The sequence below is a fragment of the Leucobacter sp. 7(1) genome, from assembly GCF_900163635.1.
Taxonomy (GTDB): domain Bacteria; phylum Actinomycetota; class Actinomycetes; order Actinomycetales; family Microbacteriaceae; genus Leucobacter.
Genome location: NZ_FUID01000068.1, coordinates 1 through 46,873, shown reverse-complemented (window position 1 = coordinate 46,873; position 46,873 = coordinate 1). Strand labels below are relative to the sequence as shown.

The window sequence follows — 46,873 nt, the reverse complement described above, 5'->3', positions numbered from 1 at the left end:
CCACACCCAACATCCCGGGCGCGCCCCCACCCCCGGGCACCGGGCACCCTGCCCCCGGGCACCGAAACCGAGGACAATTCGCTGGCACGAGTCCAATTCCCGCACAAACGGCTCGCGCTAGGTAAAACGACTCATCTACGAGTCACCAGGCGCGCCAGGCCAAAGCTCGGCGCACCCGTCGAGCTGATCCGCCAATGGCTCTGCACCCCACACCCGGGAACCCATCCCACCGCATCACCCGGCTCGGACCCATCGGCCCATCGGCCCATCGGCCCATCGGCCTACCGGGCGCACCGGCCCCCGGACTCACGAATCCCCGAGTTCCCGAGCTCCCGAGCTCCCGAGCTCCCGAGCATTGGCCCACCTACTTACAGTGAGCCCACCCTCGCGCGCACGCTCACCAGCTCCAGCTCCAGCTCCAGCTCCAGCTCCAGCTCCAGCTCCAGCTCCAGCTCGACTCACCGAACACGAGTGAGTTTCGCCAGCACGAGCCCAATTCGCCGGAAAATGGCTCGGCTCGGAGAAAGTCCCTCGTGTTGGGGGACGGCCCGACAGCCCGACAGCCCGACGGCCCCGCGGCCCTGCCCCGGGCCAACCCGGGACCCTCCATATACAAAGCGCCCCTCACCCGAACTCCGAAGAGTAAGGATGAGGGGCGCGGTGTTGCCGCAGGTGCTGCGCGTTTTCCCTATGCGAGCTCGCGCAGTGGCGCGACCAGCTCCTCGCGGAAAACGCTGACGCGTTTTCCCTATGCGAGTCGCTGCTGCAGGTTCTCGTCGATTGCGGCGAGGAAGTCCTCGGTCGTGAGGAACGCCTGCTCGGGTCCAACCAGCAGTGCGAGGTCCTTGGTCATCTTGCCCGATTCAACGGTCTTGATGACGACGTCCTCGAGCGTCTGGGAGAACTCGATGAGCGCCGCGTTGTTGTCGAGCTTGCCGCGGTGCGCGAGGCCACGCGTCCAGGCGAAGATCGAGGCGATCGGGTTCGTGGAGGTGGGCTTGCCCTGCTGGTGCTGACGGTAGTGACGGGTCACGGTGCCGTGAGCAGCCTCTGCCTCAACGGTCTGCCCGTCCGGCGTCATCAGCACGGAGGTCATGAGACCGAGCGAGCCGAAGCCCTGAGCCACGGTGTCCGACTGCACGTCGCCGTCGTAGTTCTTGCACGCCCAGACGTAGCCGCCCTCCCACTTCATGGCCGAGGCGACCATGTCGTCAATGAGGCGGTGCTCGTAGGTGAGCCCCTTCGCATCGAAGAGATCCTTGAACTCCGCGTCGAAGACCTCCTGGAAGATGTCCTTGAACTGGCCGTCGTAAGCCTTCAGGATCGTGTTCTTGGTGGAGAGGTACACGGGGTACTCGCGCGACAGTCCGTACTTGAACGACGCACGGGCGAAGTCGCGGATCGAGTCGTTGAAGTTGTACTGGCCCTGGATAACGCCGCCGCCCTCGGGGAGCGTGACGATCTCGAACTGCTGGGGCTCGGAGCCATCAGCCGGCTCGAAGGTCATGGTGACCTTGCCGGGGCCGGCCTTGAAGTCAGTTGCCTTGTACTGGTCGCCGTGTGCGTGGCGGCCGATGATGATCGGCTTGTTCCAGCCGGGCACCAGACGGGGGATGTTCGAGATGATGATGGGCTCACGGAACACAACGCCGCCGAGGATGTTGCGGATCGTGCCGTTCGGGCTGCGCCACATCTTCTTCAGGCCGAACTCTTCGACGCGCGCCTCGTCGGGCGTAATCGTGGCGCACTTGACGCCCACGCCGTGCTTCTTAATGGCGTTCGCTGCGTCGATCGTGACCTGGTCGTCGGTCTCGTCTCGGTGCTGAATGCCGAGGTCGTAGTACTCGAGGGTGACGTCGAGGTACGGATGGATCAGCCGATCCTTGATGAACTGCCAGATGATGCGAGTCATCTCGTCGCCGTCGAGTTCGACGACAGTGCCTGCAACCTTGATCTTCGCCAACGCTTCTCCCAGTGTCTGTTATGTGAGCTCGGAGGCGCGCGGCTCAGTGTGCGCCACGCGCTGAATTCTTACGGGCCGCAGCGGATCGTTCGCGCCGCGTGCCGGGTCCGGTAGGACCGGGAACCACTCTACCTGAGTTCTGCAGAGTCTCTCGGCGTCGAGATATTTCTTGTGCAGGCGATTCACACGTGGCGGGCTGATTTAGCCCACGGGGATCGGTGCCGCCCGGTGGCGTTCAACCTGCTCGTAGTAGTCGATCAGCTGCAGCTTGCCGGCGGCGGCCCGGTCGATAATGACCGTGGCGTTGCGGTGCAGTTGTAGGGCGCTTGCGGGGCAACGGCTCGCAAGCGGCCCCTCGATCATCGCGGCGACGGCGTCGGCTTTCGCCGCGCCCTGGGCGACCATGAGCAGCTCTCCGGCATCGAGGATCGTCCCAATGCCCTGGGTGATGCTCTGCAGGGGCACGTCTTCCAGCCTGTCGAAGAACCGCGCGTTGTCCTCGCGCGTTTTCGGGGAAAGCGTCTTCTGCCGGGTCCGCGAGCCGAAGGAGGACACGGGCTCGTTGAAACCGATATGCCCGTTTGCCCCGATCCCCAGCACCTGGACGTCGATGCCACCGGCCTCCGCGATCATGCGCTCATAGTCCGCCCCCGCCTCGGCGAGGTCCGCCGCGTTACCGTCGGGAACGTGGACGCGGGCCGGGTCGAGACCGAGCGGCTCGGTGACCGTTCGGCGAATCACCGCGTGGTAGCTCTCAGGGTGGCCATAGTCGATGCCCGCGTACTCATCGAGCGCAAAACCACTGACCCCACTACAGTCCAGTTCGCCGTTGCGTACACGTGCGGCGAGCGCCTCGTAGGTGCCGAGCGGTGACGAGCCGGTAGCCAGCCCGAGAACGAGTCCAGGGGTGCGCTGAATCCGAGCGGCGATCCTGGCAGCGGCCCGTTCGGCGACCGCGGCCGCATCCTCGACGATGACGACGTCCACATTTCCTCCAGCGTCTCGGTGCGGCGGCTTAGCGTCGCGATGCGCGCCCGGGCAGGGAGGTGCCGGGCAGCACTCGTGTGTTGCCTCCCAGAATACGGGCCCCAACGGCCTATGCTGACAGACCCTCCACCCGGGCGAGTTCGGTGCGCGCGCTGACGCCCAACTTCTTCATGGCGCGAGCCAGGTGATTCTCAACCGTGCGCACGCTGATGGAGAGCCTGTCGGCGATCTCCCGGTTCTGCAGGGTCGCTGCGAGCATCGCGATCTCGTTCTCTCGTTTCGTGAGTCCCGGATCCACGGGTTCGCCCACGTGAGGTGTGGTGATTGTCAGTTCGCCGACTGAGCGGAGGGCCCGTAGGCCGCGAATCGTTTCGTTCAGGTCGTCAACGCATGCGGCGCCTGCCGGGTCGGCGTTGAGCGGCGAGCGCACAATTGCGTTGAGGAGGGTGATTGCCGTCGCGGCCTCCGCTTCGCCGGTGATTTGTTGCCCCTTGCGCGGCAGTTCCGGGTCGCGGTCGAGCGCGCTCCGGACCAGTTCCATGAGTGCCGGCGTCCCGTAGGTGCTCGGATCCGCGACGCGCGCCATCTGTGTAAACGCGTCCTCCGACGGCTGTTCGATGAACGCGATCACAGCGTATGACCAGGCGGCCGAGCTGAGTTCGCTCGCGTCACATTTCGCCGACAACCGCAGCAGGAGTTCAACGGCACGCCCTTGTTCACCGGAGATCAGGAGCTCGATGGCGTCGCCAAACTCCGGATGCATCGCTGGAAGCGGTCCGTAGAACGCCGGATATCGGGTGGTTTCGGCAAGCACGGAGCGTGCGAGGTCGGGCTCGCCGTGCACGTAGTGCAGATACGATGCCCACCGGAGTTGCGCACAAAAGAAGTCGGCGAAGGACAGGTTCGGGGTGCCCAGCGCGAGCGTCACACTGACGGTCTCGGTCGCGAGATCGTCGCGGAACGTCGCCGCCTCGTACAGGGATAAGAAGTACGCACAGACGGTGATGGCGCGATAGTCGGAATCCGCGCGTGCGTCCGAGAATATCTTCCGCAGTCGGCGTTCGTAGGGCTCCGCATCCTCCCTGCGTGCGCTCAACACGGTGTTCGCGATTTCGGTCACGTGCCACTGCAGGATCGACTCCTTATCGATCGCCGCCATGCTGAGTGGTTCTGTGGTCCGGCCGCTCAGCACGCCGATGAAGTGCCGCATCGCCACAGAAAACCCGTCTCGGAGCATCTCGGAGCGGTCCCACCACTCCGCGACCTCCGGCATCATTCCGGCGTAGCAGAAGATGAGGTACGCCTCGAACGCGGCAGCGGCGGCCTGCACTGCGGGGTCGGTCTCGTGCTCGACGATCTCACGCAGCGGTGCAGCAGCGGTTGCCGGATCGGTCTGCGCAATCACGAACATGCGGTGCAGTATCAAGCGAATTGCGATTCGTTCGGTGCCTCCGCCCGGAGTGCGCGCGATCACTTCGCTCCCGTGCCGCACGTAACTGTCCGTGGCGAGCAGGAGGTCGAGGTAGGCCACCGCACTCGCCGGGGAGGGTGACTGCTGCCAGTCTCGCGCGGCGGCCGCGAGTCGGTATGAGGTGTCTGCACGATAGAAGCGGTTCATGCCCGTGCCGCGGTTCTCGGAGCGATCGAAGGTGAGGGCCTGCGTCACATGAGCTGCGGTGCGCGCCCGGGCACGCTCCAGCGGACCCGGATCCGGGAGCGCCCGTAGCAGACTGATCGCCTCGTAGTGCAGCGGGGTGACCGGCTGGTTCTGGAAGTAGTCGATGATCAGGGAGGGTCGCGGGGCGACGTGCGTGCCGACTCGGGCATCACCGAACGTTGTCAGGAGTCCTCGCTGCGAGAGGGTGATGAGCTCGGGGCCCGCAACCTCTCGAAATTCCTCGGTGGCGACGCTCTCGGCGAGCGCAAGTGCGTGGAGCGCTCGGAACTCGTCTCGCCGCAGATCACCAAGCAACTGCTCCACAGTGGTGCGCAAATGAACGTTCCAGAGGGAGGGCTCGTGCAGCGCCCAGCCGCTCTCGTGCCGCAGGATGCGCTGCTCACGCGCGGCAGAGCGCAGGATCGCCACGGCGATCCCGGTCATGCCGGACGACATCGAGAGCACCTGCGAGAGCACCTCGGGTTGTGCCGGAGCCCCCAATACGCGCTGCGCCAGCACGCTGATCTGGGCGTAACCGAGCGGGGCGATCTCAAGCCGGGCCTGGGTGCGGATCTTATTGAGCGCGGAACGGCCGTGCTCGTCGAGCATGACAAACGGTGGGGCGACAACAACAATGGGGATATCGCGGCGGTCTCGCACCTGTTCGAGGAGGTAGGCGGAATTCAGATCCAGAAATTCCGCGTCATCAACGAGAATGACGGGATGGCCGAGCGTGTGCAGCCCTTGCATGAGCTCGTCGGCGATATCGCTCTCACTCTGCGCCCCACGCAGTCGCACGAGCCCGGCCTCGCGGAGTGCCACATACGCTTGCTCACGAAACGGGCGTCGTCCCGCCACCCGAAACGCTGTGTAACCACGCGACTCTAGTTCTTGAGAGAGCTGAGCGAGGAGGTACGTCCGCCCCGCTTCGGGCGGCGCGACGAGGCGCACAGACTCCCCGCCCAGGACCAGCGAACGGATCTCGCGAACCTCACGTGTGCGCATTCGTCTCTCCCCGTGACGCGCCCCAGGTTTCGGGCGGCTATGCCTCCGACTGTACTCCGCCTGGTTTTCTGCAGCGCCGGCAGCGCCAAAATGGGGGGCACGAACTACTCCATTGAGCGGCGCACCCACCTCAAAATGAGTAAATTCGGCTGAGCATTCTCGTTCAGGACTTGCGCACCCTCCGGCACCCGCTAGCCTGGGACTATGACCGATCTCAGACTCGAAGAACTCTCGGCAGCGACCATCGTCGCTGTGAATACCCTCGGTCTGAAGCCTGGCCAGGAACAGTTCGTAACGCCCGTCTCGTACGCCGCTGCCGCGGCGGTCACCCCCGCCCACACTGCTTGGCAGCGCGTGGTCCTCGATGGTTCTGAGGTTGTCGGGTTCATCCACGGTCACTTCGACCCGGATGCCGCCGAAGAGGAGTTTCGTGCTGCGCTGTGGCGGATCAATGTAGACGCAGACGCGCAGGGTGCCGGCGTGGGCACCTTCGCGGTCGACGCCTTGATCGATGAGGCCCGTCGGCGCGGAGTATCGCGTCTGACAGTCCTGTGGGAGCGCGGCGAGGACGGCCCCGAGGAGTTCTTCTTGCACACTGGCTTCGTTCCGGTCGGGGAGACCCCGTATGGCGAGGTCATCGGCGCGATCACGCTGTAGCCGGGAGTGACAAGCTCCCACACTCCCACGTCACGCGGGATCCTCGCATCGGTTGGGTCGTCGCTCGCGTTCGCGGGCGTCTATTTCGTGACGCCGATGTTGGCACCCGCGTCGGCGGAGGCCGTGTGGGGCATTCGCAACCTGATCACGATTCCCTTGATCGTGCTGGCGCTGCTCGCGGTCCGGCAGTGGCATCTCGTCACTGAGATCGCGGCCCGGATCCGACGCACCCCGCTACTCGCGCTCGGCATCCTCACCTGCGGCCTACTCGTGTCCGCCCAGCTCTGGGTATTCAGCTGGGCTCCGCTCCACGGCCGCGGACTGCAGGTGGCGTTGGGCTACTTCTTGCTCCCACTCGTACTTGTCGTTATCGGCAAGTTTCTCTATGGTGACCGCCTGGTGTGGTGGCAGTGGCTCGCCGCGGGGATCGCGGCCGCCGGCGTCGTTGTCGAACTGATCCGCGTGGGGGGCGTCTCCTGGGAAACCCTGCTCGTCGCCCTGGGCTACCCCGTCTACTTCGTTCTGCGCCGCGCGATGGGCACTGCCCACCTCGGGGGGATGTTCTGGGAGTTCATCGCGGTTGCAGCGTTCGCGGTGTTCTTTGTGGCGCGCGAGCTCGCAGCGGGCGAAGCGATGGCCGCGAATCCCGCACTCTGGTGGGCCGCCCCAGTGTTCGCGCTGTGGACCGGTGTGGCGCTCATGCTCTACCTCACCGCGTCGCGCCTGTTGACGATGAGCTTGTTCGGGCTCCTCAGCTATCTTGAGCCGGCGCTGCTCGTGGTCGCCTCACTCCTGAACGGCGAGCGTATCGCGGCCGGTGAGTGGGTAATCTACGGTGCCATCTGGACTGCGGTCACCGTGCTACTGATCGGTGGGGCATGGAGCATTGTTCGAGAGCGGCGCGCTCGCCCGGATTCCCCCGCCTAGCGGGAGTGCAGTACTACGCCCTGCGCGATCTTGCCCCCGCGCCCGCGTACACGCGTGTAGGGTTCTCAGCATGAGCGATGCGACGGACACTACCTGCGGCCACGTCACCCACGGGTACATCGATCACAAGGACGACCTCCTCAAGCGTTTGCGCCGGGCGGAGGGGCAGGTTCGTGGCGTGCACCGCATGGTCGAGGAAGACGTGTACTGTATCGACATCCTGACGCAGGTTTCCGCGGCGACAAAGGCGCTTGAGCGCGTGGCTCTGGCGCTCCTCGATGACCACCTGCGGCACTGTGTGGCGTCGGCTGCTGCCGACGGCGGCGCGGTTGCTACGGAGAAACTCGAAGAGGCATCTGCAGCGATCGCGCGCCTCGTCCGTTAGGGCGCAACGGCTAAACCCGCAAATCCGGTAGGGAGCAGTGGTGTCTGCCAGGCGGCCGATCCCCATCGTCCGCCTGGCAGTCCTCCCGCGCGCGTAGCCGTGCGCAAGAGGGTTCCCCGTGCATTTGTTTCGCGCCTTCCCCTGAAGGCGCCCCGCCGAGCCTGGCTGCATCCAGTGTCCCCGCGGAGTCGGTGTCTCTTCTCTCAAGGGAGGGGACGGTCCGACGTCTTCACAGTACCGGGCCTCGGTACTGACCGGGCTGAGGCGTGCCGAATTCACCCCGCTTCTCACCCCTGACATCACCCGCGGGGACCGCTTCGAAGACCGCCGCCTATCACGCCGCGGCGTAGTTCCGGCTATACCAGCCCGCGACGCTGCGCTTCGAGTACGGCCGCGCTGCGCTGGGATACGCCGAGCTTCCGGTAGATCGATCGCAGCTGAGTTTTCAACGTGTTGAGGGAAATAAAGAGCGAGGTGGCGATCTCGTCGCGCGTGCTCCCGCCGGCGAGCAGCCGAAGTACCTCGACTTCCCGTTCGGTGAGGTGCCGCCCCGTGGTTCCTGCCGCGCGGGCAAACGGGCCTGCGGGCGCGTCAGTCGCTGGCCATCCCGGGACCGCGGCCAGGGCAAACTCGCGCACCTGCAGATCGAACTGTCGGGCATCTTCAGCGCTAAACGTCCCGGGCAACCGCATTGCGCGTTCAAGCACGCTCCGGCACTCCTCAGGCTCGTCGAGCCGGAGATGGGCAGCCGCCAGAATGACATGCCGCCAGATCGCGATCTGCCGGAGGTCCCGATCTGGCTCGGGCATATCGAGGACCCGTTGCAGTGCGCGCCGCGGTTGCCCGAGGTTTAGGCTCAGGAGGGCCTGCATGAGATAGGTCCGCTGCAGGCTGGGATCGGACGTCTCCAGGTACACTTCCGCTCCACGCGGGTCGTCGATCCCCAGGCGGAGCGAGGTTCGCACGAGCGCGACGATACTTCCCGGGTAGCCTTCGCCGGGAACCCGCGCCATCGCCATCCCGTCGAGCATCTCGAGCATCTGCTCGGATTCGGTGTAAGCACCTCGCGTTGCGAGGACCCGGTTGCGGGCGATGACGTAGTACGGCCAGATTTCCCCGATCTGGCCGAGCGGGATCTCCGCCATGACCCGCTCTGCGCGTTCGCCGTCCGAGTCAAGAATCGCGTCCACCACCGCGAGGATCGCGTCGATCCCAGGCTCCGACCAGCTTGTCGATCGCTCGATCGCTCGTGCTTCGTCCGCGCGTGTGCGCGCGGACTGCATACTGCCCTCGCACGCTTCGAGAAGCGCCTCTTTCGCGCAGGCCTCACGGAGCAGGAAACGCAGCACCGGCGAGGGCGGGTGCATCCGCGCTTCCGCAAAGAACCGGAGCGCCTGCGACAGCTCCCCCGCGAGCATTGCTGTCGTGCCCAACTGCACCGAGAGGAACAGGTTCCACCCGCCGCGTCGATCGAACACAGTATCGAGACCGATTCGGTCGGCAAGCACCTCAGTGCTTGCCGCGATGGCAGCGTCCGTGCGCCCGGCTACACGGTGCTCGTACATCCGCACAAAAGCGTCCGCCTCGGGGAGCACAGCTTCGTTCAGTCGCGTGCTCTGGAGGGGGCGCGGTATGGGGTCACCGAGCAAAAACGCGTACACGGCGGCCACAACGCTGTCTGCGGGGGCCCCGCGAGACATCAGATTCCCCAGGAGTTCACGCAGCCGATGCGGGGCACAGCCGAACCAGATTTCAAGCGCGTGCAGGTCGAAGTACATGAGCGCCGGATCGAGCGACTCTTGGGCACACGCCAGCTGAAACTCTCTGACCGCGTCATCGAGCTGTCGTATTGCAGGAGTATTGAGCACACCGCCCCCCGGGGTCACTACGTGGTCCAGTTCCTCAGCTTACTGAACCCTGCCCAAAATTCCGCATCGGGAGCACATAGGGAGCTCTACAGCGCCGCGATGTCTGCGTCATCGGCTGTCGTCTTCAGGCAGGGGCCGCAGAACCCTTGCGTCAGGCGCGACAGCGCGAGAGCATGAAGACATGAGCGCACACGAGATTCCCCAGTCGCCCGCAGCCCCGGCGCACGGCGATGTTTCCGCCGAGGCGACGTTTTCCCTGTTCGGCGTCTTTCGCATCAGCTCCTCGCACCCTGTAGTGCTCGATGGGCGTGACGTGCCCGCGATCGTGCAGGAGCTCGAAGACGTTGCCGCGTCACTCGCGGAAGAGGGTGTCTCTGTGCGCGGGTGGTATGACGTCAGCGGGATCCGCTCCGACGCCGACGTGCTTGTCTGGCTGCACGGCGCCGAAGTGGAGGACCTCCAGTGGGCGATGCGCCAGCTGCGACGGTGCGCTCTGCTGCGCCCGCTGATTCGCTCGTGGAGCACGCTCGGAGTCGAACAGCCCGGACAGCCGCTGCTGGCTGAGCAGCAGCCGGGTAGCTGGCTGACGTGCGCGGCCGCACCCGCACCCCACACCTCCATGACCTCTCCGGAAGTGACGGACCTTGTGCTCCGCAGCTACGCCACAGCGGGCCAGGTTGGCGCGCGCTGGCTGCTCGCTGCCGAGGGCGACGATCCCGCGACGCTCATGGAGCTTGTACACGCGGCGCAGGGATCGCCCGTGAACGCGGCGCTGCACAGCACCGTATTCACCGGCCGCTTCATCGAGCCGGCCGAGATCGTCGAAGTACTGCAGTAGGCGGCGGCCCTAGGCCGCGCCGGACCCGGCGAGGTCGATGGGCGGCTCCTCACTCGGCGTGGGCGGTGCGGGTGGTTCTGGGGTTACCGGTTCCGGTTCCGGAGTCGGCGGCTCCGGGATGACTGGAGTCTCATCAACGGGCGCGACAGGCATCGGGATCGGGGCCGGAGCGGGGACCGCCCGGGCAGCAGCCACTTCGGCCGAGCGTTTCTCCTGCACGTCCCAGGCCTCGGTCGCGATCGCAAAATAGGCCTCAAGTGCGCCGAGGCTCACCGCCCCTTGCGCAATTGCGGCGGCGTCCTCCGGGGTGCCTGCCGCAACCGCGCTGTTCGCTGTGGCCGCGTCGACATCGGCCGCCGCAGCCCGAAGCCGGTCGTGCAGGCTCTCAGCTTCGGGCGTTTTGGCGATCATCGCGTCCGCGGATTCCGAGACGCTGGCAGCGACCGCGGTGACCGCGGTGTATCCCGCCGCGATCGTGCTGCGCAGCTGCGCGCTCTGGTCCCCGCGAGCAGTGAGTTCTGCAGAACGTGTTGCGACGTCCGCGCGCTGCTCCGCCAACTGCCGGCGCGCATCGTCGAGTGCGGCACGACTCACGGTCGCGGCCTCCGCATCAGCCGCGGGTGCATCCGGCACGATCTGGGCGAGCTCGCCGATCGCACGGGGCTCCACGAGGAACCATGAGGACGGGCGCAGTGCAGGGTCGGCACCGAGAGTGGACTCAAGGGTGGCGAGGGAGCGCGGGGACATCGGTGGTTGCGTCTTGGGGATTTCAGCGAGCACGTCCGCTGCAGCCGTCGCGAACACCGCGGAGCTCTCAGGGACGAGCACCTCGGGGCTGAGAGCAGCCAGCTGCGAGAGCCGCCCGGCCACGCCAGCAGCTTCCTCGTATTGCTTCCCGAGCAGGAGATCAGCGGCAGCCAGTTCTGCCTCGCTCTGAGCCGTGCGCGCGGCGGCCGCGGCGGTGTCCTCGATCAGCGATTCGTACTCGCTCGCATCCGATGCGTACGTCAGTTGCGGCGCGGCGACGCCGACTGCGATCAGCGCGACAGCGAGCCCCGCGAGACCGTACATCAGGATCTTCGTGGATCGCGCGCGATCCTGCCCGGACTTGAGATTAGCGGGCAACACCTGCGGCGCACGGAATTGCCGAGCCGGATGGGGTTGCCCAGCGACCGCTTCAGGCACCGGGCTCTCGCCGGCATCGTTCGCTGATTGTTCCATGAGCACTCCTGGGCCTGCGGGGGCTCGGCACCCCGGACGTGGGGCACCGATCCGGCACGAGTCTAGGCCACTGCTCGAACGATACCGAATTCACGGCGACTGCATACGTAATGCATCACCAGACCCTCGGTCCCGTTCACCTGGCGTTCAGCAGGTGGTAAACTCTCATGGGTAACACACAGCAAAGGCTGTAGCACGGTGGGTTCAAGGGGAGTTTGTGGCCGCGTCTGTACCCGCATGGGAAAAGCGCTACTCGCGCAAGCTTTTGTGGACCGATCTTGGCGTTGCCGTCGTCGTGGTCTTCACCGCCCAGCTTGTCACGAGCCCCTACGTCCATGACAGCGCGATCCCTCACTTGGGCACCCGCCGCACTGTCTTCGCGCTTGTACTCGTGGGAATCTGGCTCCTTGCGCTTGCCGCCTACGACTCCCGCAATCCCAGCGTGTTCGGCACCGGTCCCGGCGAATACAAGCGGGTCATCAACGCCACCATGATGGCGTTCGGGATCGCGGCGATCACGCTCGTGCTCACTGCCCCGTTCACTCTGCACCGCGAGATGATGATGGTCGCCTTCCCGCTGGGGCTCGTCCTCATCGTCGTAGGCCGATGGGTGTGGCGCAAACGTCTGCACCAGCAACGCCGACGCCACCTCAACACATACCGCACGATCGTGGTGGGCGAGCCTGGCCACGCAGCCCACACCGCGACGCAGCTGCGCGCCAACTCGATCAACGGGTTCGAGCTCGTGGGCGCCGTAACGAACAGCGATGTGAGTGGCGAGATTCTCCCGGGGATCCCGGTGCTGGCGCACTACGACCGCCTGATCGCCACGGTCGACGCCCACAATATCGATACCGTGATCATCACCGGGTCGAGCGCGCTCTCCCCCAGCCAGCTCAAGCAGATCGGCTGGAATCTCGAGGGTCGCCACGTCGATCTCATCGTGTCGGCTGCGCTCACCGACGTCGCGGGGCCCCGGATCCACATTCGCCCGGTCGCAGGGCTCCCTCTGATTCACGTGGATCTGCCGAGCTTCTCCGGCTGGAAGTACTATACGAAGCGCATCCTCGACATCTGCCTTGTTCTTCTGGCGAGCGTGCCAACGGCAATCCTGGTGGCGGTGCTCGCCGCGCTCATCCGCCTCGACAGCCCCGGGCCGGTGATTTTCCGTCAGCCACGGCTCGGCCTCGACGGCGAGCCGTTCACCATGTTCAAGCTCCGTTCCATGCGGACCACTGCCGAGGCGGAGCTCCCGACTCTGCTCGATCAGTCGGAGGGCAACGGAGCGCTCTTTAAGCTGCGGGATGATCCCCGCGTCACTCGGGTCGGTCGGTTCATTCGACGCCACAGCCTTGACGAGCTGCCCCAGTTCGTCAACGTGCTGCGCGGCGAGATGTCCCTCGTGGGGCCCCGGCCCCCACTGCAGCGGGAGGCAGAGAACTACACGGCGGCAATGAATCGCCGCCTCCTCGTGCGCCCCGGCATCAGCGGACTGTGGCAGGTCAGCGGTCGCAGTGACCTCAGCTGGGAAGACAGCACCCGCCTCGATCTCTTCTATGTCGAAAACTGGTCGATCACGGGCGATCTCTTGATTCTCTGGCGCACTCTGCGCGAGGTTTTCTCCGCGAAAGGGGCGTACTAGTATGCCGACTGCACCCCGCACACTGGACGCCTCACTGTTTGGCGCGGACCACCCCCGGCTCCTGCTCGTTGCGTCAACGGGCGGCCACCTCACCCAGCTCGTCCGCCTCGCCGCTCGGGTAAGCGCCGCGGAGGATTCCCTCTGGGTAACATTCGATTCACCGCAGAGCCGCTCCCTGCTCGCAGGGAAGCGGGTACTCTGGGTCGACTATGTCGCGCCGCGTGATCTCGCCGGGACATTGCGGGCGTACCGCGCCATTGCCCGGGCCGCCAACCCCACAGATTTCGACGGTGCTCTCTCAAGTGGTGCCGCCGTGGGGCTCGCGGGCCTCAGCTGGGCCGCGCGGCACCGGATCCCCCGCGTGTATGTGGAGAGCGTCTCTCGCACACACGGACCATCGCTCACCGGCAGGATCATCCGGGGCCTCCGGGTCGCGAAGACGTTTACCCAGCATGAGCAGTGGGCCACCCCCGCTTGGCCCGCCATCCCCTCGGTGCTCGGCGACTTCGTACGTGCCGAAGGGGCGGACCCCGCGCATCCCGACGCCCCACTCAACATCCTGGTGACGCTTGGCACGATCCGGCCGTACCGCTTCGACACACTGATCGATCAGGTCGTCAGCGTGCTGCGCCCGGAGGACACGGTCACCTGGCAGCTGGGCGAGAGCCGGCGCACAGATCTCGCAGGGACCACCCACGATTTACTTCCGGCAGAGGAGCTGCTGGCCGCTGCGCGCGGGGCCGATGTCGTCATCACTCACGCGGGAGTGGGGACCGTCCTGCAATTGCTGGAGAACGGAGTTTCCCCGGTTGTCGTACCGCGTCGCCGCGTGCGGGGCGAGCACGTCGACGATCATCAGCTGCAGATCACCTCGCTCCTCGGCACCCTCGATCTGGCCCACCCGGTGGAGGTCGAGCAGCTCGACCGTTCCACGCTTGCATCCGCGGCACGCAGCCGCACCCGAGTCGCAGCGTGACCGGAGCATTCATCAGCTGGACCCCCGAGAATGGCCGCACAGCTGAGCTGGCCGAGGCGCTCGGAATCCCCGCGCACTTCATCCATCGGCCCGGCCGCTTCGGCCTCACGGGACGCTACGCGCGGCAGCACGCCGCCACCCGCCGACTCCTCCAGGAGCAACGGCCGGACACCGTGGTCCTCATGCTGCCTCCAGCTATCGCCCTCTTGTCGCTCGGCCGTCGGCGCACCGCGCCACGGCTCATCGTCGACCTACACACAGGATTTTTCCTCGACCCGAAGTGGCGCTGGGCCCGCGGCCCTGCCCTCGCCGCGATCCGACGCCGCGGTGGCCTGGCGATTGTCACCAACACCCATTTACAGCACGAGTGCGCGCGTGCTGGGGTCGAGGCGGTTGTGCTCCACGACGTGGTGCAGGATCGCGACGCGCTGCCCCACACGGGCGAGTTGCTCTGCCCGCTGAGCTACGCCAACGATGAACCGGTCCCGGAGATCCTTGCCGCCGCCAGGCTCACCCCCGAACTGCGGTGGACGCTCACGGGGCGGGCACCCGACGCGGTCCGTGCCGCAGCACCCGGAAACGTGCGTTTCACGGGTTTCGTTGCACCCGAGGAGTTCGACAGGCTCACGCGATCGAGCGGCGCCGTGATCGCGCTCACGACCCGGCCCCACACGATGCAGCGGGCCGGGTATGAGGCGCTGCACGCCGGGGTGCCGCACGTCACCTCCGACTTCCCCGAGCTGCGCGAGTTCTACGGCGATGCTGCGGCGTATACCGCCCCGGACGGTGCGGCAATTGCTGCGGCGGCCCGCTCGGTGCTGCAGGATCGTGACCTGTTTGCCGAGCGCACGCGGCTGCTCCGCGCCCAGCGCCGAGCCGAACAGCGCCCGGTGCTTGTGCAGCTCACGGCGGCGCTAGCCGCGGCGTCCCCGGCACACAGCGGCTCCGCAGCTCCCGCCGACCTCATGCCGAAGGGTGCCGCATGAACATCTCCGTCATTGGCTGCGGGTACCTCGGGGCCGTCCACGCGGCGACGCTCGCCCACCTCGGTCACACAGTTGTCGGGATCGACACCGAGCCGCGCCGGATCGCTGCGCTGCGGGCCGGCACGGCCCCGTTCTTCGAGCCCGAGCTCGATACGCTTCTGCGTGCCGGTCTCGCGAACGGGCGACTCACATTCTCGACAGATCCCGCCGCCGTGGCCGCGGCAAGCGTGCACTTCATCTGCGTCGGCACGCCGGCCGGCCCTGACGGTGCCAGCGCGGAACTCAGATATGTGCGCTCGGCAATTGCGGCCCTGCGGCCGCACCTGTCGGCCGCGTCCCTGGTTGTCGGAAAGTCAACCGTTCCCGTGGGCACCGCGGCAGACCTCAGCGCCGCGCTCGCGGGGACCGGCGCGGTGTTGGCGTGGAACCCCGAGTTTCTGCGAGAGGGTCACGCGGTCGCGGATTCCCTCACGCCGGATCGGATTCTCGTCGGCTGCGGAGATGAGAACCGCGCCCACGTCGAGTCCACGCTCCGCGAGGTGTACCGCACCCCGCTCGCCTCCGGAAGTCCGCTTGTTCTCACGGATCTGCCGACGGCTGAGCTAGCGAAGGGTGCCGCCAACGCATTCCTTGCGACAAAGGTCTCGTTCATGAACATGCTCGCCGATGTGGCTGACGCTGCGGGTGCCGACGTGACTCAGCTCGCCACCGTGCTCGGACTTGATCCACGCATCGGAGCACGGTACCTGGGTTCCGGAATCGGCTTCGGCGGGGGCTGTCTGCCCAAAGACCTCCGTGCCTTTGTTGCCCGCGCGGAGGAGCTCGGGCAGGCCGATTCCGCGCAGCTATTGGGTGCGGTTGAGCGGATCAACGCCGCGCGGCCCGACCGCTTTGTTACCGCCGCAGAGCGGGCACTCGGGGGCGCGCTCGGCGGCGCGCGGATTGCTGTGCTCGGGGCCGCATTTAAACCGGACTCTGACGATGTGCGGGATTCCCCGGCGCTTGTCCTCGCTGCAGGCCTCCAGGCCCGCGGCGCCGACGTTATCGTCACGGATCCCGCGGCCGTCGCGAATGCGCAGCGCAAGGTGCCCGAACTCTGCTTCGCTTCAGATACCGAGACAGCGCTCCGCGGTGCCGACCTCATCGTGGTCGGCACCGAGTGGTCGGAGTACCGTGCGCTCGATCCGCGGCGCGTCTCGAAACTCGTACGCAACCCTGTAGTGCTCGATGGTCGCAACTGCCTGGACCGCGCACAGTGGATCGCGGCTGGCTGGCAATACCACGGGGTCGGCCGCACGCCGACCCCCGGATAGGATGGTGTCCCGTGTCTCACGCCACGTCGCCCACGAACTCACCATCGAGCTCAGCCCCGAACTCGCCCCCGAAGTACGTCGTTCCCGGGGCGAGCCGCTGGCTCTTTGACGCTTTCAGATACCGGCACCTACTGACGCTGCTCCTCAAGAAGGGGACCACCACCCGGTACTACGGGTCTGTGCTTGGTTGGGCCTGGTCCTACGTGAAGCCGGCGGCACAGTTCCTCATGTACTACGTGATGATCGGCCTCGTCTTGAAGGTGGATCGCGGGGTCGAGCTGTACCCGGTGTACCTGTTCTCCGGCATCGTGCTGCTCAACTTCTTCTCGGAGGCGACACGGGCCGCGACAAACTCGATCACGAGCAACGCGGCGCTGGTGAAGAAGATTTACCTGCCCCGCGAGCTCTTCCCGGTCGCAGCCGTCGGATCCGCCTTCATCCACTTCATCCCACAGGTCATCCTCCTGTTTGTGGTCTGCCTGATCATGGGGTGGCACTTCACCTGGCTCGGACTTGTGGCGTTCCTCGTGGCGCTCGTGATCGTGACCCTGTTCACGCTCGGCCTCGGCCTGTTCTTTGGCGCGATCAACGTCGCCTACCGCGACGCGAAGAACATCATCGATGTCGCGCTCATGTTCGCGGTTTGGGCCTCACCCGTGCTGTACACGCACGAAATGATCCGGGAGCTCGTCCCCGCGTGGCTCTACAACCTGTATCTCGTGAACCCGATGACCGTGGGTGTTGAACTGTTCCACCAGGCATTCTGGGGTCAGGTTGTGTCGGAGACGTCGCCGCCCGACTACCTCCTCACGAACACGCTGGCGGGGCTCGGGATCGCACTCGGCACCCTGCTGATCGGCCAGGTCGTTTTCCGAAAGCTGGAGGGCAATTTTGCGCAAGACCTTTGAGTCCCTCCCGGACCCGGTGATCATTTTCAACGGGGTGTTCAAGTCGTTCCGGCTCCGCAACGCGCGCTCCCTGAAACAGACCGTGCTGGCGAAGCTGCGCCGCACCCCCGTCACCGACGATTTCGAGGCGCTCTCCGCGATCACCTTCGCCGTCTACCCTGGCGAATCCGTGGCGATCCTGGGCCGCAATGGGTCCGGGAAATCCACGACCCTCAAACTGCTCTCAGGCGTACTCCGGCCCTCTGCCGGCGAGATTTACACCGCGGGGCGGATCGCTGGACTCCTCGAGGTGGGGGCCGGCTTCCACCCCGACCTCACCGGCCGCGAAAACGTCTACCTGAATGCGGCGATCCTCGGCATGACCAAGGAAGAGACCGACGCGCAGTTCGACAAGATCGTGGAGTTTTCGGAGATCGGTGACTTCATCGACACCGAGGTGAAGCGGTACTCCTCGGGCATGTACGCTCGGCTCGGCTTCTCCGTCGCCGTCCACACGGAGCACGACGTCCTGCTCGTCGACGAGGTACTGTCCGTGGGCGACGCGGAGTTCCGGGCCAAGTGCAACGCGAAAATGCAGGAGCTGCAGGCCGCGGGCAAGACGATGTTCGTTGTGTCCCACAACGCGGCCCAGGTGCAGGATCTGTGTCAGCGCGGCATCGTGCTCGAAAAGGGCCAGCTTGTGTTTGACGGGCCCATCAAGGCGGCAGTCGCCCGCCTGCAGGGCAAGAAACGCTAGGGTCCCCAGTGCGCTCCCCCGCTTCTGCTATCGCCTCGCTCCGGCGCGGACACCTCGGTGTCCGGCTGGCGGGGCGCGGGGCGCGCGCGGTGCAGTCCGCGCTCACGAGTGCGACGCTGGGGGTGACCCGGCCAGGCCCCGGCATCGCAGCGGTCGTCACGCTCAACGCCGACGAGGAAAACGCCACTGTCCAGACGGTGCTGTTGGGCGAGCGATCCGATCTGTCGGAGATCGTGTACGTCTCCCCCGATCCCGCGCTTGCCCGTGTTGCCGTGGCGGAGGCGGCCCGCTGCCTCGGGTTCCCGGTGCCCACGTCGCTGCGGTACGAGGCGCTCAGCTATCGGAGCCTACTCGCCGCGCACCGACGTGCATCCGAGACCTACTCCACGCACGTGCTCATTCCGGGCCGTGACCCGAGCGGTCGGCGCGTCCACACACACCTCACCCACGGCAGTGGACCGAAGCCGGACACGACGTTCCGCGGGCCCGCCACGGTGCTGGCGTCGATCACCCCTGAGTGGGTGCCACAGCAGCTCGCGGAGTACCGACTCCCTGCGGACACCCGGGTGGTGCCGGATCAGCCCCGCCTCCGCGTCATGCGGCGGGCGGTGGGTGACCGCAGCGTGCACGCCCGGCTGGGGCTCGATCCCGCACGCGAGCTCGTCGTGTGGGCCCCCACGTATCGCGCGATCCGCCGAGCCGGGGGCGAGGTGCGCGTGAGCGGAGTGCCGTTCGGCGAGGCAGACGGGTGGGATCGGATCCCAGACCCCGAGACTGGCGATACCCTGGCACAGCTACGCGCGGCCGCAACCGCCCGAGGCGCCCAGTTCCTCGCGAAGCTGCACCCGCACGACGCGGCCAGGCTCGACGGGCTCGGATTCCCCGCGCTCACGGGCACCTCCCTGCGCGAGCGCGGGGTGACCGCCTACGAGCTGTTCGGGGCCGCGGAGCACCTTATCACTGACTACTCCAGCATCGGCGTGGAGCGGCAGGCACTGGGCCTGCCGCTCACACTCTGGCGCCCCGACCTCGCAGAGTTTGGCGCGAGCTATCGGGGGTTTCGGGGGTAGTCGTTGGACCTTTACTCAGGATCCGAACTGGGAATGAGGGGATCGATGGAAACCGGAATATCACGGTGCATCTGAAGGTGCTTGCGCACCCAATGGACGTTGCTTCGTAGTACTTTGGCCGGGGTACCCGCAACGATTGAGTTGGCTGGCACTTCGGACGTCCGTGTGATCATCGACCGGGCGCCGACAATGCTTCCTGAGCGAATCTTGCCACCGGGCATGACAAACACTTCCTGCCCCACCCAAACATGATCCTCAATAAGAATTGAGGCTGAATGATTGATTCTTTCGCCGCTATGCATGTCATAAATTGGATGTGAATCATCCGCCCGAATACGAACATCGTTCGCTATCAGGCAATCATCACCAATCTCGATGGCCTGTCCTTCCGCCGTGGAAAGCTGCAGATTCGCTCCGCTGTACACATCAGCACCGAGCCGTATAGAGCAGAACGCGCCTAGCGAGGTTCGGCCCGTCAGCAATGATCTTGCGCCTATGTGAAGCTGCGATGCCTCGCGTTGAAAGAAAACTGCACCGTGGAGTTTTGCTCCCGGCCCAAATTCCACCCGGCAATGGGATGATTTGAATTCGATGAACGCGTGAGCGCCGACATGCGGGTTCCCAATGATCTGGTTCCCATTGTCATCAAGATATCCATCGACAATCGCCTGAGCACGCAAAGTTACCATAGCCATGATTTTACATTGAATGGACTATGCGTTTTGAATGTTCCTCAATCGACCATTGAGACTTACCCTGCCCGATCTATTTCAGCCCGTTGTGCCCACGAGTTCCGAAATGAGGCTCGTCCAACTCCTAGCAAAATCGTCTTGTGAGAATCGTGACGTAACTTCCTTCGCAGACTCGCTCAGGCTCCGGTGAAGACGATCGTCTTGTAACAACCACACAACCGCTGCGGCCGCGGCTTCCACTCGGCCTTCCCCATAGGTGACGACGAAGCCATCGACCCCGTCCCTAATGTTCTCCCGAGCGCCGTAGGGTGTGTCATAGGAAACCACTGGCGTTCCCGCCGCCAAGGCTTCAATCTGAGAGAGCCCTTGCCCTTCTTGATGAGAGGTCGAGAGCATTACCCGCGCGGACTTCAACACCATTTGCGTATCCTCGACGTGATCATTCAGGGTCACGTTGCGCTGAAGGCCCAGTTCCACTACGAGCTCCTGGAGCGCCAACTTCTCTGGGCCGTAGCCATACACCTCGTATATGACGTCTGGCACCGACCGTCGAACGATGTCGATGACGTGGATGGCTTCCGTCAGGTTCTTGACCGGGTGGTACCTGGCCAGGGACACAACTCGACGAGCGTTACGTGCCTCATCCTCTGGCCGACTCTCCACCGCTACCTGGTAGTGAGGGATATTGGCCACTAGTGAACTGTCACCGAGGAGGGTAGCGATGTCCTCCGCCTGCGCAGCCGTCAGCACTACTACTTTCTCCACTTTCTTCTCTGTCAGCGCGCTGAGCGCCGCTTTCATACTTGAGGAGACCACAGCAGGATCATCGTACGGCGCATCCAAGTGGCTTGAATGCAGGCAAAGGACGTGCTTTGCATCGTCCCCGCCGACGTCGAGCAGAGGCACGAGCATTTCTCGCTTTTCAGCCAGAACTACGAGATTTTTTTGAGCACCTATGCATCGATTCATCCATGCAACAATGACCCCCGCCTCCGAGCGGAACTCTTTGCCATCAAAATGCGAGAAGTACGAAATTGGTTGCCCGTTCCTAAGTCGCGAGGAGACCTGGGCCTTCCCATTCGCTTTGTACGTGACCGCGAAATCAGGAACGTTTGCGGCTCGGTCCATATACAGAACCTTGCGCAATTGTCCTCGACTATCAAAGATCTCCTTAGCGACACGGACCCAGGGCGCTTCGAAACGATCGATGAAGTCAAGCTCTCCGCTTGGTTCACGCAACTCGAAGGCGACATACTCACCGCGCTCGTTGAACACACGTCGCGCCAGGGGATTCTTCGGGTCCGTGAAAGCTGTGTAGCCATGCTCCAGCGCAGGCGAGCCCTGTAGTTCTTCCGAGGCTTCCAGATCCTCGTAGAGATTCCGAACAGCCACTCGCGGGTCCAGGGTTCCCGTGCGCCGGTGTTCTGCCAACAGGCCGTGAAAGTCACGATGAAACTGAGACGTGAAAATGGTCACGTCAAAGCCAGCTGCCACCAGCGCGTTCGCTCGCCGGTATACCGCATGAGTCAATCCGCCGTTGACCTTGAAGATATTGCCCAGCAGCATCAACACGTGTGCCATCGATTCCCCCTCGTTTTCTTCCCGACTTCAGTTGCATCGCCCCAGCTCGATTCCGCGTGCGTGCCGGCACGTGGCAGATTCTCTCTCTTAGAAGCTGCGGACAGATAACTCGCGTTGCGAGTGTGCGTGGTTGTATGTCACGAGGCTGGGCCCCAATCCGGGCCAACCGGTGCTGCGCCAACCGCCGTTGATTCGGCTTGTGGGAGAACAGCGAAAGCTACCTGGCTAAAGGCCCCAAGTGCGCTTGACCGATAACCGGTGTAGTCGAAACTGCGCCGAGGGTTTTGTGCGTAGGCTGCACGGCGGACAGAGGCGGCGATGCTACGAGCATCAATCGCCGTGTGCTCTCCGTACCCCAGTTCCAACGCCTCCACGTTGCCAGGGCAACTCGAGGCAAGAATTCCTACCCCTAACGCCATCGCCTCAAACAGAACAACTGGCTGCCCCTCGTGCAATGACGGGAGAACAAAGAGATCTGCCGCAGCCATCAATGGGTACGGGTTTGCCAACTGGCCCGCAAAGAGAACAGAGTTCTGAACCCCCAACCGCATCGCTTCAATTGTTAACTGATCGCGAAGTGGACCGCTTCCAGCAATTATCAATTTCGCGTTGGGGAAGTCAGCCAGGACTTCGGGCAAAGCTCGGATGAGCTCGATCTGATTCTTCTCAATCGACATTCTGCCGATGTTGACGAGGAGGGGGCTTGCCTCTGATACCACTGACTGGACCTCAGGGGTCATCGCCTCTAAAGATTTGGCACGAATCTCGTCAAAGAGGAGCGTGTTCCGTACAGCGGCGACGCCTTCTTCAGGGAGCTGGCCTCGAGCAGCTAGATAGGTAGAGTTCTCTTCCGCGAGCATCTCAGACACCGATACCAGTTGATCAAACCAGGGGTACATGCGAAAGACGTTGTCGAGCACTGGGTACTTGTGCACCCGTTCCTCCTCCATCTGGTTGTGCTGCCAAATCAAGCGACGAGTCGAGGAGTCTCCCGCGTGTGCAAGAATCCCAGCCCAGAGCGGCGCGTAGCCGTCCCACTCAATAGCGACGTCAATGCGCATGTCGCCCAGGATTCGCCGAGCCTCGCGCTTCCAGCCGTTCCGATAGATCTCTGTCATTGCCTCGGCGGGGTCGCAGTTGCCGGCCTCGATTTCGCGACGAACGAAGAATTCTTCTGGCGTCATCACGGTGTCTCCCAACCGCGAGACAAGTTTGACACTTGCGGGGAGTCGCTCAAACACGGACCTGCGATCCTCTGCTTCGCGAAGCACGCTCGGTTCGACAATGAGGATGATATTGAGGTCACGCTCCGCGAGTTCACCCAGGATTGCCAAGAGTGCACTGGCGATTCCGTTCGGGATCATGCTCGCGTGGAACAGCACGGTGCGTCGACCGTTCAATTCGCTGCCCTTGCGGGTGTCATCGAGCAAGAAATCAACAGCACGGGCAGACGCGTGACCGTCCTCACGACTTCCGTACTTCGCGGCGGCTGCTAAGTACGCTTCTTCATGCTCCGAGCCCGCTGCCGCGACAAGTTGGGCAAGTTCCGCAGGAGTCGATGCGATTCCAAACGGCAGTTCCGAAGGATGCAAGTACAACCCTCGGGCTTCCTCGTACTCTTGCAAGTCAGGGACAAATAGCGTGACCGGCTTTCCCGTCACGAGGAAGTCGAACACCACTGAGGAATAGTCGCTGACCAGATGATCCACGGCCGCCAACAGATCATTCGTATCGATATCTGCCGGCACAACCGAGACAGGGAGCTCCAGCCCTCGAATGAGCTTCTCCGTGAGTCGATGCGCTCGATAGACCACACGCACACCCGGCAGCGCAGCAAGCGACTCGAGCTGCACGGTGAGCATAGTCTCGTCAAGATCGTGAGCAGAGACGCCCCCGCGCCAGGTCGGTGCCACGAGGACCAGCCGTTCAGTTCGCTCAACTCCCAATCGCAGCCGGATGCTTTCACGCAGCTCTCCCGCGTCACGAACCAGCCTGTCGAGACGGGGGGATCCCAGAATCGCAACGGAACCCGGGTAGAGCCCATCAAGGTGATGCTCGTCGAGCAGCGCCCACTTGGTCAACTCGTTGGGTGCGATCAAGTGGCTTGCCTGGAGGAAGTTTCGTTCTAGGTTTTCATACTCCACGAGGCCCTGTCTCATAGAGCGACCGAGCGTCTTCATCGGAGTGCCATGCCAAGTATTCAGGTAGCGCTGGCCCTCGCGCCGCAGGAAGTAAGGAGGGAATGAGACGTTATTAATGAGGTACTTCGCAGTTGCCAAGTGGTACAGGTAGCTATCGCTCCCCAGCTGGACGAACTGCACTCTCGGGTTGTCGATGAGATCTCGGGGGACAAACGTGTCCGCTTTCCGAACCCACACGAAAACATGGTTGGAAAAACGGGGATCGCTGAGCATCTCTCGGAATATCGCAAGCGGGTGGCACCCGATGCTTGCTCCGTGGTTCGATTCAAACAGGACGACCTGGGCGTCAATGCTCCGGATATTCACCAACTCTGCGTACACGCGGTTCGCGCGTGATCGCCCAGCTGGCAAATAGCGGGAGAGGCTGAAGCCGTCCGGGGTTCTGATCACGCGAGCATCATGAAGTGTCTCTACTGCCTCGCCAGATTCGCCGATCTGCTCGAGCAGGTGTGCGGTAACGATGCGCTGCTCTGCGCTCAGTTCCATGCGGTGCACCAACACCCGGCGGAGAAGCTCGCGCGTACCCGCAGCGTCTCCGCCAGAAAGACGTACCCTGGAGGCCGCAAGCATTCCGCTCACTGAGTCCAAGCCGGCTGCTTTGTTCCATTGACCTAGCTGTTGCGCCCAGTGCTCCCGCGTCTCGGAGGTTGCTTGGATCTCGCCGATCACAGAATCATGGACGACGGGCGTGGGTCGCACGTTTCCGAATGCCGCTCGCTTTGCGGCTCCAACTGACGCGGCCTGGTCCTTCTGATTGTCCAACACCATTGACAGGCGGTGCCAGTAGTGAGATTTTTCTGGATCATGCTGAAGTGCCTCGCCGTACCACCATTTGGCATCCTCAGGCTTGCCCTGGCGCTCAAAGGCAAGGCCACACCGGTAGGCCCAGTAGGCGTTCCCTGGCAGGAGGCCGTACGCGCGGGAATAGTAGTCAGACGCCTCCGCCCAGCGGTATTCCCGCGCGTAGGTTAGTCCGATTCGGTAAGTGAGCTCGGCATTCTCAGCGCCCAGGCCCAGAGCCCGAACGTACTCAGCGCGAGCGGCTTCCCATAGTTCCGCACGCTGGAAAAGCACACCTGGGCCGAGGAGGCGGTCTGCTTCGGGGAGACTTTGCATGAAGTCGCCAAGTAGCTCACGGCGTTCACCATCACGACTGGTTCGCTCAAGTGCATTCGCCCATCGCACAACTTCCACCTCTTCAAGCAACCGATGAGACGAGACGAGGCGATAGACGTCATTCGCCTCCTCGTCAGTGCCCATCTCAGAGACGAGTCGCGCGTAAGTCTTCATCCACTGGGATTCGGGAGAGAATACGTCCGCCCCCTCACGGCAAAGCTCTAGGCGGAGCCACAGAGGTGCGGATTTCTGCAGCCGTGCCAATTCGTTGAGGCACTTTGCCCGGTCGAATCCGGAAATGAGTGCCGCGCGAAAGCTCGTTGTCGCTGCATCCACATCGCCCAACTTCTCAGCGCACCGCGCCTTGCGGAATGAGAGGTGCCCCACATCACCTCCTGCAGCAAGCGCTGAATCATAGGCATCCATGGCCGTTGCATAGTTTTTTGCCTGTTCACGGAGCCAGCCCAGCCGATACCAGGAATCAAAGTCCTGTGGTACTAGTTCCGTGGTGCGTTCGAAGGCACCAACGGCTCGGGAATCTTTCGCATACTGCAGCGCGCGTGCGGCATCGCGCCAGAGTAAGGCATCTGCTCCTCGAGCTTCAGCCGCAGCAAGAAACAGGTCTCCGGCCGCGACCCAATCTTCTTTACGACGCCGCAGACGCGCAAGGTTCTTCTGTACGGTAGAGCTCATCCCAGATAACACGTCTTTACGTCCCTGCGTCGAATACTGCATCAATACGACTGTTCGCGATTGATCCCAAAATAATTAGTTCGAGGCTCTGATGAGCTATGACCTCGGTAAGCTCACGAGCGCAACGCGGCTCCCCAGTGGCGGCCTGCACCAGATCCCAGAGCATCTCGGAAGACCCAGTCGCCCCGACACGGCCGGCACTTGCCACGTCCTTGTAAACCCCGCGGGACTCCTCGAACATCTCCGCGTCCGCGATGTGCCACACGACGGGTAGCCCAATCGCTTGAGCGTCGAACGCGACCGAGGAATAGTCCGTTACCAGCACATCGGCAATGAGTAGGAGTTCCTGAGTCTCCATATCCGAGGCGTCGATCGCGGTGCCGCGATTCGTGCCCAACTCGCTAGACAGGTACCCATGATCGTGGAATACGACCGCGTACTCGTCGCCCAGTTCCGAGGTGAGTTCCTGTAAATCGAGCACGTACGAGAAGTCGCCCTCTTCGAGAGACCGCCCGTAGTTGTAGTCCCGCCAGGTGGGCGCGTACAACACGATCTTCTGCTTGGGTGCGATTCCGAGCTCCGAGCGGATCCTCTGCTGTAAGGGGCGGTCATTCGCGTGGTCACGGAGGTACGCGACCCGCGGGTAGCCGGTACGCACGATCTTCGCCGGATCTAGGAGAAACGCTGTCTGGAACTTCTGAGCGGCAATCTCGGAGTCGACGACAAAGTAGTCCCATTGCTGGATATCCCGGTACTTACTGGTTTTGTGGTGCCGACGGTTCCAGATAATCCGGGGCTCGTGCGAGTCAAAGAGCATTCGCTTGATCGGGGTGCCGTGCCACAACTGCACCCAGGTCGAGTCCCGATGCTTGCGGACGTGAGGCGGGATCCAGGACTCGGCGATCACCACGCGCGAGCGGGCGAGGTGCGCGTTCGTGCCAGCGTTGCTCGGCGGCAAGCGGTAGTGCTCCGGGACCCGCGTATCGGTGGTCACAAACTTCAGGTCAAGTCCCGCGAACCGTTCATCCGCGAGCAGTTGCTCGAACAGGTAACGGGAATTCCCGGTGTACTTGAAATCGAGCCCAAGGAACGTGATCGCGTCGGACTTGACCGGGCCTGCGAGCACCCGTTCGAGCTGCGCGGACCAGGCCCCGGCCTTCGAGCGGCGATGCTTCTGCCGGCGTAACCATGCCTTGCCCCGTTTCACGCGCGGCATGATCGCGTTCTTCCCCGAAATCATGGCCTGAAACGCGGTGTAGCGACGCTCCTCGAAAAGCCGGAGCCGCATGGCGAGCCGCATGGGCGCGTTCGTGGAGGTTGCGGGCGGTATCTCGATCTGGGCGGCGTGCAGGATTTCGACGAACTCCCGGATGTACGCCCGACGATACCGCCGGGGAATCCGCCGCTCGTAGTAGGGCCCAATCTTCTTCACGTGGTACGCCGCGAGGTAGGCGGCCGCTCGAGGGTTGCGGCGGTTCAGCAGCTCAAAGGTACGGGCCACGGCGTGTAAGTGGTCCCGCACGTGCTTGTCCGTATCGGTGTTCGAGCGCGTCGTAGATTCCGGGTGCGGGTTGATCGTGTAGAGCGGGGAGTGCACGAGCGAGGCGATCTCTGCCCGGTTCACGGCCTGCAGCACAAACGGATTGTCCTCATAGATCCGCCCCTCCTCGAACACGATGCCGTGCGTGGCAAGGAACCCACGCCGGTACAGGTTCGTGACCGAGTAGAAGTTTTGGACGCGGAGGAGCTCGTCACATCCCGCCCCGAGAAGCACGCGTTTATGCCAGAACGGATCGGCGTTGTAATAGTGCATGCCCCCGGGGTGCCCTGTCCCGGGCGAGTAGAGCTTCCAATCAAAATGCACGAGGTCGGACTGGTCTTCTTCGGCACGCTCCGTGGTGACCTGAAGCGTAACGCGTTCAATGAAGTCGTCGGCATCGACAAACAGAACGTAGCGACCAGTAGCGAGACCCAAGGCCCGATTACGGGCGGATCCCTGCCCGGCGTTCTCTTGATCGGTGACGCGCACTCGCGGATCCGAAGCCGCGTACTGTTCGAGAATCTCGAGGCTCGTGTCGGTCGAACCGTCATTGATCGCGATCAGTTCAAAGTCCGGCATCGTTTGCGCAAGCACCGAGTCAATGCAGCGGTGCAGGAACTCCGCAGCGTTGTACACGGGGATGATGACGCTCACGAGCGGAGCGTTTTCTGGTTCGCTTGGAAGGCAGCCCGCAGCACCGCCGATCTCCCGCATCCCATCCTCTACATGCCCCGCGCACCACCAGTAGGTGCGCTATTCCCCCCGAAAGAGCATAGCGGACAGTTAGGAATCCCGTAGCCTGGGGCAGCTAGCCGTGGCACCCGCAGGCGCAGAACTCACACCCCTCGTGCACGCTGCTGCGACAGTCGAGTGTCAGGAATGCGCGCGCCTCGGCCCGGATCGGGGAACGGCGAGAGAAGAACTTCACCCTCACATTCACCCATGCCGACATGTACAGAGCGTGACCGTCGCCTCAACGCAAGCTGGACAATCACCGGCCCGCGCTGGGAGCCCCGCAGGAACACGTCAGTTAGCATTGAAGTTCATGTGTCTATGGCCGGAAATTGCCAGAGGCCAGAGAACTACGGAGAACAGCACCCAATGGCCGAGACCCCCTCACACCTCGAGCGCCTGATCGCCGAGGCCGATGCGGCACCTGCCGCACCCGCGATCCGAAAGAAGCGGAAGGGGCTGCGCAACACACTCATTGTGCTGGGATCGTTGGTCGTGCTGCTCGCCATCGCGGCGGGCGTCGCCTACGCGGTGCTGGCGAACTCGTTCAATGACATCAACCGCGTCTCCATCGCGCAGGATCCCACGCTCACGCGACCAGAGGCGGTCACGGTGAAGCCCGGAGCCAAGGCCCCGATCAACATTCTCCTCCTGGGGTCCGACTCGCGAGACACCAGTGACCCGACCGCATCAGTCGAAGAAGCCACAGGGTTCCGCAGCGACGCGATCCTCGTGGCGCAGGTCTCGCCGGATCGGAAGAACCTGACGGTGATGTCGATCATGCGTGACAACTGGGTCCCGATCCAGGATCACGGCGAAGCCAAGATCAACGCAGCCGTGGCACTTGGCGGCATGCCGCTCGCGGTCAACACCGTTGAGAACTTCATCGGCGCACGGATCGACCACGTTGCGCTCGTCGATTTCTCCTCCTTCACGAAACTAACGGATGCACTCGGGGGCGTCACCGTCAACAACACGCAGCCGTTCACGTCAACGCATGGCGGACACGCCTTCGCGCCCGGCAAGATCACGCTCACTGGCGAGGAGGCCCTCGGGTTCGTGCGCGAGCGCTACGCCTTCGCCGACGGGGACTACCAGCGGGCGCGGAACCAGCAGGCCTACCTCAAGGGACTCATGCAGGGCCTCCTGAGCAAGGACACGATGACGGATCCCGGCAAGCTCACCAGCACGTTCCAGGCACTGAAGCCCTACCTCGTGCTCGACAACGACCTGGACCTGCAGAACGCAGTGTCACTGGGCTTCGACCTGCGCTCGATTCGTTCCAGCGACATCCAGTTCTTCACGAGCCCCACCCTCGGCACGGGAACCTCCGCTGACGGGCAGTCGATCGTGGTGCCGGATCCAAGCGCGCTCGCCGACGTCACGGCTGCGTTCCAGGGCGGCACGCTCAACGAGTATGCGGCGACTCGAGCGCCGGGCTCGGAGCTTCCCCAGTAACGCTGCGACGTCGCCTCGCCACCGCCCGGCGTAACGCCAGGGCGGCGGCGAGGCCGATCCAGCCGCCCGTCGTGTTCGCGATCACGTCGGAGAGGGTCGCAAAGCGGGCGGGCAGAAGCCAGAACTGAGTCAGCTCCACGCACACGGATAACACGGGCAACGCGAGGAACACCCACCACAGCCGGCGCGGCCGCACCAGCAATCCGCCAAGGACGCCAAGCGGCACGAACATCAATACGTTCGCCAGCACCTCAAGCTGGCTGTACCCGAACCACTCGGGCACGCCCGCCCGATGCAGCAGCGCGATGAACTCCGCGATCAGTCTGCGGCTTCCCTGATCCACGGGCGTCGGCCACAGCGTTACTGCCAGCACCACGCCAACAAGTGCCACCCCGCACAGGATGAGCGTGAGGCGCAGACCCCGCCGTGACGGCGGGGCGATCAGCGGCGACACGTTGTCAGCGGGCAAGCGGCCTACAGGCCCGAGTAAGCGTGCAGGCCCTTGAAGAACACGTTGACGATCGCGAAGTTGAAGATCACGGCAGCGTAGGCGATGATCGACAGCCACGCGGAGCGCGTGCCGCGCCAGCCGCGGGTCGCACGAGCGTGAATGAAGCCGGCGTAGAGCACCCAGATCACAAAGGTCCAGACCTCCTTCGTGTCCCAGCCCCAGTACCGGCTCCAGGCGGCTTCCGCCCAGATCGATCCGGCGATGAGCGTGAAGGTCCAGAACACAAAGCCGATGATCGCGAGCCGGTAGGACAGGTCCTCAAGGCGCACCGCGTTCGGGATGCTCGTGAGGAAGCGCATCCCGCCCGGCTCACCCACCGCGATCTTGCCTTCGCGTCGGGTCTGCAGCAACTGCAGCACGGATAGGCCGAAGGACAGCGTGAGGAAGCCGACGGCAAGCACCGCAACCAGGATGTGGATCACGAGCCAGTAGGAGTCGAGTGCGGGCTGCAGCGGCACAATCGGGACGTAGAAGTTCACCTTCGTCACGCCGAGGAACAGCACCGCCATTCCGGTCACCAGGGTGCCGAGGAACCGGAGGTCAACGAAGAACTGAACGAGCAAGAAGATCAGCATGATCGAGCAGGTCGCGGTGAGCGCGAACTCATACATGTTGGCCCACGGCACACGCTCCGCCCCGATCCCGCGCAGCACCGTCGCCGCGAGGTGCAGGATAAAGCCGAGCACCGTCAGCGAGAAGCCCACACGAAGCGACCGGGAACGGCGTTCCTTTTCCGAAATCGGCGTGGTCGCGGTACGCGTGAGAGTGGCGACTCCGCCGCCTGCCGCAGCGGCACCGGCCGTGGCCTTGCGCGATTCGGCAGCCGCGTCGCCGCTCCTGTTTGCCAGGTCAACGGCGTAGAACACGAACGCGATCGCGTACACGATCATTGCCGAATACAGCGCGATCGTCGAGAAGGTTTCCAGCTCACTCAGCACAGTTTCTCAGAGTAGCCGCCTTCACCGCGTACTGCCTGAGAAATCCCCGCTCGCGCGGGCACGCGCGCCGGTGCGGGTCTGCTAGCCGCGCGGCGTTACGGCAACTGCAAACCGGATCGGTTCCAGCCCGCCTTGCTCATGCGTCAGGGTGACCTCGGTGGTCCCCACGTTGGTTGCGGCGATCCCGGGAGTGAACTCTGCCCCGTCGTCGCGATACCCCTGCGCAAACACGGCGATATCGGGATCAGCGATCGCCGCCCGATAACTTGCCACGTCGAGATTCGCGGTATCGATCCGCAACACCTGGCCTACCACGAGATCGACAGTCTTGCCGGAGAGTTCGCTCGCGGGAACGGTGACTGGCGCAATGACGTCTCCGCCGATCAGCGCCTGCTCTTCACTCGCCCGCGTAGCTCCCTCGGAATCGGCTCGTCCGTGATTCAAGGTGCCACAGCCTGAGAGGCCCGCAATCAGCGCAATCGCAAGCACCGATGTTCCCCACCCCATATTCCGCATGGGGCCAGTCTCTCACCGGCGTGCCTCGCACACCACCCCGGGTTTTGCAGAGCCGCGAAGATCGCACGCGATCGACGCGAAACACCCCTAGAATAAAAGTGGACGTTATCCAATATTTGTCACCCGGGCTACGGCGCCACTCGCCCACCCGGAACGGGGGAGAGACATGAGCATCAGCGAACCAGGGGCGGCCCAACGCGACACCGAGCGCACGGGCGGCTGCCCCGTCGCACACGGCAGTACCGGCAAGCCAGCAGCAGACGCAGCCGACCACGGCTACTTCGGCCCAGGCAGCGTGAGCTGGCGGCTCTACTCTGACCCCTCGTCAAAGCTCGGCGGCGTCGCCGCACTGCTGCTGCAGTCACTGAACCCGATGATGATGCGTGTGTTCGACGGCACCAGTAACTACGCCACCGACGTCGAGGGACGGGGAGAGCGCACCGGGCAGTACGTCGACACCACGATCTTCGGTGATCGCGCCCACGCCGACGCGGCAGGGGCGGCCGTGCAGCGCCTGCACGCAGCGAGCGTGTGGACGGATCCTCGGACGGGCGAGGAACTCCGCGCGGACACGCAAGAGTGGCTCGCCTGGACCCACAACTGCATCGTCTACGGCGTGCTCCGCGCAGCCGACGCCTTCGGCCCCACCCTCACCGTTGCTGAGCAGGATCGTTTTGTCACTGAGCAGCACGAGGCCGCGAAGATCGTCGGCATCTCTGGCGACGAGTTCCTCCCGAGCACACGCGTGGCGCTGGATCGCTACATCGACGACAACAAGCACTGGATGGCGCTCACGATCCCCGCCGCCGAAATGACGCGCACCATGCGCAAACCCGTGATCTCCGGCAACCCGATCAAGGTGTGGGCTGGCGTCAACATTCAAGACGGGATCTTGTCACTGTTGCCAGACTGGGCGCTCCTGCTCTTCGGGATCGAGGGCCGCCCCATGAACCTGCGCGCCGCTGCCCGGGTGACCCGTCGCCTCATCGCCTCAGCCCGCGCGGGGAAAACCTCCGAGGACCTCATCACCGAGGTCACCACGCGTGTCGAGACGCACCCCTACCGCAAGGTGCGCACCCGCGCCTGAACCGCCGGGCGCGCAGATGCGCGCGACACAACAACGAAGGGTCGGGACGGGCGCACTGCCCGTCCCGACCCTCTGTCGAGAGCTAGTTGCCCTGCTTCAGCGCCTGCAAGCGCTGGTCGACCTCGCTCAGCGACCCGAGATCGTCGAGTTCGTTGAACTGCGCGTCGAGCGTGGACGCGGCGAGCTCCGCCTGGCCGCGCACCATCGCTTCCTGCCGCTTGACCTTTTCCTCGAAGCGACCCAGTTCGCTCGTCGGATCGAGCACGTCGAGGTTCTTCACGGCATCCTGAACCTGCGACTGCGCGTCAGCGACCTTACCGCGGGAGACAAGCTCGTCGCGCTTTGCCTGCAGCTGCACGAGCTTCTCTCGCATTGTCTGCAGGCCGGTCTTCAGCTGATCGACGACCTGCTGTTGGGCAGTGACGCTCGGCTCCGCGGTCGCGACCTCTTTCTCGAAGGAGATCTGCTTGGACAGCGCCACCCGAGCAAGGTTGTCGAAGCGGTCCGCCCCCGCGGCGTCGCCCGAGGAACGCAGCGTCTCGGCCTGCGCGGACGCGGCCGCCGCCTTACTTCCCCACTCGGTGATCGCCTTGCGGTCCTCGTCGAGATCCGCCTCCATGAGTCGCAGGTTGCCAATGGTCTGGGCAACCGAGCTCTCCGCGTCCGCGATGCTGTTCTTATAGTCACGCTCCATCTGGTTCAGCATCTTCTCCGGGTCTTCCGCGGAGTCGAGCAGCGCGTTGATATTGGCCTTGGCGAGCTGTGTAATCCGGCCAAGGATGGACTGCTTTGCCATGTCGGCTTCCTTTCCTTCGTTCCACCGAACCAGCTCGGAGGAGAGTTGTTCGCCGGCCCCGGTGGGCGGGCGAAGTCTGTGTTACCCGGCGTGTGCAGGCGGCCGGGTCACCCTAGAAACGGCCGCCACCACCGCGCCGCCCGCCACCACCGGAGCCGCCGCCCATCGAGCCGCCGCCGTTCCACCCACCACGGAATCCGCCACTGGAACCGCTCCATCCGCCGCCACCGCCGGAACCGGAACCGCCACCGCCGCTGAGCAGCCCGCCCAGGATTCCGCCGAGGACTGCACCACCGAAGCTGCCGTTCGAACCGGACCCGCCACCGTAACCGCCGGATCCGCCACCGCCCCAGCCGGACACATCCGATCCCGCAAGCTGGTAGGCGGCCCGTGCGTAGCGTGTAGCTTGCTGTGCGGCCTGGTATGAGCGCGTGGGATCTGTCGGCGCGTAGTGCTCGGCAAGCTGGAGTTGTCGCTGCGCCTCCGCGAGGCGAGTGCGCGCTTCCGCGCCGATCGCCCCGCGCCGCGTCTCGATGAATTGTTCTACCGCGAGCACCTCTGCGCGCGCCGGCACGAGCGCCTCGTCCCGGGCGGCCTCCGCCCGGCGAGTGCGCTCCACAGATTCGCGGGCCGCACCGATCGCGGCGTCGATCTGCACATTGGCAGCCGCCACCGCGGACAGGGCCCGGACAGGGTCGCCTTGCGCCCCCTGAGCCAGCACCGCGTTCACCTCATGGGCCGCGGCTTCCAACGCTGCACGTTCCCCCGCCGGGGCCGCACCGATGAGCTGCGCCGCGGTCTGCAGATCCGCCCGGAGGTCCGCGGTCCCCAGCTCGAGCTGCTTCACGCTCTCAGCCAGTTCCGCCGCCATCGTGTTCGGTGAGTCCGCGAGTGTACCCGCTTGGTCCAGTGCGGCCTCGGCAGCACGCAGCGACACCGCGGCTGCGGCGCGCTGCCCCGCAGCAAGCTCCTGCTCAGCCGACGCGAAGCAGTCGGCGACGAAACTCAGTCGTATCTTGGCCTCGTCGAGATTGGCCTGCAGCGGCCCCGTGATCGTTTCCGCATACACCTCGGTGAGGCGCGCAAGAGTCTGTCGCCCTGCGGCCAGGCGATCCTCCACCCCCGGCGCTGCCGCCCGCAGCTGCTGCATGACCTCGGGGGCACGCTGTTCAACCTCACGCAGTCGCGAGAACGACTCTGTGTGCGCATCGAGCGATTCTTTGGCCCCGGAGCACCGGGCAATGATCTCTTCGTGCCAAGCCCGGCGCTGCTCGTCAGTGTCGGGAATGCTGTCGTCGAGCTTCTGCCGCAGTTCAAATGCCGCCTGCAGCTGCGCTTTTGCGGCACCGATCGCTGTCTCGAACGGGCCCGCGGCCTCCGCCCCGAACTGCGCCTGTGCAAATCCAAGTTCCTGTTCACTGCTGCGCAGGTCGTCATCGACGCGCACCAACAGTCCGCTGGCCTGGGTCTCGAGCTCTTCGAGGCTCAACACAACCTCGCCGTCCTCAGCGGCGCGCTCACGTTTCTTCTTGCGCGCTACAAGGACCCCCGCCGCGACCCCACCCACGACAACGACGCCGCCGACCACGGCGATTGCGATCCCCGTGCCATTTGACTCCGGGTTCAGCACGGTCTTCTCGATCCCGGTGAGGGTCTGCCCGATCACGCCCGTCCAGTTGCTCTCCTTGAGCGCGGGGCGCACGTAGTCCTTCACGAGCTTGTCGTACTGGGCGTCCGAGATCAGCGCCGTAGCGGCGTTGAGATCAAAGAGTCGATCCTCCACCGCGATACTGAGCAGCACCGCATCGTCCCCGAGGAAGTTCTTTTGCGCGGTCGCTGCACCCCAGGCCTCCGGATTCTCCGGCGAGGTGAACTCGTCCACGTACACAACAAAGAGCTGCACGCCGTGCTCGGCCGCGAAGCCGCGGACCGAGGCCTCAAGCTTGCTGACATCGGAGCCCAGCACCGCGTCAGAGGTCGCATCCACGACGTAGGAACCGCTGAGCGACGGCGGTGCCGTCGCGGGCGTCGGCACAACGGCAAGGGCCGCCGTTGGCAGTAGTGAGGCGAGCGCCGCACACACCGCAAGACCGACTATCGTTGCGACCCGCTTCATCCCGGCTCCCCCTACTGCGGTACCGACGTGCACCGCCTGGTTCTTAGGCACATTCTATGAGGCAACCGCTCGGCGGCACCAGTGGCAACTGCGCGCCCCCTAGGCTAGATCCGGGCCGCGGATGCCGCGGAACCGATGGACACCCACTGAGGGAAGGACCCCCATGCGACGGAGCCAGGCGAGTGTCTGGTCAGAGACCGGAATTCTGCTCCGGGGAGCGTGGGCGCAGCTACGCGCAGGCGGATCTCGCCTGGTAGGGCTGCTCATCCTGACGCAAAGCGCAATTCTGGTGCTTGCACTCCCCGTAGTGAGCTGGCTGTTCCGCGAGGCGCTGCGCGCCGGGGGCATGTCTGGACTCGACCTGGGGCGGCCGATCCAGGGGCCCGGCCTTCCGCTCACGCTCGTCCTCATAGTCGTGATAGTGACCGCCGCATTCTGGTTGCTCGTGCTGCAGTTCGCGGCGCTCGTGGTGCTGCTGCGTTGGCCCGCGCTTACGGGACGGCAGTTCCTTGCCGAACTGGGCCGCATCGCCCGCGCCCTGCTCCGACCGAGTTCGCTCCCTCTGCTCGGTTACCTGTTTGTACTCCTCCCGCTGAGCGGTTTTGGATTCACCTCCGCGCTCACTCGGGGGATCGCGATTCCATCCTTCATCTCCGGGGAACTCATGAAGTCGCCCGCGAGCGCAATCGGCTTCGCAGTATTTCTCCTGGTGCTCGCCTGGCTCAATGTGCGTTTCGCGCTCACGATCCCGCTGTTTGTGCTGAGTTCCGGCCGACGCCCGCTCCGCACAAGCTGGCGACTCACCCGCGGGCCACGCACCTGGGCTCCCGTGGTACTCGCGACGGTCGTCATCACCGCGCTCGGATCCGTGCTGGGAGCAGCGCTCGCCCTAGTGTCGCTGCTCCCCACGGCGGCCGCGGACGCATGGGCTCCCGGAGCGGCCCCCGGGATCGCGGCCGTCTCGCTCGGGATCGCACAGACCTGTGGAATGCTGCTCAGCGGCGGCGTCACCGCGGCGGTTGCGGGAGTCCTCATCACCCGCCTCCGGCGCAGCAGCACGCGCCTCCCCGCATCGATGGATCTCCTGCCGCACCCCGCAGCGCGGAACCTCACGCCAGCATCACACCCCGCACCGCAAAGCCGTCGCCCCGCAGTCCTCGCCGCCACACTCGCCATCGTGGTCGCTGCGGGGTGCAGCGTTGCGGGCTGGGGCACCCTGCACCGGCTGGCCGCGGCTCCGGACACGCTCGTGCTCGCGCACCGCGGCTTCTCGGGTGGAGGCGTGGAGAACACCCTCAGCGGACTCGACGCCGCTGACACTGCCGGTGCCGATCTCGTCGAAATGGACGTGATGCAGACGCAAGACGGGGAATTCGTGGCGATGCATGACGCGAAGCTCGATCGGCTGGCGGGCCGGCCCGACGCGGTGAAGGATCTCACACTTGACGAGCTTACGCAGATCACCGTTCGTGACCTTGCGGGGCACGAGGACACAATCCCCACCTTTGCCGACTACGTGCGCCACGCGCAACGCATTGGCATGCCGCTGCTCATCGAGATCAAGCTCGGCGGCGGCGACACCCCCGACCACGTCGAGCGGCTCGTCGCTGAGCTGGAAGAGCTCGACGCCCTCGACGAGAACATCTATCATTCCCTCGACGCCGCCAGCGTGGACCGGCTCAAGCAGCTCCGGCCAGACCTCACCGTGGGCTACACAATGGCGTTCGCCGGCGGCGGGATCCCGGACACAATCGCCGACTTCATCGTCGTCGAGGAGTGGACCGCCACCGTGGCCATGCAGGATGCGGCCCGGTCGGCCGGGCTCGGCTTCATGACGTGGACCGTGAACGACGAGGATGGCTTCCGCGAGCACCTCCGCCGGGGATCCGACGGGATCATCACGGACAACCCCGACCTTGTCGTGGCGGCGCGTGCGGAGATTCAGGACGAGAGCGGCATAGCCGAGGTACTCGTCGACGCGCTGACGCGTTTCGTCAGGATCGGCTAGGACGCGTCGCGCGGAGCCTCGGCGGACGCCTCTGCATCGGTGGTGGCAGTGACTCCGGCCTCCGCCGCGCGACGCTTGCGGCGCCACGAGACAAAGGCGCGACTCAGCTCGATCAGGATCGGGATGCCCGGGATCAGCACGAGCACGATGATGAAGACCTCGCTGTACTCGCGCACAAACGGGATCTGACCCAGGAAGTATCCGAGCAGCGTGACGCCCACGCCCCAGAGCAGCGCGCCAACAGCGTTGTAGACGATGAACTGGCGGTAGCGCATGTTGCCCACGCCGGCCGCAGCGGGCACAAACGCGCGGAAAATCGGGAGGAAACGGGCGATGATGATCGCCTTGGGGCCGTGCTTCTCGAAGAACTCGTGCGTGCGCGCCACGTTTTCCGGGTTGAACAGTCGGCTCTTCTTCCGGCTAAAGATCGCCGGGCCGAGCTTGCGGCCGATCATGAACCCCATCTGGTCACCCGCGAATGCGAAAACGAACAGCAGCAGACAGGTGATCCAGATCGGGACGTCGATGATGCCTGTCGCGGAGAATAGCCCCACCGTGAACAGCAGTGAGTCTCCCGGGAGAAACGCGAGGACAAGTACGCCGGTCTCGAGGAACACAAACGCACAAGCCAGCACAAGTGCAGCCCAGCCACCCGCCTGCAGCAGGGTTTCGGGATCCAACCATTCAATGCCGAACAGTGCCGGAATTGTCGTCGCGGTCAGGGCTGCTAGCGTCGAAGTCACGTGATTCGGCTCTGCTCTCGTCTCGGGATGCGCGGGGAACGCGGTGCGCAGCCCCGGACATATTATGCCCCGGCCCCCTGGAAACGTCCTGGCCGAGCCGCCGGGCGTATCCTGAAGACGTACCGATGGGCACGCTCGGAGGGGGCACAGCATGATCGCATCACCCGCACACCGCACGCACACACGGCGATTCGCCTGGGCCGCGCTCATCGCGGCCGGAGCGCTCACACTCAGCGGGTGCGTCACCGTGAACGTGCCGCCCAAGGCAGACTCCGGGTCGGGATCCGGCGGCCGAGGTCCCGCAGGGACCCACGGGGGGACTCATTCCCCGGGGCCGAAGATGCACCCCCACGGCGACTCTGACTTCCCGGCAGCCGGCATCCCCACTTCGGTGAGGTGGCCTTCCGACTGGCTTGAGGGTTTCGCCTCGGAGTCCCAGGGAGTGCGGGGCACGATCGTCTCGATCGACCTGGACTACGAGCGCGGACAGTGGATCTGGGAGGTCACGAGCCGCGACCCGGGTGAGGGGAACACACACCCCACACGCGGCTTTGAAGCGGACCTCGCGGCGGACACCCTTGAGGTGCTCAGTTCCCGTGAAGTGCAGCTGGACTCCGAGGAGCAGGCGCAGGTGGCGATTGGGATCGCCGAGGCGGCGCGGATCTCAGGCGAAACCTCGCCCAGCCCGCGCCTCACGGAACTCGCCCTCGACGAAGATCGAGGTGTGCTTGTCTGGGAGGCGAACCTCGTGGACACCGAAACCTGGGCGGAGACCGAGCTGACGATCGACGCGCAGACCGGCGAGGTGCTGCGGCGCGAAGCGGACTGATCCGGCGCAGCGTGCAGAAACGCCCCGGTAGTGCAGAAGTACCCCGTGCCTCGCAGGAATTCCTGCGAGGCACGGGGCACTTCTGTTTGGACCGCGTTACGCGCTGGCCCGCTCCGCCATCTCCACGACGTTCTTGAGCAACAGCGCGCGGGTCATGGGACCCACACCACCCGGGTTCGGCGAGACCCAGCCGGCCACCGCCGCGACCGCGGGATCAACGTCGCCAACGACCCGGGACTTGCCCGTCTCGGGGTCCGTCTTGCGGGAAACGCCAACGTCGAGCACGATCGCGCCCGGCTTCACATCCTCTGCGCGCACGATCCCCTCGACGCCAGCCGCGGCGACGATCACGTCGGCGCGACGCAGCTCGGCACCGAGATCCTGGGTACCCGTGTGGGTCAGCGTGACCGTCGCGTTGAACTCGCGGCGCGTCAGCAGCGGGCCGATCGGGCGACCGACAGTGATCCCGCGCCCCACAACCACAACGTGCTTCCCGGCCCACGAGAGGCCGTTGCGCTCCACGAGCTCGATGACCCCGCGCGGCGTGCACGGCAGCGGCGAGGTGATCTCGGTGTTCGCGTTGAGCACGAGGCGGCCGAGGTTGGTCGGGTGCAGACCGTCCGCGTCCTTGGCCGGGTCGATGCACTCGAGGATGCGATCCGTGTCGATGTGCTTCGGCAGCGGCAGCTGCACGATGTAGCCCGTGCAACTCGAGTCCGCGTTCAACTCGCGAAGCACCGCCTCAAGCTCTTCCTGCGTGACCGACTCCGGCAGTTCGCGCTTGATCGATGCGATCCCCACCTCAGCGCAGTCGCGGTGCTTGCCCGCGACGTACCACTGCGATCCGGGGTCTGCACCGACGAGCACGGTCGCGAGACCGGGAACCACGCCGCGGGCCGCGAGGGCCGCGACGCGCTCCGTCAGCTCCTGCTTGATCTCGGCCGCGGCACGGGTGCCGTCGAGCCGCTGCGCAGTCGCTTCAGGCACCGGACTTACCACTGCTCGAGGCCGGGGTACAGCGGGAACGCGTCGGCAAGCTTCGTGACGCGAGCACGCAGTTCCTCGATGTCGCCCTCCTGGCGCAGGGCCAACGCGATGATGTCCGAAACCTCAGCGAACTCGGCGTCACCGAAGCCGCGAGTCGCGAGCGCCGGAGTACCGATGCGGAGGCCGCTCGTGACCATCGGCGGGCGCGGGTCGAACGGCACCGAGTTGCGGTTGACCGTGATCCCAACCTCATGCAGCACGTCCTCCGCCTGCTGGCCGTCGAGCTTCGAGTGGCGCAGATCGGCGAGCACGAGGTGCACGTCCGTGCCGCCCGTGAGCACGTCGACGCCGGCGGCCTTCGAGGCCTCGGTGGTGAGCGCCTCGGCGAGCAGCTTCGCGCCCGAGAGGGTGCGCACCTGGCGGTCCGCGAACTCCTCGGTCGCGGCGAGCTTGAACGCGGTCGCCTTCGCCGCGATGACGTGCATCAGCGGGCCGCCCTGCTGCCCCGGGAACACGTTCGAGTTGAGCTTCTTGTACAGCTCAAGGTCGTTCGTGAGAATGAAGCCGGAGCGCGGGCCACCAATGGTCTTGTGCACAGTCGAGGACACGACGTGCGCGTGCGGCACCGGGTTCGGGTACAGGCCCGCGGCGACGAGGCCCGCGAAGTGCGCCATGTCCACCCACAGGGTGGCGCCGACCTCGTCGGCGATCGCGCGGAACGCCGCGAAATCAAGCGTGCGCGGGTACGCCGACCAGCCGGCGATGATGACCTTGGGCTTGTGCTCGAGTGCCTTCGCGCGGACCACGTCCATGTCGACGAGGAACGTTTCCGGATCCACACCGTAGGACTGGACGTTGTAGAGCTTGCCCGAGAAATTGAGCTTCATGCCGTGGGTGAGGTGCCCGCCGTGTGCAAGCTCCAGGCCGAGGATCGTGTCGCCGGGCTCGGCGATCGCGGAGAGCACGGCGGCGTTCGCCTGTGCGCCCGAGTGGGGCTGCACGTTTGCGTACTCGGCACCGAACAGGGCCTTCGCACGATCACGCGCGAGGTTCTCGGCGACGTCGACGAACTCGCAGCCACCGTAGTAGCGGCGGCCGGGGTAGCCCTCGGCGTACTTGTTGGTGAGCACCGAACCCTGCGATTCGAGGATGGCGCGGGGAACGAAGTTCTCGCTCGCGATCATCTCGAGGGTGCTGCGCTGACGACCGAGCTCCTGCTGCAGGACCTCGGCGATCTCGGGATCGACTACCGAGAGCGGCTCGTTAAAGAAAGCTGACTGGGTGGACATCTCTCACTCCTCAAACATTGTTCCGCACGCGCGGAGGGACCTGCGGATATCGACCCAGGCGAGCGGCCATCCATGAAGAGTTGTCGTTCCCCGATGGTGAACCATCTGTACGCCAGTCACGACGCTCACAGCATACCAGCGTGAACAGAAATTGCACCTGCGGTTCAGGGCTGCCTCGGTGCCCCGTTAGAGTCTGGCAAGTCCGGCTGTGGCCCGATCCGCCGCCCAACTGCTTTCCGGGAGTACCTGATCCGGCACAAGCACCGCCCCCGCGACAAGCAACCACGGCAGGAGCAGGGCAACGGTCACCGACACCCAGCCGCGCGGGCCGCGCGCTCGGTCCACGCGCATGAACTTCGCCGCCGCGATCGCGGTGAGAAGCGCGGCCCCGCTAAGCAGGGTTGCCGCAATAAGTACCAGCGTCTCCCCGCCTTCGCCGAGGGCCGGAACCGTGTCGAGCAGGATCGAGGAATTGGAGCTCGTGTCTCCGGTCCCGCGCATCGCGAATGAGATCATGAGCAACCCACCCCAGTGGGCTACACCAGCCGCGGTGACGAGCGCGGGCGGCTCCACCTCGCGTCCCGCACGGGATCGCCAGATCCAGCGCGGAACCATGATCAGCACGGCAACAATCGGCACCCACACCGGCACGGCCACCGCCAGTATCAGCGTTTCCCAGCCCGCCTGCGGCGTGAGAAACCGCAACACAAGGGCGGACACCGGAACGAGCCACGCGAGCCATACCCACAGCTGCCAGATCACTTGCTCCAGCGTGCTCGCTGGGGCATGACCTCGGGTGTGCGGGGCTGCGTTCATCTCCCCCAAGCTACTCCCCACGCCTCGCGGGCGGGGCATTGGCTGTGTGGAATACAATGAGTCGGATGAACACGATCGCCGCTGACCAGCCCGACACCCAGTGGGTGCTCACCCTTTCTTGCATCGACGGACCGGGTATCGTGCACGCGATCAGCGGCGCGGTTGTTGCCGCCGGTGGCAATATCGCGGAGAGCCAGCAGTTCGCCTCCGCGGACACCGGTCGCTTCTTCATGCGACTGCAGGTCGAGGCCGTGGCCCAGCCCGAAACCTTCGAGGAGCGCTTCGAGTCGGCGGTGTCCCCGGTCACTCAGCGCTACAACATGACCTGGCGGCTGGACCGAGTGGGTCGCCCCGTGCGCACGCTCGTTCTCGCATCGACCGCAACGCACTGCGTGAACGACCTGCTCTACCGTCAGCGGGGCGGCCAGCTTCCCATCGAGGTGCCGCTGATCCTCTCGAACCACGAGACCGTGCGCGATATTGCTGAGTTCTACAGCGTCCCGTTCGAGCACCGCGCAATTGCCAACCCGGCCGACCGTGCGGCGTTCGAAGCCCGCGTGCTCGAGGCCGTGGAAGAGCACAACATCGAACTCGTGGTGCTGGCCCGCTACATGCAGATCCTGTCCCCGGAACTGTGCGCAGCGCTCGAGGGCCGCGCCATCAACATCCATCACTCGTTCCTGCCCGGCTTCAAGGGCGCGAATCCCTACAAGCAGGCGCATCAGCGCGGTGTGAAGCTCATCGGCGCGACCGCGCATTTCGTGACGACGGACCTCGACGAGGGGCCGATCATCGAGCAGGATGTCGCCCGCGTGGATCACTCCTACTCGCCGCGTGAGCTCGTGCAGCTCGGCCAGGACGAAGAGGCGCGCGTACTGCGCCGCGCGGTGAACTGGTTCGCGGAGAACCGGGTGCTTGTCGACGGCGACCGCACGATCATCTTCCGGTAGCCGGGACCAGGCGCGAAATACGCGATCCCCCGTCTCCCACACACTGTGTGGGAGACGGGGGATCGCGTATGTGAGGGACGACTACAGCTGCTCGCGGTGAGCCTCTCGCAACTCGTCGACGGCTTTTTCGAGCGCCGGATCGTCGCCGCGGGCAAGCCCTGCGTACTGCAGCAGGACGCCGTCCTCGGTCGGAATCGCCTTGACCCACATGCGGCGGCGCGGCACGAACAGCGACCACATCAGGCCACCCAGCGCGGCGAGCGCGAAGACGAGGATCCACTCCTGCGCGGGGTTCCGCATCACGTCAAACGCGGCGTAGCGAGGCACCTCGTCAAGGGTGAGCGTGCCCATCCCGTTCGGCAGGTCCACGGTATCCCCTGGCGCGATCTCGAGTGATTCCTTGTCGACGGCGCGACCGGTAATCTGCTCCATCTTCGTGGTGTCGAGCGCATACACGGACTGCGGCACCCCATCATCGATGCCCAGGTCCCCGGTGAACACGTCAAGCGTCAGCAGCGGGTTCTCAAGGTCGGGGTAGTTCGAGGTGTAGGCACCCGTTTCGAGTTCGGCCTTCGTGGGGTAGAAGAAGCCGCGCATGCCCACCTGGGTCGGCTCACCGTCGGCATCGGTCATGCCAAAGGGCACCTTCAGCACGCCGAGGGAGGTCATCGTCAGGTTGTCCTGCGGGATAAACGGCATGGCCTCGCTGTAGACGACCTCGCCATCATGGTTCTTGATGGTGATGCGCGGGGCGTAGCCGTTAGCGATGAGGTAGACCGGGGAGCCGTAGACACGCAACGGATGGTTCACGCGGATGATGTGCTCCCCCTCGGCTTCACCCTCCGGGTCGATCAGCGTCATGTTCGCGGTGTAGTCCTTGACGTTGCCCAGTGCCGAAACGTTGCCGTCCTCGGGGGTCATATAGCTGACCTCGAGCGAGTTCAGGCGAATCCCGAAGGGGACGAGGCTCGACGTGTCGAAGGCGCTGCCGGAGTTCACCGTGTCGTAGTCGATGAGCTGGTTCACCATCGTTTCGCCTTCAATGAGCACCTTCTGCCCATTGAAGGTGAAGACGCCGCCGATGCCCACGCTCACGAGCACACCGAGCAGCGAAATGTGGAACAGCAGGTTGCCTGTCTCGCGGAGGTAGCCGCGCTCGGCGGATACCGAGATCTCCTCGGTACCGCGGCGCTTGGCGCGCTGGATCTCGACCCGGTAGCGCTGCTTCTTCAGCATGTCACGCGCGGCCTCCACAGCGCGCAGGGCAAAGGCCTCGCGCTGCTCGGGCGTCGCTTCTGGGTTGGAGACCCGGATCTCCGAGAAGCCTGCCATGCGCTTCAATAGCGCCGGCGTCTTTGGCGGGGTGCCCCGCCAGGCCTTCCAGTGGTGCACGATACGGGGCAGCACGCACCCGATGAGCGAGATAAACAGCAACAGGCAGATCGCGGAGAACCACACGGAGCCGTACACGTCGAACGCCTGGATCGGGAAGGCATCGAGGATCTTAAAGAGCTCGGGATGGTCCTGCTGATACTGCAGCACACCGTTCGGATCAGCGGAGCGCTGCGGCACGAGCGAGCCGGGGATCGCAGCAACCGCAAGCAGGAGCAGCAGGATGAGTGCGACCCGCATGCTGGTGAGCTGTCGCCAGAACCAGCGGCCCCAGCCTTTCAGCCCGAAGTCGCCGCTGTCACCCGGAGACGGGCGCGATCCGCCGCCGCCAGTACCGTCGTCGTAATCAGAGGGGCGTGACATATCCGCCAATCACCGCCTGCAGTGCGTACATCATCATGCTCCAGAGCCCGGTCACCATGAGGAGACCGATGAGGATCAGCAGTCCGCCGCCGATCAGGTTCACGGCACGAATGTGCCGCTTGAAGAAGTCCATTGTCTGCGTCATCCACCCGAAGCCGAACGCCGCAAGCACAAACGGTAGGCCGAGGCCCACGCAGTAAGCGATGGCAAGGATGATCGAGCGGGATACCGAGCCCTGTTGCAGGCTCAAACCCATGATCACCGTCAGCGTCGGCCCCATGCACGGGGTCCAGCCCACCGCGAACACGGCCCCGAGCACCGGGGCTCCAGCCAAGCCGAGCTTTGGTTTCACCGCGAGCTTCTTGGTTGTCTGCATCTTCGAGAACAGGCCGATGAAGACAAAGCCCATCGCCATGACAAACACACCCATCAGGCGCGTGATCAGGTTTTCCCATTCGAGCAGCCAGACTCCGACGGTCCCGGCCGCTGCCAGGAAGGTGACGAGCACCACGCTGAACCCGGCCACAAACAGGGTGGCCCCCCACACCATCCGTCGTCGCTCGGGTGCCTGCCCGGGCGCAGCGCCCGCGCTCGCACTCGCGTACGCGAGATAGCCCGGCACAAGCGGAAGCACGCACGGAGAGAGGAAGGAAATCAGGCCCGCGGCGATTGCGATCAACGAGGCAACAAGGAGTTGCCCGTCAGCGACCACATCGAAGACGTTCATTCCGCGGACTCGCTCGCGCTGTCCGGCGTGCTCGTCTCCCTGGGCACCTCAATGCCGGTTTCGGCGAGCGTCTCCCGGATCAGCGTGGGGAGCTGCGAGGCACCGGCGAGCTGGCCGAGCACGCGGTGCGCTACGCGGCCCTCGGTGTCGAGCACGAGCGTGGTGGGCACGGCGTTCAGTGGGACCTGGCCCGCAAATGCACGCTGCACGGAGCGGCCGCCAGCGACATCCATGATCGAGGGGTACTCGATGCCGAACTCCTGAGCGAACTGCTGCGCCTGCGCTACTTGATCCCGCGTGTTGATCCCGAGGAAGGCGACGTTGTCACCGGCGAACTCCTCATAGGCCGCTTCAAGATCCGGCGCTTCCGCCCGACACGGAGCGCACCCCGCGTACCAGAAGTTCACCACGGTGACCTTGCCCAGGATGTCGTCCGAGCTCAGCGTGGAGCCATCTTCAACCTCACCGGAAAACTGCACAGGATCGGTGCGCTCGCTCACCGGGAAGCTCGCGGAGGTGCCATCGCCGGAGATGTACCCCTTCTCGTTTGATTCCTCCCACTGCTTGGAGAGGTCCTGGCCGCCACCGCTGCACGCCGAGAGCGTCAGCGCCGCGGCGAGGCCGAGGGCGACGGCGGTGCCGATGCGTCGGGGAGTCATACAGCTCCCACGTCTACGGCGTCGTCGAGCAGCCCGGAAGCGGGGGTGCGGTAGTCGACCTCGAACCAGCGCTCGCCGCGCTTCTCAAAGCTCGTGATGCTCGAGAGCTCGCAGCGGCGGGACGCGGGGTTGTGGAACAGCGGCTTGCCAGCAATGTCGAGGTGCGCCATCCAGATCGGCGACTGGTGCGACACCATGACGATGTCGCCCCCGCGCGTCTCTTCCCAGGCGCTGTCCATCGCGCTGCGCACGCGCGCAGCGACGGAACGGTAGGGCTCGCCCCAGCTGGGGCGGAACGGGTTCCAGAACTTGTGCCAGTACTTGGGTTGCTTGAACGCGGCATCGGGGCCAGAGTTCACCATGCCCTCGAAGTAGTTCGTCGGCTCGATGATCCGATCCTCGGTAGCGATCTCGAGCGACAGTGCGCTTGCGATCGGCCGTGCCGATTGTTGGGCACGCTCCAGCGGGGACGCGTACAGACGTGCGACCTTCCGGTCGCTTCCGGCCAGTTCGAGGGCTGCGGCCTCAGCCATGCGGTGCCCGCGCTCGGAGAGGCGGAAACCCGGGATCCGGCCGTACAGCACCAGATCGGGGTTATATACCTCGCCGTGGCGTACCAAATGCAGCAATTTGTCGCTCACGGGGTCCATTCTAGGTGCGCTGTATCTGGGAAACCCGGGAGCACACCCCTCCCCGGTATCCGAGCGGCCTGGTGCCTCCCGCGCGGCGCGAGTTCGCGCCGCTTTTCGCAGGAGATTCTCGTCCCGGGTGCCGGATCCGGGCCGAAATCTCCTGCAGAGTCGTGAATCTCCGACGCGCTGGTGGACGGGTTTGGTGAACGTGTGCGCACGCAGCCTCGCCCGGGGTGTGGCCGGAGTGTGGCCGGAGTGGGTTCCGGGGTGGATTCCAAGATGTGTTCCGGGGTGGATTTCGGAGTGGATTCCAGAGTGTGTTCCGGGGCTGACCCAGGCCCCGAAGCCTTGGGACTTGGGGG

At 64.9% G+C, this 46,873-nt stretch carries 38 protein-coding genes and 1 riboswitch; of the genes, 16 read left to right on the top strand and 22 right to left on the bottom strand.

Going from position 1 to position 46,873, the window contains the following annotated elements:
• Positions 1 to 748: 748 nt before the first annotated feature.
• The 3 genes from FM113_RS13245 to FM113_RS13235 form a co-directional block, all read right to left on the bottom strand.
• Positions 749 to 1,963 (bottom strand): NADP-dependent isocitrate dehydrogenase, encoded by a 1,215-nt coding sequence (locus FM113_RS13245; RefSeq protein WP_087015295.1) that lies wholly within the window; start codon positions 1,961 to 1,963, stop codon positions 749 to 751.
• A gap of 201 nt (positions 1,964 to 2,164) precedes the next feature.
• A complete protein-coding gene (gene nagB / locus FM113_RS13240) occupies positions 2,165 to 2,950 on the bottom strand; it encodes a glucosamine-6-phosphate deaminase (protein WP_087015294.1) in 786 nt (261 codons plus the stop codon).
• A 109-nt stretch (positions 2,951 to 3,059) separates the two neighbouring features.
• Entirely contained in the window at positions 3,060 to 5,612 is a 2,553-nt protein-coding gene (locus FM113_RS13235; RefSeq protein ID WP_087015293.1) for a LuxR C-terminal-related transcriptional regulator, read from the bottom strand.
• 204 nt (positions 5,613 to 5,816) lie between these two features.
• Here FM113_RS13235 and FM113_RS13230 point away from each other — a divergent pair, with 204 nt between their 5' ends.
• From FM113_RS13230 to FM113_RS13220, 3 genes are all read left to right on the top strand, one after another.
• Entirely contained in the window at positions 5,817 to 6,269 is a 453-nt protein-coding gene (locus FM113_RS13230; RefSeq protein WP_087015292.1) for a GNAT family N-acetyltransferase, read from the top strand.
• Between the two features lie 6 nt (positions 6,270 to 6,275).
• Positions 6,276 to 7,196 carry an EamA family transporter RarD gene (rarD, locus tag FM113_RS13225; RefSeq protein WP_087015291.1) on the top strand — a complete coding sequence of 307 codons (921 nt, stop codon included), beginning with the start codon at positions 6,276 to 6,278 and terminating at the stop codon, positions 7,194 to 7,196.
• Positions 7,197 to 7,266: 70 nt separating this feature from the next.
• Positions 7,267 to 7,581 carry a metal-sensitive transcriptional regulator gene (locus FM113_RS13220; protein ID WP_087015290.1) on the top strand — a complete coding sequence of 105 codons (315 nt, stop codon included), beginning with the start codon at positions 7,267 to 7,269 and terminating at the stop codon, positions 7,579 to 7,581.
• A gap of 356 nt (positions 7,582 to 7,937) precedes the next feature.
• Here the strand turns inward: FM113_RS13220 and FM113_RS13215 are convergent, their stop codons facing one another.
• Entirely contained in the window at positions 7,938 to 9,467 is a 1,530-nt protein-coding gene (locus FM113_RS13215) for a LuxR C-terminal-related transcriptional regulator (RefSeq protein ID WP_087015289.1), read from the bottom strand.
• Between the two features lie 163 nt (positions 9,468 to 9,630).
• On the opposite strand from FM113_RS13215, the gene FM113_RS13210 reads away from it, so the two are divergent.
• Complete coding sequence (locus FM113_RS13210; RefSeq protein ID WP_087015288.1) at positions 9,631 to 10,287, top strand: chlorite dismutase family protein; 657 nt, start codon at positions 9,631 to 9,633, stop codon at positions 10,285 to 10,287.
• Positions 10,288 to 10,296: 9 nt separating this feature from the next.
• On the opposite strand, the gene FM113_RS13205 is transcribed toward FM113_RS13210, so the two are convergent.
• The gene (locus FM113_RS13205) at positions 10,297 to 11,508 is read right to left on the bottom strand and encodes a hypothetical protein (protein ID WP_087015287.1); all 1,212 of its coding nucleotides are present in this window, start codon (positions 11,506 to 11,508) and stop codon (positions 10,297 to 10,299) included.
• A 217-nt stretch (positions 11,509 to 11,725) separates the two neighbouring features.
• On the opposite strand from FM113_RS13205, the gene FM113_RS13200 reads away from it, so the two are divergent.
• From FM113_RS13200 to FM113_RS13170, 7 genes are read left to right on the top strand one after another with little or no spacing between them, the layout of a single operon-like run.
• On the top strand, positions 11,726 to 13,150 hold the full coding sequence (locus tag FM113_RS13200; protein WP_087015286.1) for a sugar transferase: 1,425 nt from the start codon (positions 11,726 to 11,728) through the stop codon (positions 13,148 to 13,150).
• Position 13,151: 1 nt separating this feature from the next.
• A complete protein-coding gene (locus FM113_RS13195) occupies positions 13,152 to 14,126 on the top strand; it encodes a glycosyltransferase (protein WP_087015285.1) in 975 nt (324 codons plus the stop codon).
• Entirely contained in the window at positions 14,123 to 15,112 is a 990-nt protein-coding gene (locus FM113_RS13190) for a glycosyltransferase (RefSeq protein WP_087015284.1), read from the top strand. Before FM113_RS13195 ends, FM113_RS13190 begins: the two co-directional genes overlap by 4 nt.
• Positions 15,109 to 16,425: a UDP-glucose/GDP-mannose dehydrogenase family protein gene (locus tag FM113_RS13185; RefSeq protein WP_087015283.1), complete on the top strand. Its 1,317-nt coding sequence runs from the start codon at positions 15,109 to 15,111 to the stop codon at positions 16,423 to 16,425. Before FM113_RS13190 ends, FM113_RS13185 begins: the two co-directional genes overlap by 4 nt.
• Positions 16,426 to 16,436: 11 nt before the next feature.
• The gene (locus FM113_RS13180) at positions 16,437 to 17,333 is read left to right on the top strand and encodes an ABC transporter permease (RefSeq protein ID WP_087015282.1); all 897 of its coding nucleotides are present in this window, start codon (positions 16,437 to 16,439) and stop codon (positions 17,331 to 17,333) included.
• A complete protein-coding gene (locus FM113_RS13175) occupies positions 17,317 to 18,069 on the top strand; it encodes an ABC transporter ATP-binding protein (RefSeq protein WP_087015281.1) in 753 nt (250 codons plus the stop codon). The genes FM113_RS13180 and FM113_RS13175 overlap by 17 nt, the downstream gene beginning before the upstream one ends.
• An 8-nt stretch (positions 18,070 to 18,077) precedes the next feature.
• Positions 18,078 to 19,139: a CDP-glycerol glycerophosphotransferase family protein gene (locus tag FM113_RS13170; RefSeq protein ID WP_087015280.1), complete on the top strand. Its 1,062-nt coding sequence runs from the start codon at positions 18,078 to 18,080 to the stop codon at positions 19,137 to 19,139.
• A gap of 11 nt (positions 19,140 to 19,150) precedes the next feature.
• On the opposite strand, the gene FM113_RS17955 is transcribed toward FM113_RS13170, so the two are convergent.
• From FM113_RS17955 to FM113_RS13150, 4 genes are all read right to left on the bottom strand, one after another.
• On the bottom strand, positions 19,151 to 19,828 hold the full coding sequence (locus tag FM113_RS17955) for an acyltransferase (RefSeq protein WP_140393368.1): 678 nt from the start codon (positions 19,826 to 19,828) through the stop codon (positions 19,151 to 19,153).
• Positions 19,829 to 19,909: 81 nt separating this feature from the next.
• Positions 19,910 to 21,412, bottom strand: a complete 1,503-nt coding sequence (locus tag FM113_RS13160) for a glycosyltransferase (protein WP_087015278.1) — start codon at positions 21,410 to 21,412, stop codon at positions 19,910 to 19,912.
• A gap of 137 nt (positions 21,413 to 21,549) precedes the next feature.
• Positions 21,550 to 25,422: a CDP-glycerol glycerophosphotransferase family protein gene (locus FM113_RS13155; RefSeq protein ID WP_176387231.1), complete on the bottom strand. Its 3,873-nt coding sequence runs from the start codon at positions 25,420 to 25,422 to the stop codon at positions 21,550 to 21,552.
• A 16-nt stretch (positions 25,423 to 25,438) separates the two neighbouring features.
• Complete coding sequence (locus tag FM113_RS13150; protein ID WP_176387230.1) at positions 25,439 to 27,616, bottom strand: CDP-glycerol glycerophosphotransferase family protein; 2,178 nt, start codon at positions 27,614 to 27,616, stop codon at positions 25,439 to 25,441.
• 447 nt (positions 27,617 to 28,063) lie between these two features.
• Here FM113_RS13150 and FM113_RS13145 point away from each other — a divergent pair, with 447 nt between their 5' ends.
• A complete protein-coding gene (locus FM113_RS13145; protein WP_087015275.1) occupies positions 28,064 to 29,152 on the top strand; it encodes an LCP family protein in 1,089 nt (362 codons plus the stop codon).
• Here the strand turns inward: FM113_RS13145 and FM113_RS13140 are convergent.
• From FM113_RS13140 to FM113_RS13130, 3 genes are all read right to left on the bottom strand, one after another.
• On the bottom strand, positions 29,103 to 29,621 hold the full coding sequence (locus FM113_RS13140; protein WP_176387229.1) for a VanZ family protein: 519 nt from the start codon (positions 29,619 to 29,621) through the stop codon (positions 29,103 to 29,105). The genes FM113_RS13145 and FM113_RS13140 overlap by 50 nt on opposite strands.
• 5 nt (positions 29,622 to 29,626) lie before the next feature.
• The gene (gene ccsB, locus FM113_RS13135) at positions 29,627 to 30,553 is read right to left on the bottom strand and encodes a c-type cytochrome biogenesis protein CcsB (RefSeq protein ID WP_087015296.1); all 927 of its coding nucleotides are present in this window, start codon (positions 30,551 to 30,553) and stop codon (positions 29,627 to 29,629) included.
• Between the two features lie 129 nt (positions 30,554 to 30,682).
• Positions 30,683 to 31,117 carry a hypothetical protein gene (locus FM113_RS13130; RefSeq protein WP_140393367.1) on the bottom strand — a complete coding sequence of 145 codons (435 nt, stop codon included), beginning with the start codon at positions 31,115 to 31,117 and terminating at the stop codon, positions 30,683 to 30,685.
• Positions 31,118 to 31,283: 166 nt separating this feature from the next.
• Between FM113_RS13130 and FM113_RS13125 the strand changes: the two genes are divergently transcribed.
• On the top strand, positions 31,284 to 32,204 hold the full coding sequence (locus FM113_RS13125) for an oxygenase MpaB family protein (protein WP_087015272.1): 921 nt from the start codon (positions 31,284 to 31,286) through the stop codon (positions 32,202 to 32,204).
• Between the two features lie 82 nt (positions 32,205 to 32,286).
• Here the strand turns inward: FM113_RS13125 and FM113_RS13120 are convergent, their stop codons facing one another.
• Together FM113_RS13120 and FM113_RS13115 are read right to left on the bottom strand one after the other, a co-directional pair.
• A complete protein-coding gene (locus tag FM113_RS13120; protein WP_087015271.1) occupies positions 32,287 to 33,000 on the bottom strand; it encodes a PspA/IM30 family protein in 714 nt (237 codons plus the stop codon).
• Between the two features lie 112 nt (positions 33,001 to 33,112).
• Entirely contained in the window at positions 33,113 to 35,116 is a 2,004-nt protein-coding gene (locus FM113_RS13115) for a TPM domain-containing protein (RefSeq protein WP_087015270.1), read from the bottom strand.
• Between the two features lie 163 nt (positions 35,117 to 35,279).
• Here FM113_RS13115 and FM113_RS13110 point away from each other — a divergent pair, with 163 nt between their 5' ends.
• Positions 35,280 to 37,124, top strand: coding sequence for a glycerophosphodiester phosphodiesterase family protein (locus FM113_RS13110; protein ID WP_087015269.1), 1,845 nt, complete (start codon positions 35,280 to 35,282; stop codon positions 37,122 to 37,124).
• On the opposite strand, the gene FM113_RS13105 is transcribed toward FM113_RS13110, so the two are convergent.
• On the bottom strand, positions 37,121 to 37,867 hold the full coding sequence (locus tag FM113_RS13105) for a VTT domain-containing protein (RefSeq protein ID WP_087015268.1): 747 nt from the start codon (positions 37,865 to 37,867) through the stop codon (positions 37,121 to 37,123). The genes FM113_RS13110 and FM113_RS13105 overlap by 4 nt on opposite strands.
• A 151-nt stretch (positions 37,868 to 38,018) precedes the next feature.
• On the opposite strand from FM113_RS13105, the gene FM113_RS13100 reads away from it, so the two are divergent.
• Positions 38,019 to 38,696 (top strand): PepSY domain-containing protein, encoded by a 678-nt coding sequence (locus FM113_RS13100; protein WP_087015267.1) that lies wholly within the window; start codon positions 38,019 to 38,021, stop codon positions 38,694 to 38,696.
• Between the two features lie 96 nt (positions 38,697 to 38,792).
• On the opposite strand, the gene FM113_RS13095 is transcribed toward FM113_RS13100, so the two are convergent.
• From FM113_RS13095 to FM113_RS13085, 3 genes are all read right to left on the bottom strand, one after another.
• On the bottom strand, positions 38,793 to 39,683 hold the full coding sequence (locus FM113_RS13095; protein ID WP_087015266.1) for a bifunctional methylenetetrahydrofolate dehydrogenase/methenyltetrahydrofolate cyclohydrolase: 891 nt from the start codon (positions 39,681 to 39,683) through the stop codon (positions 38,793 to 38,795).
• Between the two features lie 5 nt (positions 39,684 to 39,688).
• Positions 39,689 to 40,972: a serine hydroxymethyltransferase gene (gene glyA / locus FM113_RS13090; protein ID WP_087015265.1), complete on the bottom strand. Its 1,284-nt coding sequence runs from the start codon at positions 40,970 to 40,972 to the stop codon at positions 39,689 to 39,691.
• 45 nt (positions 40,973 to 41,017) lie between these two features.
• Positions 41,018 to 41,102, bottom strand: a riboswitch (ZMP/ZTP riboswitch).
• A gap of 56 nt (positions 41,103 to 41,158) precedes the next feature.
• A complete protein-coding gene (locus tag FM113_RS13085) occupies positions 41,159 to 41,788 on the bottom strand; it encodes a hypothetical protein (protein WP_140393366.1) in 630 nt (209 codons plus the stop codon).
• A gap of 65 nt (positions 41,789 to 41,853) precedes the next feature.
• On the opposite strand from FM113_RS13085, the gene purU reads away from it, so the two are divergent.
• A complete protein-coding gene (purU, locus tag FM113_RS13080) occupies positions 41,854 to 42,738 on the top strand; it encodes a formyltetrahydrofolate deformylase (protein ID WP_087015263.1) in 885 nt (294 codons plus the stop codon).
• A gap of 81 nt (positions 42,739 to 42,819) precedes the next feature.
• Here the strand turns inward: purU and FM113_RS13075 are convergent, their stop codons facing one another.
• The 4 genes from FM113_RS13075 to FM113_RS13060 are packed head-to-tail and all read right to left on the bottom strand — an operon-like array spanning position 42,820 to position 46,529.
• Positions 42,820 to 44,493: a cytochrome c biogenesis protein ResB gene (locus FM113_RS13075; RefSeq protein WP_087015262.1), complete on the bottom strand. Its 1,674-nt coding sequence runs from the start codon at positions 44,491 to 44,493 to the stop codon at positions 42,820 to 42,822.
• Entirely contained in the window at positions 44,477 to 45,220 is a 744-nt protein-coding gene (locus FM113_RS13070; protein ID WP_087015261.1) for a cytochrome c biogenesis CcdA family protein, read from the bottom strand. Before FM113_RS13070 ends, FM113_RS13075 begins: the two co-directional genes overlap by 17 nt.
• Positions 45,217 to 45,879, bottom strand: a complete 663-nt coding sequence (locus tag FM113_RS13065; protein ID WP_087015260.1) for a TlpA disulfide reductase family protein — start codon at positions 45,877 to 45,879, stop codon at positions 45,217 to 45,219. Before FM113_RS13065 ends, FM113_RS13070 begins: the two co-directional genes overlap by 4 nt.
• Positions 45,876 to 46,529, bottom strand: coding sequence for a histidine phosphatase family protein (locus FM113_RS13060; RefSeq protein ID WP_176387227.1), 654 nt, complete (start codon positions 46,527 to 46,529; stop codon positions 45,876 to 45,878). The genes FM113_RS13065 and FM113_RS13060 overlap by 4 nt, the downstream gene beginning before the upstream one ends.
• Positions 46,530 to 46,873 lie beyond the last annotated feature (344 nt).

Coding starts and splice junctions, on each gene's coding strand:
- FM113_RS13235 (WP_087015293.1), bottom strand. CDS start 5,612: ATGCGCACACGTGAGGTTCGCGAGATCCGTTCGCTGGTCCTGGGCGGG.
- FM113_RS13230 (WP_087015292.1), top strand. CDS start 5,817: ATGACCGATCTCAGACTCGAAGAACTCTCGGCAGCGACCATCGTCGCT.
- FM113_RS13220 (WP_087015290.1), top strand. CDS start 7,267: ATGAGCGATGCGACGGACACTACCTGCGGCCACGTCACCCACGGGTAC.
- FM113_RS13210 (WP_087015288.1), top strand. CDS start 9,631: ATGAGCGCACACGAGATTCCCCAGTCGCCCGCAGCCCCGGCGCACGGC.
- FM113_RS13205 (WP_087015287.1), bottom strand. CDS start 11,508: ATGGAACAATCAGCGAACGATGCCGGCGAGAGCCCGGTGCCTGAAGCG.
- FM113_RS13195 (WP_087015285.1), top strand. CDS start 13,152: ATGCCGACTGCACCCCGCACACTGGACGCCTCACTGTTTGGCGCGGAC.
- FM113_RS13185 (WP_087015283.1), top strand. CDS start 15,109: ATGAACATCTCCGTCATTGGCTGCGGGTACCTCGGGGCCGTCCACGCG.
- FM113_RS17955 (WP_140393368.1), bottom strand. CDS start 19,828: ATGGTAACTTTGCGTGCTCAGGCGATTGTCGATGGATATCTTGATGAC.
- FM113_RS13160 (WP_087015278.1), bottom strand. CDS start 21,412: ATGGCACACGTGTTGATGCTGCTGGGCAATATCTTCAAGGTCAACGGC.
- FM113_RS13155 (WP_176387231.1), bottom strand. CDS start 25,422: ATGAGCTCTACCGTACAGAAGAACCTTGCGCGTCTGCGGCGTCGTAAA.
- FM113_RS13145 (WP_087015275.1), top strand. CDS start 28,064: ATGGCCGAGACCCCCTCACACCTCGAGCGCCTGATCGCCGAGGCCGAT.
- ccsB (WP_087015296.1), bottom strand. CDS start 30,553: ATGATCGTGTACGCGATCGCGTTCGTGTTCTACGCCGTTGACCTGGCA.
- FM113_RS13130 (WP_140393367.1), bottom strand. CDS start 31,117: ATGCGGAATATGGGGTGGGGAACATCGGTGCTTGCGATTGCGCTGATT.
- FM113_RS13125 (WP_087015272.1), top strand. CDS start 31,284: ATGAGCATCAGCGAACCAGGGGCGGCCCAACGCGACACCGAGCGCACG.
- FM113_RS13120 (WP_087015271.1), bottom strand. CDS start 33,000: ATGGCAAAGCAGTCCATCCTTGGCCGGATTACACAGCTCGCCAAGGCC.
- FM113_RS13115 (WP_087015270.1), bottom strand. CDS start 35,116: ATGAAGCGGGTCGCAACGATAGTCGGTCTTGCGGTGTGTGCGGCGCTC.
- FM113_RS13110 (WP_087015269.1), top strand. CDS start 35,280: ATGCGACGGAGCCAGGCGAGTGTCTGGTCAGAGACCGGAATTCTGCTC.
- FM113_RS13100 (WP_087015267.1), top strand. CDS start 38,019: ATGATCGCATCACCCGCACACCGCACGCACACACGGCGATTCGCCTGG.
- glyA (WP_087015265.1), bottom strand. CDS start 40,972: ATGTCCACCCAGTCAGCTTTCTTTAACGAGCCGCTCTCGGTAGTCGAT.
- FM113_RS13085 (WP_140393366.1), bottom strand. CDS start 41,788: ATGAACGCAGCCCCGCACACCCGAGGTCATGCCCCAGCGAGCACGCTG.
- purU (WP_087015263.1), top strand. CDS start 41,854: ATGAACACGATCGCCGCTGACCAGCCCGACACCCAGTGGGTGCTCACC.
- FM113_RS13075 (WP_087015262.1), bottom strand. CDS start 44,493: ATGTCACGCCCCTCTGATTACGACGACGGTACTGGCGGCGGCGGATCG.
- FM113_RS13070 (WP_087015261.1), bottom strand. CDS start 45,220: ATGAACGTCTTCGATGTGGTCGCTGACGGGCAACTCCTTGTTGCCTCG.
- FM113_RS13065 (WP_087015260.1), bottom strand. CDS start 45,879: ATGACTCCCCGACGCATCGGCACCGCCGTCGCCCTCGGCCTCGCCGCG.
- FM113_RS13060 (WP_176387227.1), bottom strand. CDS start 46,529: ATGGACCCCGTGAGCGACAAATTGCTGCATTTGGTACGCCACGGCGAG.